Source organism: Rhodococcus rhodochrous, assembly GCF_900187265.1.
GTDB lineage: Bacteria > Actinomycetota > Actinomycetes > Mycobacteriales > Mycobacteriaceae > Rhodococcus > Rhodococcus rhodochrous.
Map to the genome: position 1 here is coordinate 1,606,176 of NZ_LT906450.1, position 57,671 is coordinate 1,663,846.

At 62.8% G+C, this 57,671-nt stretch carries 35 protein-coding genes and 3 pseudogenes (2 of these 38 cut by a window edge); 19 read left to right on the plus strand and 19 right to left on the minus strand.

Annotated elements, in window-relative coordinates:
- From CKW34_RS07420 to CKW34_RS07430, 3 genes are all read left to right on the plus strand, one after another.
- A protein-coding gene (locus CKW34_RS07420) for an AAA domain-containing protein (protein ID WP_231921841.1) crosses the window boundary here: on the plus strand, window positions 1-2,730 show its 3' portion. 1,704 nt of this gene lie to the left of the window's left edge; the window shows 2,730 of its 4,434 coding nt (coding positions 1,705-4,434); the start codon falls outside the window, past its left edge; the stop codon is at window positions 2,728-2,730.
- A 935-nt stretch (window positions 2,731-3,665) separates the two neighbouring features.
- The gene (locus CKW34_RS07425) at window positions 3,666-4,208 is read left to right on the plus strand and encodes a DUF6642 family protein (RefSeq protein ID WP_081264154.1); all 543 of its coding nucleotides are present in this window, start codon (window positions 3,666-3,668) and stop codon (window positions 4,206-4,208) included.
- A 64-nt stretch (window positions 4,209-4,272) separates the two neighbouring features.
- A complete protein-coding gene (locus CKW34_RS07430) occupies window positions 4,273-4,893 on the plus strand; it encodes a uracil-DNA glycosylase family protein (RefSeq protein WP_155418988.1) in 621 nt (206 codons plus the stop codon).
- Window positions 4,894-4,931: 38 nt separating this feature from the next.
- Here the strand turns inward: CKW34_RS07430 and CKW34_RS07435 are convergent, their stop codons facing one another.
- The 4 genes from CKW34_RS07435 to istA form a co-directional block, all read right to left on the minus strand.
- A complete protein-coding gene (locus CKW34_RS07435) occupies window positions 4,932-6,647 on the minus strand; it encodes an alpha/beta hydrolase (protein WP_059384754.1) in 1,716 nt (571 codons plus the stop codon).
- A gap of 64 nt (window positions 6,648-6,711) precedes the next feature.
- On the minus strand, window positions 6,712-7,029 hold the full coding sequence (locus CKW34_RS07440) for a hypothetical protein (protein WP_059384744.1): 318 nt from the start codon (window positions 7,027-7,029) through the stop codon (window positions 6,712-6,714).
- Window positions 7,030-7,366: 337 nt separating this feature from the next.
- Window positions 7,367-8,155: an IS21-like element helper ATPase IstB gene (gene istB, locus CKW34_RS07445; RefSeq protein ID WP_059384679.1), complete on the minus strand. Its 789-nt coding sequence runs from the start codon at window positions 8,153-8,155 to the stop codon at window positions 7,367-7,369.
- Window positions 8,152-9,651: an IS21 family transposase gene (gene istA / locus CKW34_RS07450; RefSeq protein WP_155418985.1), complete on the minus strand. Its 1,500-nt coding sequence runs from the start codon at window positions 9,649-9,651 to the stop codon at window positions 8,152-8,154. Before istA ends, istB begins: the two co-directional genes overlap by 4 nt.
- A 694-nt stretch (window positions 9,652-10,345) precedes the next feature.
- On the opposite strand from istA, the gene CKW34_RS07455 reads away from it, so the two are divergent.
- The 4 genes from CKW34_RS07455 (at window position 10,346) to CKW34_RS24260 (ending at window position 13,317) form a co-directional block, all read left to right on the plus strand.
- Window positions 10,346-11,914 carry a hypothetical protein gene (locus tag CKW34_RS07455; protein ID WP_197700694.1) on the plus strand — a complete coding sequence of 523 codons (1,569 nt, stop codon included), beginning with the start codon at window positions 10,346-10,348 and terminating at the stop codon, window positions 11,912-11,914.
- Between the two features lie 319 nt (window positions 11,915-12,233).
- A complete protein-coding gene (locus CKW34_RS07460) occupies window positions 12,234-12,746 on the plus strand; it encodes an LLM class flavin-dependent oxidoreductase (protein ID WP_155418984.1) in 513 nt (170 codons plus the stop codon).
- Complete coding sequence (locus tag CKW34_RS07465) at window positions 12,743-13,177, plus strand: hypothetical protein (protein ID WP_059384676.1); 435 nt, start codon at window positions 12,743-12,745, stop codon at window positions 13,175-13,177. The genes CKW34_RS07460 and CKW34_RS07465 overlap by 4 nt, the downstream gene beginning before the upstream one ends.
- On the plus strand, window positions 13,174-13,317 hold the full coding sequence (locus CKW34_RS24260) for a hypothetical protein (protein ID WP_157742102.1): 144 nt from the start codon (window positions 13,174-13,176) through the stop codon (window positions 13,315-13,317). The genes CKW34_RS07465 and CKW34_RS24260 overlap by 4 nt, the downstream gene beginning before the upstream one ends.
- 133 nt (window positions 13,318-13,450) lie before the next feature.
- Here CKW34_RS24260 and CKW34_RS07470 read toward each other — a convergent pair whose 3' ends face one another.
- On the minus strand, window positions 13,451-13,891 hold the full coding sequence (locus CKW34_RS07470; RefSeq protein ID WP_059384675.1) for a hypothetical protein: 441 nt from the start codon (window positions 13,889-13,891) through the stop codon (window positions 13,451-13,453).
- A complete protein-coding gene (locus CKW34_RS07475) occupies window positions 13,872-14,930 on the minus strand; it encodes a hypothetical protein (RefSeq protein ID WP_269458596.1) in 1,059 nt (352 codons plus the stop codon). The genes CKW34_RS07470 and CKW34_RS07475 overlap by 20 nt, the downstream gene beginning before the upstream one ends.
- A gap of 518 nt (window positions 14,931-15,448) precedes the next feature.
- On the opposite strand from CKW34_RS07475, the gene CKW34_RS07480 reads away from it, so the two are divergent.
- The 4 genes from CKW34_RS07480 to CKW34_RS24895 are packed head-to-tail and all read left to right on the plus strand — an operon-like array spanning window position 15,449 to window position 24,914.
- Window positions 15,449-17,512, plus strand: coding sequence for a hypothetical protein (locus CKW34_RS07480; protein ID WP_059384673.1), 2,064 nt, complete (start codon window positions 15,449-15,451; stop codon window positions 17,510-17,512).
- Window positions 17,513-17,541: 29 nt separating this feature from the next.
- Complete coding sequence (locus CKW34_RS24265) at window positions 17,542-18,489, plus strand: hypothetical protein (protein ID WP_155418982.1); 948 nt, start codon at window positions 17,542-17,544, stop codon at window positions 18,487-18,489.
- A complete protein-coding gene (locus CKW34_RS07485; protein ID WP_064059933.1) occupies window positions 18,486-23,909 on the plus strand; it encodes a DEAD/DEAH box helicase in 5,424 nt (1,807 codons plus the stop codon). Before CKW34_RS24265 ends, CKW34_RS07485 begins: the two co-directional genes overlap by 4 nt.
- Window positions 23,910-23,927: 18 nt before the next feature.
- Complete coding sequence (locus CKW34_RS24895) at window positions 23,928-24,914, plus strand: PD-(D/E)XK nuclease family protein (RefSeq protein ID WP_080968441.1); 987 nt, start codon at window positions 23,928-23,930, stop codon at window positions 24,912-24,914.
- On the opposite strand, the gene CKW34_RS07495 is transcribed toward CKW34_RS24895, so the two are convergent.
- Window positions 24,881-26,140, minus strand: a complete 1,260-nt coding sequence (locus CKW34_RS07495) for a DNA cytosine methyltransferase (protein ID WP_059384671.1) — start codon at window positions 26,138-26,140, stop codon at window positions 24,881-24,883. The two genes, CKW34_RS24895 and CKW34_RS07495, sit on opposite strands and share 34 nt — an antisense overlap.
- Before the next feature lie 146 nt (window positions 26,141-26,286).
- Here CKW34_RS07495 and CKW34_RS07500 point away from each other — a divergent pair, with 146 nt between their 5' ends.
- Entirely contained in the window at window positions 26,287-26,661 is a 375-nt protein-coding gene (locus CKW34_RS07500; protein WP_059384670.1) for a very short patch repair endonuclease, read from the plus strand.
- A 94-nt stretch (window positions 26,662-26,755) separates the two neighbouring features.
- Here the strand turns inward: CKW34_RS07500 and CKW34_RS07505 are convergent, their stop codons facing one another.
- The 3 genes from CKW34_RS07505 to CKW34_RS07515 form a co-directional block, all read right to left on the minus strand.
- The gene (locus CKW34_RS07505) at window positions 26,756-30,151 is read right to left on the minus strand and encodes a Swt1 family HEPN domain-containing protein (RefSeq protein WP_059384669.1); all 3,396 of its coding nucleotides are present in this window, start codon (window positions 30,149-30,151) and stop codon (window positions 26,756-26,758) included.
- 13 nt (window positions 30,152-30,164) lie between these two features.
- Complete coding sequence (locus CKW34_RS07510) at window positions 30,165-32,954, minus strand: DUF1156 domain-containing protein (protein ID WP_059384668.1); 2,790 nt, start codon at window positions 32,952-32,954, stop codon at window positions 30,165-30,167.
- A 119-nt stretch (window positions 32,955-33,073) separates the two neighbouring features.
- Entirely contained in the window at window positions 33,074-36,547 is a 3,474-nt protein-coding gene (locus CKW34_RS07515) for a helicase-related protein (protein WP_059384680.1), read from the minus strand.
- Window positions 36,548-36,728: 181 nt separating this feature from the next.
- Between CKW34_RS07515 and CKW34_RS24270 the strand changes: the two genes are divergently transcribed.
- The gene (locus tag CKW34_RS24270) at window positions 36,729-37,883 is read left to right on the plus strand and encodes a hypothetical protein (protein WP_155418980.1); all 1,155 of its coding nucleotides are present in this window, start codon (window positions 36,729-36,731) and stop codon (window positions 37,881-37,883) included.
- 67 nt (window positions 37,884-37,950) lie between these two features.
- Here CKW34_RS24270 and CKW34_RS07525 read toward each other — a convergent pair whose 3' ends face one another.
- Window positions 37,951-38,151, minus strand: coding sequence for an IS3 family transposase (locus CKW34_RS07525; protein ID WP_080968442.1), 201 nt, complete (start codon window positions 38,149-38,151; stop codon window positions 37,951-37,953).
- A gap of 855 nt (window positions 38,152-39,006) precedes the next feature.
- On the opposite strand from CKW34_RS07525, the gene CKW34_RS24455 reads away from it, so the two are divergent.
- The 5 genes and pseudogenes from CKW34_RS24455 to CKW34_RS07555 all read left to right on the plus strand — a co-directional run.
- On the plus strand, window positions 39,007-39,507 hold the full coding sequence (locus CKW34_RS24455) for a hypothetical protein (protein ID WP_059384666.1): 501 nt from the start codon (window positions 39,007-39,009) through the stop codon (window positions 39,505-39,507).
- A gap of 164 nt (window positions 39,508-39,671) precedes the next feature.
- Entirely contained in the window at window positions 39,672-39,983 is a 312-nt protein-coding gene (locus CKW34_RS07540; RefSeq protein ID WP_006553238.1) for a transposase, read from the plus strand.
- A 20-nt stretch (window positions 39,984-40,003) separates the two neighbouring features.
- A pseudogene (locus tag CKW34_RS24900) lies at window positions 40,004-40,612 on the plus strand (IS3 family transposase); the annotation flags it as partial.
- 125 nt (window positions 40,613-40,737) lie between these two features.
- Window positions 40,738-42,063 (plus strand): IS30 family transposase, encoded by a 1,326-nt coding sequence (locus tag CKW34_RS07550; protein WP_428839094.1) that lies wholly within the window; start codon window positions 40,738-40,740, stop codon window positions 42,061-42,063.
- Between the two features lie 28 nt (window positions 42,064-42,091).
- Window positions 42,092-42,418: pseudogene (locus CKW34_RS07555) on the plus strand (integrase core domain-containing protein); the annotation flags it as partial.
- Between the two features lie 24 nt (window positions 42,419-42,442).
- Here the strand turns inward: CKW34_RS07555 and CKW34_RS24630 are convergent.
- The 3 genes from CKW34_RS24630 to CKW34_RS07565 form a co-directional block, all read right to left on the minus strand.
- Complete coding sequence (locus tag CKW34_RS24630) at window positions 42,443-42,640, minus strand: hypothetical protein (protein ID WP_064059919.1); 198 nt, start codon at window positions 42,638-42,640, stop codon at window positions 42,443-42,445.
- A gap of 98 nt (window positions 42,641-42,738) precedes the next feature.
- A complete protein-coding gene (locus CKW34_RS24635; protein WP_059383590.1) occupies window positions 42,739-43,002 on the minus strand; it encodes a DUF262 domain-containing protein in 264 nt (87 codons plus the stop codon).
- Between the two features lie 34 nt (window positions 43,003-43,036).
- Window positions 43,037-45,130, minus strand: a complete 2,094-nt coding sequence (locus CKW34_RS07565; protein WP_059383591.1) for a UvrD-helicase domain-containing protein — start codon at window positions 45,128-45,130, stop codon at window positions 43,037-43,039.
- A gap of 399 nt (window positions 45,131-45,529) precedes the next feature.
- Between CKW34_RS07565 and CKW34_RS07570 the strand changes: the two are divergent.
- A pseudogene (locus CKW34_RS07570) lies at window positions 45,530-46,771 on the plus strand (IS110 family RNA-guided transposase).
- 1,514 nt (window positions 46,772-48,285) lie between these two features.
- On the opposite strand, the gene CKW34_RS07575 reads toward CKW34_RS07570, so the two are convergent.
- From CKW34_RS07575 to CKW34_RS07595, 5 genes are all read right to left on the minus strand, one after another.
- Window positions 48,286-49,056 (minus strand): helix-turn-helix domain-containing protein, encoded by a 771-nt coding sequence (locus CKW34_RS07575; protein ID WP_080968351.1) that lies wholly within the window; start codon window positions 49,054-49,056, stop codon window positions 48,286-48,288.
- Window positions 49,057-49,295: 239 nt separating this feature from the next.
- A complete protein-coding gene (locus tag CKW34_RS07580; protein ID WP_059383592.1) occupies window positions 49,296-51,059 on the minus strand; it encodes an Hsp70 family protein in 1,764 nt (587 codons plus the stop codon).
- A 9-nt stretch (window positions 51,060-51,068) separates the two neighbouring features.
- Window positions 51,069-52,781, minus strand: coding sequence for a hypothetical protein (locus tag CKW34_RS07585; protein WP_155418961.1), 1,713 nt, complete (start codon window positions 52,779-52,781; stop codon window positions 51,069-51,071).
- Window positions 52,757-54,136, minus strand: coding sequence for a hypothetical protein (locus CKW34_RS24280; protein ID WP_155418962.1), 1,380 nt, complete (start codon window positions 54,134-54,136; stop codon window positions 52,757-52,759). Before CKW34_RS24280 ends, CKW34_RS07585 begins: the two co-directional genes overlap by 25 nt.
- A gap of 417 nt (window positions 54,137-54,553) precedes the next feature.
- Window positions 54,554-57,671, minus strand: partial view of a DUF4011 domain-containing protein gene (locus CKW34_RS07595; RefSeq protein ID WP_059383595.1) — the 3' portion only. It continues 2,897 nt past the right edge of the window; only the last 3,118 of its 6,015 coding nucleotides appear in the window; its start codon lies off the right edge, out of view — the gene reads right to left on this strand; its stop codon occupies window positions 54,554-54,556.

Genomic DNA, 57,671 nt, shown 5'->3' on the forward strand with positions numbered 1-57,671 from the left:
CTGCGGATCCTCGAGGGTGCGTCGCTCGAAGCACTCGGCCGTATCCGCGACCTGTGCGAGCAGCTGCAGGGTGCCCTCGAGGACACGGATCGACTCGACGCCCGGATCCGGCGCGTCGCCGACGACGTCCTGTCGGGCCGCGCCCAGCACCTGTGGGGGAAGACCGCCGAGCTCGCCAGGCTCGTGCAGGCCGCGCAGGAAGCCGACCGGATCGTCGGCGCCAGCTCCGTGGACATCTCCGTCACGGGACGACAGGCCTTCGAGGCGTACGACGCGCTCGCCCGCAAGCTCGAGGCAGGCGACACGTGGCGCAGCGGATTCAGCCGGTTCCGACGCAGCGACGAGCAGTCCGCCGTCGAGGCGCTCGGTGAGATCGCGACCGTCGAGGGCGTCGCGGCCACCACCGCCCAGACGGCGCGCATCGTCGCCGAACACCTTCGTGCGCTCGAGGCGATCCGGGTCGCGCGGGTGGTCCTCCGCGACCTCGGTATCGACATCGAACTCGACGAGTCACGCAGCCGCGCGGTCGGCACCCTCGCGTTCCTCGACCGCGACCGTGCCATCGTCGACAATCTCGTGGCTCGCGTGCACGACGTCGAAACTGCATTGCGCGAGGTTCATCCGGGGGCGCCGCGGATCACGAGCATCGAGCAGGCGCGGGCCACCGCCGAGTCGGCACGGACCATCGCCGCCGCGGGCACCGCGGAAGCGAGCAAGAACTGGCTCGAATCCATCGGCATGTACGTGCGGAGCCAGATCTCCGGGGGAGCGTCGCCCGAAGGACGCGCGCTGGCCCGTGCCTTCCACGACGCCGACTTCGACGCCATCAACGCGGCCCTGGACGCGTGGGACCGGGCGGCGGGGGAGCAGCGTGAGGAGCTGGAACTGGTCTCCCTCCACGCGCGCCTGACCTCCGCGGCACCCGCACTCGCTCAGACCCTCGCCGAGAATCCGCTGAGCCTGGCCTGGCCGGTTCGCCTCGCCGACATCGACGAGGCGTGGGCATGGCGACGCGCGGACGAGTGGGTGCGACGTTTCCACGAGCGCACCGACGACGGGCAATTCGAACGCGACCTCGACGCACTCGAGAAGGACATCGCACGACTCACGACCGAGCTCGTCGAGGAGAAGGCGTGGAGCGCGTGTCTCGACCGCACCACCGCCGAGCAGGTCCAGGCGCTCCATTCGTACCGCGATCACATCGCGAGCATCGGTAAGGGCACCGGCCGCTATGCGGAGCGTTATCGGGCGGCAGCGCGCGAGGCCATGCAGGTCGCGCAGGGTGCGGTGCCGGCATGGGTGATGCCGCTGCAGCAGGTGCTGGCTTCGATTCCACCCGAACAGAATTCGTTCGACGTCGTCATCGTCGACGAAGCGAGCCAGACCGACATCAGCAGCCTGTTCCTGCTGTGGCTGGCGCCGCGCGTGATCGTCGTCGGCGACGACAAGCAGTGTGCACCGAGCGCGGTGTCGCTGGGTGCGCTCGACGGGGTGTTCAGCCGTCTCGATTCGTATCTGCCCGACATCCCGAACTATCTGCGCGACAGCTTCACTCCGCGATCGAGTCTGTTCTCGTTGCTGCGGTCGCGGTTCGGCAGCATCGTCCGGCTGCGGGAGCACTTCCGGTCGATGCCGGAGATCATCGCGTGGTCGAGCGACCAGTTCTACGCCGACGACCCTCTCGTGCCCATGCGGCAGTACGGCTCGGATCGTCTGCAGCCGTTGCGCACCACTCTCGTCGAGGACGGTGCCGTCACCGGGCAGAACTCGACGCTGACGAACTACGCCGAGGCGCACGCCCTCGTCGACACGCTCGTCAAGTGCGTCGAGGATCCCGCCTACGACGGCAAGACCTTCGGTGTCGTGGTACTGCAGGGGCAGTTGCAGGTCGACATCATCCAGAACGAACTGCTCGAGCGGCTCACCCCGGAGCAGTGGGAAGAACGCAGGCTCCGCGTCGGCACGCCCCCGGACTTCCAGGGCGACGAACGGAACGTGGTGTTCCTGTCGATGGTCGTCGCGCCCGAACAGAACATCGCGGCGTTGACGCGGACCGAATACCAGCGACGGTTCAACGTGGCGGCCTCGCGTGCCCAGGACCAGCTGTGGTTGTTCCACTCGCGGACCATCGACACGCTGCGCCGCACCGACCTGCGGTACTCGCTGCTCACCCACATGCGGACGACGTCCCCGCGGCCGGCCGAGCCGATGCCCGACGGCGTGACGCGCGACGAGCGGCACGAGGCGTTCGACAGCCTCTTCCAGCAGGACGTCTTCCTCGACATCGCCGCTCGCGGCTATCACGTGAATCCGCGGGTCGAGGTGAACGGCCACTTCATCGATCTGGTCGTGACCGGGGCGGCAGGCAAGCTGGCAGTTGCCTGCGACGACGAGCAGTGGCACACGAGCCCCGAACGGCAGAGCGCCGATCTGGAGCGAGAGCGCGAACTGCACCGCAGCGGCTGGAAGTTCTGGCGGGTCCGGGAATCGGAGTACTACCTCGACCCGGTCGCAACCCTGTCAGGGCTCTGGGAGGAGCTGGAGCGTCGCGGAATCACGCCCGGTCGCGTGGATACTTCTGCGCCCGCACTGTCCCGGCCGTCGATCGAGTTCCGGGCCGACGGGCAGTCGCACGAGTTCGTCGAATCCGTCGGCCGGACGGATGCGAGGGTCGTCGGTGAGATCGCTGATGTTGGGACGCGAATGAATGCGGTGACGGACGACCACTGAAACGACTCGGTCGCATCGATTTTCGATCGGGAACGTTACTGTGCGTCTTTTCACATGCTTTCTTCAGCAAAGTAAACAGGTTCCTGATATTTATTGATGCGCAGCGAGTCTCGTTGCGTCGTAATTCCCTCTGTGACAGGAGTCCCCCATGGAAGAAATCCAGACCCTCATCGAGCTGGCGAAACTGCTCGGCCCGTTCATGGAGCTCATCGGCAGCATCAGCAGCCTCAGCGGCCAGTAGTCCGCGAGCGACGAAGAATCCCCGAAGGCATTGTCTTCGGGGATCTTTCGTGTATGTGGTGTCGGACTGCGGGAAGGTTCGGCGTGCTTGCCGGTCCCGGCCGGATGGACCGATCCACACGACTTACGTGCGCATGCGCGACACCTCTCCGCTGTGGGTCCGCGGCGACGAATTTCCGGTACCCGTGAATCGACGTACTCCGGTTCGCATTCCTGTGTCGATTCGTGAGTGATATCGACGTTCTATCACGGGGCGGTGTGAGAAACGTGAAGGAAACTCGGTTGGGTCGGATTAAGGAGGAGGGTGAAATTGCGTCGTCATCCGCCCGACAGCAGTGCGTCGCACTTGCGGATGACCCACACGAGGAGCGCACCGATGCCGTAGTCCGTGATGACGCCTATGCCGGTCGTGAGGGCCTGCAGCTACCAGGGCGTGGAAGGTAGGGTGGCGACAGTGACCAGCAGCAGAACAGCAGCGCGACGGCCAACCATGGGATAAGACCGCCCAGCTACCGCAATGTTCCGGCCTTGATGCGAGTCGTGTCGTCTGCTCACCATGACCGTCAACGGTTTCGGCTGGTCGAAAAGCTGATCATCAGCATCAGCTCTTTGGCATGCTCGCAACTGTGACTGCGAGAAACTTGCCAGGTGTCATGTGCCTGGAGGGGGAATGGTCCGATGAGATCGAAAGTCGGATGAGCATCGAACCGGTACTTCGACTCATGGAGGCGAGTGGCACGCTGCGCTTGGTGCACAGAGATGTGGCAACGCGGACCGAGTTGGAGTTCCACCTGAATCGATGGCTCGGAAGAACAAAGGGGATGTCCCGGTACAACTTTTGTTACTTCGGCTTTCACGGCACTCCGAAGACGATCTATCTCGGGGAGGACGAACTCTCCCTGGACGACTTCGCGGAGATTTTGTCAGGCAAGTGCAGCGGCAAGGTGCTCTACTTCGCAGCGTGCAAAGTTCTCGCAGCATCCGATGACGTGCTGCAGGAGTTCTGCAAGACCACGGGAGCCAAAGCGGTCGTAGGCTACACACGTGATGTCGATTGGTTCGAAGCAGCGGCCTTCGAGCTTCTGATGATCTCCCACCTCATCCATTCGGTCAGAATGAAGTCTGCCTATAACAGTCTCACCAAGAAGTACCCCGACCTCACTGCGCAGCTGGGGTTTCGAATGGCTCATGCAACCTGGGCGTCCGACAGAGCAATTGCGCAGTCCGCAATCGAATAGAGGAGTGGTGCGGCAGACGGCGTGCAAGCACTGTCGTGAGTTCGACGACCCGTATCCTGCGCTGGTGCAGATTCCGCGCTTCCCTCGTGCCATGAGACAGCCGAGCGTCCGTGCTGATCGGGCCGCTCACATCTATGCGCCGCATGTCGCACCGATCAACAGGCTGGTCGACACGATCAGCAACGAGCGGCAGGTCGACAACTTGCCCTACATCGACCCGACATTCGGTGGTACGGAAGCGTCAGTACTTCTGATGCTGAAAGCACCCGAAGCCGACGCAGATCCGAGCCGATCCGGACCTCGCTTCCTCAGCCTCGACAACGACGACCCCGTGGCAGCACGGATCTTCGAGGCATGCAGCAAGGAGGGGATCGGCCGTTCCTCGTTGGTCGCGTGGAACATCTGCCCTTTCCCCATTGCCGGTTCGGCGCCGAATGCAGAAGAACTGAGGTGGGCGACGCCCTACAACAGGCAACTGTTGAGTCTGTTGCCCAAGCTGAAGGTTGTCGTCTTGCTCGGCGCGCCGGCCAAATCGGGCTGGAAGCGCTGCGGTTTCCGCGTGCCGGGAGCCGAGATCATCGAAGGAGCATCGCCATCTGCTCCCGGCATCAACCACCCTCGGAACCGAGAAGCTTTCGAGTCCGCCATGCGGAGCGCCGCGGAAGCGCTCGAGGGAGAAGATTGAGGACCGGACCCGGAAGTGACCGGTAGACCTGCTTCGAGTTACTCGCCGTCATCGAGGTGTTCGACGGCCTCGGCGATCCGCTGAGTGTCAGAGAGCGTCCACCCCTCGGGGGACGTCACCGCGGCCCACCCGTAGGGGATGAGGTCCTCGTAGTTGTGCCCGTGACCGACGGGTGGCGAGGTGCCGACCATGATGTCGGCCGCGACCTGAGCGAAGGTGACGATCGGGTACCACCGCATCGACGGTGAGCGATCCGCGCCCGGAGGTTCGGCGAGCCAGTCGGGTCGCTCGAACAGCACGCCCGGTCCCCACCACACCACCGGATCGGACGCGTGCTGTAGGTACAGCACCCGCGGGTCGTTCCACAGCCCCTGCTGATCTTCGAGCGTCCGCAGGTCGGAGGCGAACCGCATCGCGACGCCGTCCTCGTAGACGGGCAGGACCTCGGGGCTGCCGGGGTCGCGATGGTCGACGATGCTGCGCCACAGCTGGTTCGAGTTCGGAGGTCCGACGAACAGCGCGCCGTCGATCTCGCTGCGCATGTCGGCGAGGTCGTCGAAGGCTGCCTCGGCGGACTGCGAGCCGAGGCTCTCGCCGTAGACCACGAGCTTCGGTCGCTGCTCCTCCGGCAGTTGCGACCAGCGTTCGTGAACACCGTTGATCAGTGCATTGCCGGCTGCCTTGGCAGCGGAGCCGTCGACGAGGAAGGAGATCCAACTCGGTAGGAAGGAGTACTGGATCGCGGCGATCGCCGAGTTGCCGCTGTAGATCGCCTCGATCGAGTCGGCGGCGAACGGGTTCACCCACCCGGTTCCGGTGGTGCCGGCGACCACGAGGATTTCGCGCTCCCACGCCTTCGTCCGGTCGAGTTCGTCGAGGATCAACTGCACCTGTTCGTCGGTGGTGCCGTCTGCTTCGAGTCCCGCGTACACCCGTATGGGTTCGAGTGCCGGTGCGCCGTTCAGTTCGGCCAGTTCTTCGGCGTCCATCCCACCGGCGACGAACGTGCGCCCCTGACGACCGAGACTCTCCCACGACGACGCAGATGCCGGGCTGCCCGATCGCTCGGGAATCTGCGGCTGCTCCACGCCGGAATCGGTGCTGTTGTTGTCGTCGGCGAAGACGACGCGTGCCGCCATAGAACTGCTCGCGAGCAGAACCTGGTCGATGAACACGACCACCGCAAGCACGAGGATCACCGGTGCGAGAACGCCGGCCGCGGCGACCGGAACGCGCAGGCGGGTCGCGAGGAACTCCGCGAAGCGTCGTCCGACCCACCGCAATCCACGCGCGACGTAGAGGAGGGCAGCGAAGATCGCGACGCTCACCAGACCGGTGCGGAGATACGCGAAGCCCGTCGTGGTTTCGATGCCCATGAGTGCACGGACCTCGTTCTGCCATCCCGCCGCGGCGAGCAGGCTCCCCAGAAGTGTCCCTACCGCGATGAGGGCGACCAGCACTTCGGCGATGCGGCGGACTGTGTGGCGCCGTCGCCACCATGTGAGACGCGGAGCGATCCATCGCCGAGCGGGAAAGGCGATGAGCACACCGATGCCGTAACCGACGATGCCTGTTACGCCACTGATGAGTCCCTGGAAATACCACTCGCGGGGGATGAGGGAGGGGCTCAGGCTCCACGCAAAGAAGAACAGGGCGACGACGAGGCCGACGAAGTCGAGGCCGAATACGGAGAGGTGGCGTCGGGTGCTTTCACTCGACTCGTCGGGTTCGATATGTGTGGCGGGAGCAGGCACGATGCGACAGTAACTGCCACGGAACATTGTGGCCGGTCATGTTCGCGTGTCTCTACGGGTGCGATTACGCCTTCGGGTACATCCGGTCGGCCCGATTCGCGACGGAGACCATATGCTCCCGGGCTTTCCGGAGCGCCCACAATGCGTCCGAGAGTTCGTCTGCGACCGTCTTCAGTACATCGGCCGTAGCCGTGTCCGACAGGGCGCCCAGTTCCGGATCGATCGTCTGAATGCCGGCCGGATCGAGGGCACCGAACTGCGGGATCGCGAACTCGACGAGCATTTCGGCGGACTCGAGCGCATCCGCGGTGACGCGCATGTTGGCGGAAAGCTTGTCGATCTCGACGGGGGAGGGAATCGGATCTTCGTTCATCTCGGACACGAGTGCATTACTACCCTATGTCGCGGACACGTAGGCACAGGGCAGGACGAATTGCTCCGTGATCGAGCGATGCGCGCAGTGGTGTTGTCCACTTCTTTCCTAAGACGAACTGCTCCTCGTAGGGATGCGTGGCGTATGAGCAACCCACATCAGTAGGGCTATGACACGCCGTATCGATAACCGCATGTCGTGGTCGCCTACTCACCGACTGCCCGCATGCCTTAAGTGCGGTCTACCGTGCCCTCGAAGCCTGGCGGAGCTCTTGTCAACGGCCATCGTGGTGTCCCCGCTCTTGGCCAGGTGGAAGTCCCCGCCTCGTGGGTGTTCGGGGTTGGGGTCAGGGGCGTTCACCTCGTTCGTGTCGGGCCTGGCGCATCCGGTAGGACTCACCGTCGGTGAGCACGACGGTGGCGTGGTGCAAGAGCCGGTCGAGGATGCCGGCGGCGGTGGTGTGTTCGGGCAGGAACCGGCCCCACTGCTCGAACGGCCAGTGCGAGGCGACCGCCAGGGATCGGCGTTCGTAGGCGCCGGCGACGAGTCGGAACAGCAACTGGGTGCCGGTGTCGTCCAGCGGCGCGAACCCGACCTCGTCGACGATGATCAGATCTGCCCGCAACAGCGTGTCGATGGTCTTGCCGACGGTGTTGTCGGCCAGGCCGCGGTAGAGGGTTTCGACGAGGTCGGCGGCGGTGAAATAGCGGACCTTGTGCCCGGCGTGCACGGCCGCGATCCCCAACCCGATCAGGGTGTGGGATTTTCCGGTCCCCGGCGGGCCGACCAGCGCCAGATTGGCGTGGGCACGAACCCATTCCAAACCGATCAGGTAGTCGAATGTGGCTGGTGGGATGGAGGACTCGGCGACGATGAAACTGTCGAGGGTCTTGGCGACGGGGAACGCGGCCGCTTTGAGTCGGGCGGCGATGTTGGAGGCGTCGCGGGCGGCCAACTCCGCTTCGATCAGGGTGCGCAGCACCTCCTCCGGAGTCCAGCGTTGGGTCTTGGCGGTCTGCAGGACCTCGGCGGCGGTGCGGCGGACGGTGGCGAGTTTGAGTCGGCGCAGACCGGCGTCGAGGTCGGCGGGCAACGCCGCGACCGCCGGCGGAACGGCGGTGCTCGAACTGCTCATCGCGCGGTCTCCTCTCGGGTGACGGCGTAGGCGTCGAGAGATCGGGTCGGGGCGGTCGGCAAGTCCAGCACCAGCGCCTCACCGCCGGGGCGGGGTTGGGGAACCCCGGCGCCGGCGTCGAGGATGGACCGGACGTCGTCGGCGCGGAACCGCCGGAACGCCACCGCCCGGGTCAGGGCGGCGAGCAGGGCATCGGTGCCGTGCGCGGCCTGCAGATCCAGCAGCACCGCGAGTTCGGCGGGCAGGCGGGTGTTGGCGGCCGCGGCGGCACCGACGAGGAACTGTTCGGCGACCGGGCCGAGTGCGCAGAATCGTTTCTCGACTTCGGTTTTCGGTCGCGGACCGCGACTGGGAGCCTGTCGCGGGGTCGGGTAGTGCTCGTCGAGGATCGACGCGGTGCCCGGGGCGGTGAGCGCGTGCTCGGCGGCGACCTCCCCTGTGGCGGGGTCGGCGATCAGCAGTCGCCCCTCGCCGGCGGTGACGGTGACGGTGGCCCCGATCAGTCGGGTCGGCACCGAATAGCGGGCCGAGCCGAAGCGGATGCAGGAGAGCTTGTCGACCTTGCGGGTCACCGGCGGCGGCCCGATCTGCAGGCGCAGCGACGGCAGCGGCCCGAGCACGGCCTGTTCCTCGCGCAGTCGCTGGGCGGGGACCGCGTCGATCTCGGTGTGCACCCGGGTGTTGACCTCGATGCACCAGGCCTTCGCGGCGGCGTTCGCGGCGGCCAGGTTCACCGGTCGGCCGGACAGGTCGGCGTCGGTGAGCAGCGGGACGACCAGGTCGCGTTGGGCGTAGCCGACGAGGTGTTCGACGACGCCCTTCGACTCGGGGTCGGCGGCGTGGCAGAAGTCGGGACGGAACCCGTAGTGGGTGGCCATCCGCACGTAGTCCGGGGTCGGGACCACCACGTTCGCCACGACTGCGCCTTTGAGGCAGGCCATCCGGTCGGCCAGGACCTTGGTGGGCACCCCGCCGATCGCGGCGAGGGCCTCGGCGATCAACGTCAAGGTGGTGGCGGCGCGTTCGTCGGTGGCGAAGGCGACGAACCGCCACCGTGAATACGCCAGCACCGCGCAGAACAGGTGCAGACCGGCACCGAGGGTGGCCCAGTCGATGACCAGGTATTCACCCGGTGTCCACACGGCGGGACGGCGGCCGCGGTGATTGTTTTTGCGCCACTTGGTTCTCTCGTCGGCGACGAGGCGGCGGAAGTTGCGGTCCGAGCCGGTGTATCCGGCGGCCGCGGCGATGGGGAGCAGGCGTTTGGCGGAGATTCTGCCTCGGGACGAGGCGATGCGTTCTGCGACGATCTCGGTGACGGTGTCGTAGTTGCGGGGGCGGGGTTGCCGTGGGGGCGGGGTGTCGCCGGCTTCGAATCGTTCGATGACACGGCGGACGGTTTTGTGGGTGGTGCCGCACATCTCGGCGGCGCCTCGGTAGGTGCCGACCTCGCGGTAGGCGGAAATGATGTCCATGCGGTCCTTCGCAGACTTCAATGGAACTCCCTGGGCGGTGACAGGTGACTGGGTGGCACCTTCACCTTCACCGCTCAGGCCTGGCGTTCCGGTGGGAATCACGACGAACACGAGGCGGGGACTTTCATCTGGCCACCACCGGTGGGGACCGTTACTCGGCCACCAGTGGGGACTTTCTCATGGCCATGGACAGCTCTCTGGCCACCTTCGGCATACACGGCTACCTCGACCTGAACGCCACTCTGCGACAGCAATTCGGCGTGCCATCCGCTTGCTGACACCCCGACTACAGTCACAGGAGGAACACAGCTTCTCCAAGGCCCTTCACATCGGTGCTGCCGATCGGTTCCTCTGCCGCAGTGCACGCCGAGTCATTCTGAAACGAGCAGTTAGTGCACAGTGCGATCGGTCCGCCGCCAGGTGCATCAAGATCGCGGAGCTGCTCGTTCGCAGGTTCGGGCCGGGACCGTGGCGGATTCTGCGGCATGTGCACACTTTGGAGGAGTTCACCTGGGCGGGTTCCAACAGCGTTGGTCGCCTACGCATGAGTGCACGCGTGGAACCACAGGAAAGCCTTGATCGGTCGCTGCAGGAGCTGCCGAGGACACGAAACGTACCGAAAGGGCCCGCCCTGTCGGGGCTGATTAGTAACGTCCAAAAGCGGTGGAGCAAGTCGCGAAACATCAGGTCGCGACCAAGATGAAAGAGGCTGTTTGTGACTGTCCTGTACCGCGCAATCTGGTCGGACGCGGAGACGATCGATCCTACGGCGGCTGTTCATCAGCTCGCGGGTATCGCAGCAAGCTGGGCCAAGGATTCGCCGAACTCTGCACCCCTCGCCGACGGACTGACCGAGGTGGAGATCCGGAGCCAACAAAGGTCGATCCGATCGCATCGCTTCGGGGACGAAGGGTTTGAGATCAATGTCCACGACCATATGCGAGGGGGAGCCACAGACTGGACCACCTTGATCAAGGTCGTGAGGGTCGAGAATACGGTTCACTGTTTGGTCGAGAACGGTATGGAGTCCGCCAATCTCACACAACGTGTCACTTTTCGTCGGCCAAAAGTTGTGCACCAAATGCTAAGAGCGGCGACGAAACCGTGTCTCGGAGGTAGCGGCCTCCTCACCGAACCGCAAGCGATACCTGCCAACGGTATAGAGATTCTCACGAGCGTCCTGGCCAACCCGGCCCGTACTGTTCCGGTCATCGTCTGTTCGCAGCCGGCCGGCCCGCACGATGCTGACTGGACGCCAGTTGCCTCCGACATCGCCGCCGGTGTCGAAGGTGTTGCCGTGGTATTCACGCTCGATCAGGACGCAGTAACCGCATTCAGAAAGGAACTGGGAGATCTCGCGATCTGGGGTGGCGGCGTTCGCATCTACCTGCCGAATCCGGTCTCGCCTGGCTCAGAGGGCTGGCGACACAGGTATTACGTGCACAAACGTCTCCAGTTGGCGCGTCAAGCGACAGTGAACAGGATCATCTACTCGGTAGCCCAGCTCTCAGCGCGTCGCCGAGTACCCGACGTCTTCAACGAGTTCAGCGATCAAGTGGAAGCAGCGTCGACGGGGAGCGCTGCAGAGCTCACAGAAGAGAGAGACTACTGGCAGTTTCAATACGAACTGTCCCTGGAGGAGCGGAGCGAACTCGAGAAGGAACTCGCGCAAGCGCGTGGGCACCTATCACGACTGAAGTTAGAACTCATCACCAAGAGACTCGACGACCTGGTCTGGGGGACCAAGGACGAGGACTCGACATCCATTCCGGACGAAGTGCAAGATACTTCCGAAGCTGTCATTGCCGCCCGGATGTACCTCTCGGACTGGCTCAATATCCCCGACGCAGCTGAACGCGAACTCGAAGCCATCGACACGGCTCCAGAATCCTATGTGTGGGGCAACGCAGCCTGGCGAGGACTCCGGGCGCTGGCGGCGTACGCCAAGGACCGAGCCGGTGGTTGGGACAGAGGTGGCTTCTGGGAATGGTGCGCGAGCGGTCCTGTGGACGGCTGGCCGGCAACAGACAAGAAGCTGTCGATGACCGAGGGGGAAGGTGTACGGACTAGCAAGAAGCTCAGCCGGACAAGAGTATTCGACGTCGATCCAGCTGTCGATCCCACTGGCCGACTGACCATGCTCGCACACCTCAAGGTCGCTGAGGGCGGTGGCAATATTGTCCCCCGGATCTACTTCCACGACGACACAGGTGGAAAGACGAGGAAAGTGCACGTCGGTTTCGTCGGTCCTCACTACCTCGTTCCGAACAAGTCCGCGAACTAGTCGCTTGTAGTCACAAGCAGCCAGGAGCGTAAAGGAATCCGCGGTCTCGGGGTCGCTCGCCAGCGGCCCCGAGACCGTTGCTGATGACCGGGCGTGGATACGGACGAGCACGTCGGGTCGCTGAAAGTGCTCTCGAGTGAGTCTCGCGTATCGCCTCTCGGAGCCCGAGCACCTACCTGAGGAGGATAATGACGAAGCGTTTTCAAGCGCCACTGCCGCCTGTGCGGTGTTGTCGCTGCTGGCCCTTGCTGGCTGTCCGTCCGGCAGCGAAGCTGCGGCCGGCGCGACGGAGACCGTCGACATAGAACTCGTCCATCAGATGCCCCCTGCATCAGCGGGACTCGACGAGCTCCGTTGGTTCGCAACGGATCCACGTACATCGATTCCGCGCATCGACACGGCCGTTCTCGCTACGTTCGTCGCTGCCGCCACCCGGAATCTCGGACTCGTGGCGACGTTGCCGACCTTTGCATACCACCCGTACCTCATGGCGCGCCTCATCGGTTCGCTCGATGCCGTGTCGAACGGACGCGGAGCTCGGAATGTGGTGACCGGAGCCCAGCCGCCGGCATTCCAGAACTTCGGCATGGAGATGGATCACGCCGTCGATCGCTACGCGCACGCAACCGAGTACGTCGAACTCGTCAAGCAGATCTGGAACTCGTGGGATCCCGACTCCATCGTCGGCAAGGACGGAGTTTTCGCCGATCCCGCCAAGGTCCACAACGTCGAATTCCAGGGTGATTTCATCCAGCACTCTGGCACCGCCCTCATCTCCGGTCCGAGTCCCCAGGGTCGACCGGTGATCGCGTATCGAGTGTCGAAGGTATGAAGGACTATCGGAACTTCATCCGCGAGGAGATCCTGCGGCAGGGCCGCAATCCCGACGACACCAAGGTCCTCTTCCTCATCGCACCGATCGTGGGCGCGACCGAGGAGGAAGCGCAACTGCGAGCCAGGCTCCGCAACGAGCAGGCCCGCGAACGCGCAATCCAGACGCTGGCCGACACCGCCGATCGCATGAACGTCGACCTGGCGAAGCTGCCCCTCGACGAAGTGCTCGACGACGACGTGATCGACAGCACGTACACCGCCGCCAGCGTTCCTCGCTGGAGACGTTCAAGAAGCAATTGCGTGGCCGCACCATGCGTGAGCTCGGCGGACAGATGGGTGCTGCGAAATCGGAGTGGGTGGGCACGCCCGACCAGGTTGCGGGCCGGATGCAGGAGATCGCAGACGAAGTCGGCGGCGACGGGTTCATGATCACCGCTACGAAGGGCGGGCACACGAATCGGTTCGTCGCGGAGATCGTCGACGGGCTCGTGCCTGCACTGCAGGCGCGTGGTCCCGTCCGGGAGGAGTACGAGCACAGCACGCTGCGAGACAATCTTCAGGCGTTCTGATCGTGGAAGGCCCGTTGTGGTCCTGGGTGCAGCACCCAGGACCACACGGTGATTTCCTCAAATTCTCTGTAGGGCGACTCGTCGACGTTCGCGGCAGCGCGTGCAGTGAGCCGTCGGATATCGAGCTATCGGTTCACAAGTCCCACACCTGATCGGGATCGTCGAGCGCCGCGCGAATCTGCCCGAGATCACCGAGGTCGGCCAGGGGGGAGGTCTTGGCGATGTCGACGATCCCTCGCAGGACTTCGCTGATCACCTGTGAGTTCTCTTGCTCCAGTGCCTGATCCAGTCGGGAGAACAAGGCATCGAAGGTTGTGCGGCGTTCGGCGAAGGACTGCTCGAAGTAGTCCCTGACGATGGACTCGGCCGACTTGATGCGCTGAACTTCTGCGGTTGCGTAGGTGTGCAGACGGGTGCGTTTCGTTTGTTCGACAGCGTGGATCTCGATGCATTCCTGCGCGGCGGTGACCAGCTGCGAGAGCGCTGCGAAACCGTCGACCGCAGCAATTTTGCGTTTCACCGAGCCCAATACCTCGCCCTCGTGCACTTTCCGATCAGCCTTGTTCGGCGCCACGGCCGTCTCCTTCGGTCATCGGGCGGTACCGCACGGTCAGATTCGCACTGTTCTCGGTCAGCTCGCAGTCTTCGTCGAGAATGGGGGTCGCGGCGACGTCCCGGACGGCTACGGAAAGCGCCATCGCCTTCTGGAAGCGTGACGCATGAGCGCGTGCTTCGAAGGGCTCGGACTCGAGCACGTCCAGGGCTGCGATGGCCTTGACGGTCAGTGTGCCGAGCACGGAGCGCAATTCGTCGATGCGGTGGTCGACGGCGGTCAGGAGAGTGTCGGTGGTGCCCAATTCGGCATTCGCAATGTCGATCTTGGCTTGGAACTCGGCTGCTTCGGTGAGTGCCTTTTGGCCTTGCCCCTTGATGACGAATCCGCTGATCAAAAGAGCGGGACCGATCGTCACCACATTCAGCGCTGCCGCGCCGAGTGCCACACCGCCACCCCCGGCCGACAGTGCGCCTCCGCCGAGCCATGCCATTGCGGCGCTCTGTGCGGCTGCTCCCGAGAGACCGGATATGGCGGCGCCTGTGCTTGCAACACCGAAGCTCGTGGCAGCCGCCGATACTGCGGATGCGGTGCCGACACCGGTCGCAACCGATGCCATGGCTCCACCGAGCCAGCCTCCCAGATTCAGATCGAGGCCGTTCGGTCCGTCGACCTGCGTGATGCCGGCCTGGAGACCGTCGGCCAGCAGCCGCTCGTTCTCACGTACCTGCTTCTCGTGTCGACGCAAGAACTCCGCCATGCGGATGACAACGTCGGTCAACGCCTGTTGCTGCTGACCGCCCAGCGTCTCGAGTTGGGCGTTGGTCTTCCCGACGCGCTCCACGATCGCGTCGCGGCGCTTGGTGTACTGCTCGTGGGCCCTGCGCAGTTGGTCCGCGGCCTTCTTGCGGTCGGTGATGCCTTTGCCGCTGAGCGCGACGCCGCCGCCGCCGGTCACGGCGCCGATGGCGATCAGCGCGGCCGGAATCAGAGGTAGGACCATGAGCTCTCCTTTGTGTGGTCGGCACAGTGTGCCACTCGACCCGGACAAATCAACCACCGTCCCGACTGAATGGCACGGACGGTCGGGTGGGGAGGAGCAGGCGGATCGTCGAGCTCTCGGCGTCCGCAGGGGCCAAATCCTTTGCATCGGCGGGACCAACGGCGCACGATATTACGTTGGGGTAACGATCCCATTAGCGCCCGTAACGGGCTATGAGCGTCCCCCGATTGAAGGATCAATATCTCCGATGCCTGCCGGGATGTGCCTGCCCAGGGATCGGTCCGAAGCTAGCCTCGAGAGGAGCCCGTGCAGTCACCGTCCGACCCGTTCGATTTCAGCAAGTACTCGAGTGCGCGAGACGGGATAGACACACCAGGGACGACCCCGAGTGACCATTCGGCGCTATGTGAAGAAGCGAACCGCCCCCTCCCGGCGATTGACGATGAAGGTCATTTCGTCGCATACTGTCTGGCTCTCTCCCGAGGGCCACGCGTAGTTGGGCAGGCCGCAACGCGTTGCTGAGAAGTCGTGTGGTCCCATTGGGGGTATCTGCACCGGAAGGCGGAAGGTGAGAATTGGCGAAGTCGTCAGCGGGGGAGTGTAAATCGGCCGATCGTGCCGATTCGTGGTCGTATCTGGAATGGCAACGCCGAATCTTCGAGAACATCCTCGGGCCGCAGGCTGGGGGACGTTCTGTTTCGCTCTTCATCGACGGTGCCGAGCTGGAACGCATCTGTCGCTGCGACGCTGACGTGGCCAAGAAGTCGCTTGTGACTGCAGTAGCCTCGCAGTTTTCCTGGAGAGGCGGAGGGCGCTTGTTCGAGCCCATCGAGCGTCAAATCGCAAAGTGGAGGTCGGATGACCAGGCCGAGCCTCCTCCGGTGCTGCCGCTTCTGGCGGTGTCCGTGCTCGCGGCTACCGAATTCGATTCAACGCAGAAGTTCAATCCGAATGCCTATTATCCGCGGCTTGCGGACCTGTTCTCGCGGTACGGATACGAGGTATCACCCAAAGAGCTATTGTCGGCGTTCGATGATATGGACTCATTCTGGGAATTGTTGGCCAACTGGGTAAAGAATGATTCCAGATTCGAGTCGTTTCCTCTGGTGGCGATGAGCCGTCTCAGGCGAATCGGGTATTCCCTTACACAGGCTGTTGTTCGGGCTACCGATCGAGCGAGACTCACGGCGTTCTTCGATGCCATTGCCCTCGATCCTGAGAACGTCCCAGATGAAGGTGAGTTGCTCCGGGCACTTCGGATCTGGGCTGCGCGTGAACGTGGATTGTCGTCCAGGTTTGTCGAGATTCTCCGAGGAAACGACGCCCGTCAGCTGTTGATGCCTACCTTGATGAACCTTGCCTCTCGGTGGGACAAGCGAGTGGTTGAGGCAACTGGAAGGAATCTTCTCTCGGTCCTTCTTGCACTTGATCTCGACGACGCGCACGCAGAATGGGTGGTGCCTGTTCGCAAAGAAGTCCAACATGAGACGCTGACGAATGATGCATTCGGCTCGATCGAGATCTCCCAGCCGGACTACGGCTCGCTGTATGAGCTTTCTACGGCACTACCGGCCGTATCTGCCACCATCGATAGGAAGTTCTCCTTTTCGGGCGAGTTCAGCATCGCAGTGCACCGCCCAAAGCCGGTATACGTCCTGACGTTCGACGAACTGGCCGGCAAGTGGGTCGAATGCGGCGGCATCGAGCCGTTCGACGAACACGTAATCGCCGTAGCCTCGAGCGTGGCTCAGCAGGTGCGTAAAGTGATCAGGCAGGCTGCCGACACGGGCTGGCGGGTCGTGAGGCAACCCCAGACACACTTGATTCTTCGGGGATACGCCATCTATGAATCCGTTGTTTTCTCGGACAAGGATGCGTTCGCATCCGCGCTGGAGGGTGCCCCTCATATCGGGGCCAATCTTCGCCCGGATAGACCTCCCGTGCCCCATTTGGTGAACGGGCTACGCCTCCCCGTGGAAAAGATCGGGGGCCGTCATCATTACCTAGAGGGTGGTGAGCCCGATCTGGTCCTTCCGAAGGGCGAGGCACCCGAGCAGGTTCGCGTTTCGTTGGATGGCATCTCTCAAATATTGTGGACAAGCGACTTTCCCGTGCCGCTGCGGGCAAGTCCTCCATTGGTGTCCGGGACTCATGTACTCGAAGTCGGCAACCGCAAGCTGGAGTTCCAGGTCCACGAGGGCCTACCGAAGCTGTCTTTCGGTCGAACTCGTGAAGATGAGGAAGAAGCGGAGTCTTGGGTCCACACTCTGGACGAGTCGCTTGAGGCCGACATCTGGACCTTGCCTCGAGGGAAGACGGAATGCTGGGTGATCGACTATGGCGGTCAGCTACGTTCCATTGAAAAGCCGGAAGTTCCTGAATGGATCGCCGAGGCAGGACTTCTAGAGCCCTCCCGATTCACGCCGGTTCTCTACCCGAACGACGTGTGGTTGGTCCGCACAGCGGGAACGCTTGTCGTCGACGTGCAAAAGGTGGGCGTCAGCAGTCCTGTGCCCACCGTTCGTGATGAATTCTCCGACGAATTTCTTCAGCGGCTCGCGGACTCCAACCACGCATTGTCGAATCCTGAGCTGCAGATCTATCTGTCTGTATGGCGAGCCGGAGGGAGTATCGAATGATCGGTTCAGGTGATCTTCTCCTGCGATGGATGAGCGAAGTCGGATCGGGTGCGGTCCAGAATCTTCGTACTCACATCGCGTGGGTGAACCGTACGAACTCTCAGGCCGATCACGCACAGGACGTCTCGGAGAATGATCTTCGGATGCGCTCCGGTCGATGGTTGCGTGACCAGATCACTGTCGGGCACATCGACGTGGAATGGGACAGAGGGAAGGCACGGTGGCGGACTGCGCCCCCCGTGCTCACCACTATCCCTGGTGGATTCGGATACGCACTGTTGACCGGGGGCCGTCCTGCACGACTGGACGATGCCCTGACAGAAAACGAGGCGATCGTCCACAGAATCTGTCGCCCGTTCACGGACAACGACTTCGATCCGCCGACAGCCGTCTACATCTCGTACCAGTCGGGCGCCGATCTTGCCGACATTGCGAGTGGACTTGGAGTCGGGTTCGTGCCCGATGCTGCGCAGCGACTGGCCGAGTCGTTGGAGCGCATTGCCCCGGGCCCGCCGTGTGCTCCGCCAGTGATGGACGGAAGCCCGGTAGAGAAGTGGAACCCAGGGAAACTGCGGTTCGATCGTGTCGACTTGTCATCGGTGAGGACGCCTGGAATGTATCGTCAGAAAGTTCTTGGTCGGCAACGGCATATGCTCCGTCTCAATGACGCTTGGTTCTTGACGAGTCGTGTCGAAGGTGCCTATCTCGCGGCACATCCCCTCGCGAATCATATTCGGTGGCGCCGAGATCCTGCGTCGCAAGAAGATATCGGCACGGTTTTCATCGACGCGGGTATGTCTCTCCCCGATCCTCAAAGGAGGGTACTGGGACTGTGCACCGGTCTCGGTCCCAAGGTCGGCAAACAGTCCAGAAATACCCGCTACGACAATGTTCCGAGATCTGTGGCCGATGTTGTGGCGGCGTCCCTGAGGCAGAAGCTTTCTACTCTGAGTTCTGATGAAGAGGAAATGGTATGAGCTCTGAAGTGCATTCACTCGACGCTATCGGGTCCTTCGAGGCCCTGCGCGAAGCGTTTTTTCGCTATTACGACTCGCCGTTCGGCCTTGCAGAGGGACAGCTCGAAAATGAACGCCGGGCTCTCCTCGACAAGCCCGGTGGCATCTATCAGAGGCCGTTGATCGAAGCTCGTCCCCAGTATCGGTCGACAGGGCGTTCGCTTGAAGAATCGGTGAGTGTTGCGGGGCTGAAAGCCGAGGCAGCAGCGTTTCTTCGTGCCGGCGGCATGCCAGAACAGCTTTACATGCACCAGGAGCAAGCGCTGCGTGCTGGTACGACTCCGGGCCGGAATGTCGTAATTACCGCAGGAACCGGATCGGGTAAGACTGAGTCGTTCTTGCTGCCCGTGATTGCGGGACTGATCGACGAATCTCGTACCTGGGAGGGATCGGGAGCCGACGCTATCCGGCGGTGGTGGACCCATCCGGAGCAAGGGTTCCAAGCGCAACGGAACGGCGAGCAAGGTCGCCGCGCTGCGGTTCGCGCGATGATCATGTACCCCATGAATGCGCTGGTCGACGATCAGCTCGTTCGGTTACGCCGTGCGCTGGATAGTGCTGACGCTCGGGACTGGCTCGACCGGAATCGGAATGGTCACCGCTTCTACTTCGGCCGGTACACCGGTGCGACACCCGTCAGTGGCAGCTCTGAGAACGGCTTGGCCAGGAGTGAACTGGCGAAGTTCTTCTCGGAGACAGAGAAAGTGTCCGCTGCTGCAGCGAAGCTGCCAGACCCGGATCACCGGTACTTCGTTCCACGGATCGGCGGTGCCGAGATGCTGTCGCGGTGGGATATGGCAGAGTTCCCGCCCGACATCATGATCACCAACTACTCGATGTTGAACGTGATGCTGCTGCGTCCGTCGGACGCGGGGTTCTTCGAAGCGACCAGGAAGTGGCTGTTCGAGGACGAGTCGAATCGCTTCACCCTCGTAGTGGACGAGCTGCACTCCTATCGTGGTACGGCAGGAACCGAGGTGGCGCTCCTGCTTCGGAATCTGAAGCACCGACTCGGAATCTCCGATCGTCCCGACAAGATCCGAGTCCTCGCAGCGTCCGCATCACTCGACCCGGAACGAGACAAGGCATATCTGGGCGAGTTCTTCGGCCTCGATGCAGATTCCTTCGAGTTCCTCCCGGGTGAGTTGGTTGTACCCGAAAGCGATTCGCTCGACGTCTGGCGTGACCCCAAGGTTGCACTGGCCAATGCCTTCCGCGTGCGCTCCGGCGGAAAAATGGCCGATGCACCGGAGGCCAAGTCCGAAGACGAACTCGGTGAGCTTCTGTATCGGGATCAGTCGATCGGAGAGCGTCGTCGATCCGTGCGAGAACTCCTGAACAAGGCATCTTCGGAAGACGGTTGGCCTCGTTTGCGCAGCCACTACTTCTTCCGGAATGTCCCCGGTATGTGGGCGTGCACGGATCCCAACTGCAGCAAGCTTTACGGGGAGAGCCTCTTCCCTGACCGGACGGTGGGGTGCCTCTATGCGGAGCCCCGCTCGCGGTGCGATTGCGGCGCGCGTGTCCTCGAACTCCTCTACTGCCAGAACTGCGGCGATGTTCTCTTGGGAGGCTTCACGGCCGAAGGTGCCCCTCAGAGAGCTCAAGTCAAAGCACTGCTGCTTGCCGACGTCCCCGATCTGGGACGAATTCCGGATCAGGTCAACAACGATCGGCTCGCGACGAACTACATGGTGTACTGGCCGCGCAAGGACAAGCCCGAGGCTGGGGACGGGGATCCTCAATGGGAAGTCGAGGGGGTCACATTCGGGTACTTCCCGGCACGACTTGACCCCGCCAATGGATTGCTTGCCGCTGGTAAACCCAGCACTGGCTGGGGGTTCCGGGTCAAGGCCGGCGGAGGGAAGAAATCCGGCCGGAAGAAGCCTGTAGAACTATCGCGATTGGCTGGACTTCCTACCCAATGTCCGAACTGCGGCGACGACTGGGAGGTGAAGCAAACCAGGAAGGGGGTTGTTCCTCTCTCCGATCCGACACGGTTGCGGTCGCCGATCCGCACCATGCGCACCGGTTTCGAGAAGATCAACCAGATTCTGGTGACGGAATTAGCTCAGCAGCTTCGAGATGCCGAGCGAAAGTTGATCGTGTTCACCGACAGCCGTCAGGACGCGGCGAAATTGTCCTCCGGTATTGCTCTGAGGCACTACCAGGACCTCGTGCGAATTCTCCTGTTGGAGTCGTTGGGCGGGAACGAAGAGGTCGGCGACGATCTTGTCTCGCTTGCAAGAGCATGGGTACAGGACGGAGTGAGAACCGACGAGGCCAAGGCAGCGCGGAAGACGCTACGAGACAGAGATCGTGACACGTTCGACAGACTGGTCGACATCTGGTCAGGTGATGAAGAGCCCCAGGAAGGGGAGTTGGAAGTCCTCGAGGGGCGTTTCAGCCGCCCTCCGACCCTTATTTCTCTCAGGACCAAGGTCCGGGATGAGCTCCTGAAAATCGGAGTCAATCCAGGTGGACCCGCCCCTTCGCTGAATGTCGTGTCCAAGGGGCGAAACAGTTCGGTTCGCTGGTCAGAGCTGTACTCCTGGCCGAAGTCTGGGGTACCTAAGCCGCGGGCTCTTTCGGACGACGCCGAACGTGAACTCGTGGCACGCATCGACGACGAGTTCCGCAAGCAGTTCCTCGAGGGAATCTATTCCGGGGCGGGCCGAGATTTCGAGTCGCTCGGGCTCGGGTGGATAGCGCTCGAGCTCGATAATGCGCTCGATGACGTGGAACCGGACAGCGACGCGGCGCTGGCACGATCGAGTCTGCGGGTGCTGGGAGATATGAGGAGGTTCTTCGGACTGCGGAACCCGAACGATCGCGCGCCCAAGAAGCTCCGGGAGCACTGGGAAGCGCTGGCCAAACATTTCGGGCTACCGGTCGAAGATGTCGAGGACCGTGTGCGTCGCTACTGGGGTCCTGCGGTCGTCGAATTCCTTATCGACGACAGCAAGGTGGCTGTGCGAAAGCCTAGAGGGGTGTGGTGGGTCTGCCAGATGTGCCGACGCCCGCACCTTCACAGGGGCACCACGCTATGCACGCGATGCGGACGCCGTCTGCCGGAGAACCCGGAAGCCATTACGCTGACCGACGACTACTACGCGTGGAAGGCATCCGAGGCGATCGGGCGATTCCGGATGAATGCGGCCGAACTGACCGGTCAGACCGACCGGATCGATGCACAGTCCAGGCAGGCGCGATTCCAGGGGGTCTTCCTGGACGAGTCGCAGAACGACCGTCCTGACGGAGTGGACCTGCTGTCCGTTACGACCACGATGGAAGCTGGTGTCGACATCGGCTCGCTCGAGGCGGTGGTCCTCGGCAACATGCCTCCCAGCCGCTTCAACTATCAGCAGCGAGTCGGTCGTGCTGGGCGCCGCAGCTCGAGGGTCGCGATTGCGATGACCGTTTGCCGGGGCCGTAGTCATGACGAGTACTATTTCGATCGGCCGACGCGGATTACCAACGATCCGACACCTCCGCCCTATCTCGCGCTCGACCAAGAGTCGATCTTCAAACGCGTGCTTGCGTCGGAAACGCTTCGGATGGCGTTCGCTGCATGCGGCGACGCCCTCACTTCGGAAATCGGCGACTACAGTGGCACAGGCACGAATACTCACGGTCAGTTCGGTCGGGCTGACGAATGGCGTCTTGCAAAGCCTGCAATCAACGCATGGTTAGAGCGCAATGGCGATGAAATCGATAGGACGGCAAAAGCGCTGGCCGTAAACACTGGACTCGAGGCGAAGGTCGATGAAATCGTCGACGAGCTCGAGAAGCGTCTGATCGGCCGAGTCGACAAAGCTGTAGAGCGAACCAGTGGAGCTGAAGATCTCAGCCAGCGGCTGGCTGAGAATGGGATTCTACCGATGTTCGGCTTCCCCACTAAAGTCCGGAATCTGTACCTGAAGAAGCCGACGAGCACCTATCCGTGGCCACCTAAGAATCTGATCGACCGTGACGCTGCGATGGCTGTTTCGCAGTTCGCGCCAGGAGCTGAGCTGGTTCGAGACGGTACCGTTTTCCCAGCCGCCGGAGTAGCCGCCTACAAGCGAGTAGGCAAGACGGTGGTTCCCGAGGCAGAGCCCTTTGGTGTAGAGCGGATGATCGATATCTGCCGCCGGTGCTCTTACTTGCATGAGAACGAGTCGAAAGCGTCTGACCCCACAGCTTCATGCCCGCGTTGTGGGGCGGAGCCGGGGACATTCGAGAGCATCATGATGGCTGAGCCGATTGGCTATCTGACCGGTAAGACACGCGATTTCGACGGAATGTTCGCGTGGAGTTCAAGGTCGTCTTCCGCCAAGGCACATGCCGATTTGGAGGATCTTAAGAAGACGACGTGTGAAGGTGTCCTTGCTTACTCGGGGCCTGGCGAACGGTACGTCATCAACGATCGTGGAGGTGAGCTTTTCAGATTCCAGCCTGTGAAACCCGGGCAGTACTGGCAGGGCGGATACGTCAGCCTCGAGGCAGTGTCAGCGGGCCTTGTACGTGACGATATTTCGGCGGGCTCAGTGAAGGAACTTGCGCTGGGCTCGGTGCAGCCTACGGACTTGCTGTTTATCGGCAGCTCAGCGCCGGTCCGCAAGGACGAAGGACTGCGTCTCAACCTCGACGGAAGCAAGCTTCAGCCGTCGGGAGTCCCGGACCGATCCGAGGGACGTCGAGCTGCATGGTATTCGCTGGCGTTCCTGCTGCGCACAGCAGCAGCGACATTTCTTGACGTTCAACCTCCCGAGCTGACGGCCGGCTTGTACTCGGGGGAAGTCGAAGGGGAGGCAGCTCTCTTCGCGTTCGTGGCCGACACGCTCGAGAACGGTGCGGGGTTCAGTACGCGACTCGGGCAGCCTGACGTCTTCCCGGATTTCCTGGCTGCTGTGCGGGCGTATCTCAAGGAATTGGGGCAGGACTGGCATGCGGGCGAGTGTTCGTCGTCGTGTTACCGCTGCCTCAGGGACTACGGGAATATGGCGTTCCATGCGTTCCTCGACTGGAGGCTTGCGCGTGACCTCCTCGCGGTACTGGAGAACCGCACGCTCGTACCCGATGTCGAGCACGAACGGCAGATGGTTGCTAAGTGGTGTGATGCTTACAACGCGACACCCCTCACCGACCTCCGCGCGAACATCGCCGCCGCGATCTGGGAGGGAAGTCATGTCGGGAAGATCGGATTGATCGCTCGTCATCCCCTGGAAGCAGCGGAGAGTGGGGACGATGGTGTAGTAGCCACTCGCCTGTCGGACGGAATTGCAGAGCTGGAGTCTCGTTTGGGCGACGGAGCTCCGGTCATCGTTGTCGACAGCTTCGTCCTGGACAGAGACCCCGCAGCCGTAGTTGCGCTCTCTGACATGCTCGCTGCGGAGTAGTTGTTGACCGGTTGGTGGATGACGCCCACGAGTGCCTCGGCCCTTATTTCGTGTCCGGCACGAGAGCCCTCGTGGGCGCCACCGACCGACGCTCCGACTCGCCCGGGTACGGACATAGGCTCGTTGGCGCACCAGGCCATCGAGCAGTGGCTTGTGTCGGGCGACTGGCAATGCAGGGGAGCACAAGATGCGTTGACGAAGCGATTTATCGCCCTCGCAAGGCCTGATCAAGCAAACACCGCACGAGCACGTCTCGTGGTAAGTCGGTTGCGGGCACGAGCTGACGAGCTCGGTTCGTTCCTGGAAACATGGGAGAACCCTCGAGTCCGTATCGAGCAAGTATTCATGGATCGTCAGCGTGGATTGTGGGGTCGGGCAGATATCCTCATCACTTCTCAGGACCGAATCGGCCTGATCGAGGTCAAGACGGGTGAGCACGAATCAGCTGGTACAACGCTCAATGAGCACGAAATCAGACAGGTCCTGTTCTATGCACACCTGATGGCCCGCGACGCAGGACGGGTTCCCGACGTAGCCAGGTTGTTCAGTCTCAAGCGAGGTTTGATCGAGGTGCCTGTTACCGAAGAAAAGGTAGCTCGTGTAATAGAGGAGGCGGTGCGAGCCAGGGACAGGTGGGTGGCCGGGAACCGGGAGGAACGTCCTGCGCCGGAGGTGTGCAAGTTCTGTCCTCGACGGCTGCACTGCTCCCCGAGTTGGGATGCTCTGCCTTCGTGGCCGAATCGCGACGGGGTCGAGGGCGTTGTTCATCGTCTCGATGAGGCAGCGAGTGGCCGCGTATCACTTGTCGTCCGGGGGGACTCCGCAACGGTGGTCATCTCCGGACTCGTCCGAAAGCAGATAGGCAGGGCACAAGTTGGAGACCGGGTACGTGTACTCGGTCTCCAACGGTCACCCGGTCGGCGGGGGTACGAGTCCTTTGCGGCTCGTAGTGACGCTCAACTACTTGTCGTTCAACGTCGCCTAGAAGTCGAAAAGTGGGCGTGACGCGGATGTTCTCCTTGACCGACGAAAGCCCGGAAGTTGCCGAGCCGGTATGCGACTCCGTGCTCCGTTTCAACTTCCTCGATCTCGAAGTCCTTCGACAGTCGATCGAGATGGGCTGATACCCCGGTTGGTGAGAGTTCTAGGCCCGACTTATGTGCCAATTCGGACAAGAGGACGAAATCGCCGCGATCCCGCAGGATCCGGTAGACAGGATCGTGCCGTGTCTCGAGGATGCGGGATGCAGGCTTGGTCTCACGAAGGATAGCCGCCCGAATGGCGCGCCCGAGTGCTTCGGCGACCGGGGGCGGGAAGGCATTGCCGATCTGCCGATAGGTCGATGTCTTCTTTCCGACGAACTTCCACTTGTAGTTCTTGTCGTCCCACCCTTGGATTCTTGCAACCATCTCGTTCGTGAGGCGTGGACCGATTTCGAACTTGTCGCCGGGACCGGGTGCCTCATCGGCAACTCCGTGTGCATCGACGCTCAGTTTCGCCCATGCGCGTTTGGCGCCTGTGGGGCCCAGGTCCGCACCACCGTGTTTGGTGGAGCCGCCGACAATCGTCGGCGCAATGTCCTCGGCCTTATTCGCCCATGCGTCCGCGCCCTCCCACTCCCTCTTGCTCATCAGGTCGTAAAGTACTCTTCCGACCGTAGGCGGCTTCTCACCACTCGGCTCGGGCCAATGAAAGTGTTGAAAGTACTCGGGCAGCATTGCGATCAGCACGAACCGAGGTCGTACCTGAGGAACACCGAAGCCGGATGCATGGATCAGTCTCCATTCGGCTTGGTAACCGAACTCGTGGAAGCGGTCGAGCACGAACTGCCGATACCCGGCGAATCTAGGTGTGCTCAGCCCACGTACGTTTTCGAGAAGAACTGCGCGAGGAGCAATGATCGGAGTCTGCTCGACCGCCCAGGCGAACAAGTCTCGTTCGTCTGCCGAGCCGAGCCGTTTACCCGCAATACTGAAGGGCGGACAAGGTACGCCGCCGGCGAAGAGATCTATCTGTTCGCCACGAGCATCGGGTGAATAGTCTGCCGGCTTCCAGATAGCCGGGTCCGCCGCGTCTCCGGCCTCCGCGAGGTTCCAGTGAGGCCGGTTCTTCTTCAACGTCGCGAGGGCATCCTTGTTCATCTCCACAGCAAGGACATGCTCGAATCCAGCCCGCTCAAGACCGAGTGCCTGGCCGCCTGCGCCGGCACAGATCTCGATTACGCCCGCCACGAGCTACTCCTTCTACGATCGGATGAATACTGGAACACTTCCGGATGCCGCGAGGGAGGAACCGAACCGTGACACGCGGACCCGAGGACAGCGAAGGACAGGCGACCAAACATCCCATCCCCTTGAACGAGGGCCGTGCACGCAACATGCGCGCGAACCGGCGAGTGGACTCCAAACCGGAGATCCGGCTGCGTAAAGCGCTCCACAGCCAGGGACTCCGCTTCCGGAAAGACTACCGGATGGATATCAACGGGCTTCGCGTCCGTCCGGACATCGTGTTCACCCGGCGGAAGGTTGCGGTCTTCGTCGACGGCTGCTTCTGGCACGTGTGCCCGATTCACGGTCGGCAGCCCACTCGGAACGAGTGGTACTGGACGCCGAAGCTTCGCCGGAACATGGAGCGAGACAGGGCCGCGGACGAAGCCCTCACAGATGCAGGCTGGACAGTGGTGCGGATCTGGGAGCACGAGGACCAAGGTGCCGCGGTCGATGCCGTCATCAGGGCACTCGGCGCCGGCTGAGCACACCGATGCGAGGGCCAGAACACATGGCCGGGTTGAGTCTCGGGGCCGCCCCACCGATTGAGAGGACAATCGGTGGGGCGACCCCGAGTGGTTACTCTTCTTCGAAGCCTGCCTGCTCGAACTTCAGAACGGTTGCGTTCTCGCTGACTGTCCTAACCTTGCTGTCGTCGAACCCCTTGGGGGTACTCGCAGTGATCTCGACGCGAACCTCCAGATGTACTCCGTCGGCTGCCGCGAGGTGCTGGATCATCTCGTTGGTGATCTTGTTGAAGTCGCGAACGTAGAAGTCCGGATTCAGCGCGGTGGATCCGAAGAACCGCGTTTTCAGCGGCGCACCCCCGCCTGTCCCGTTGCCGGATCCGGTGCTACCCGAACTCGATTTGCCGGTCCCGGTCCCTGATCCAGCATCGCCGGTTCCGTTTCCATCTGATCCGACATCGCCGGTTCCACCGCCCAGATCCTCGACTTCACGTTCGCGTTGCGCTTCGGCGCGGTCGGGCTGAACGAGGAGAAGAGCATCGGTGACTTGCGGGGGAGTAACTCGATCCGACGGAAGAGTCAGGCCGACGTAATTTTCGCCGTCCCATTCCGTTGCGAGGGCAAAGCCGGTCTGCTGCCAGAGCATCTCGTCGAATACCGACAGCACCCCGTTCTCGAGCACGGTGCGATCGCGCATCCGACTCAAGTAAGGGTAAGTGGTGTAGTAGTCCCACAACTGTCCGAAGCTGATGTGACCATCGCGATCCCATGCAGTTTTCAGGCGCCCGGACAGGTCATGACGGATCAGGCTCGCGTTTCGCTGTAGTACGAGCAGCGATTCGTTGCGAAGTTTTCCTGCCGCCCTTGCAGCCAGATCTGTAGTGGTTCCGTCTGCCTTGAACGCCTCGATTTCGAGCGGCCGGGTCGGGTCGTACTGGGTGGGGATCAACACCCAATGGTAGGTCTGCAAGAGACGATCGGCGACTGCCTGGTTGTGGGTAGCCGCCCGGTCGATGGCTTGTTGTCGTTGCGCGGCCGTCAGATTGAGGTCCTTGTCGGCATTGTCGCGGATGAAGGACCACGCTAGGAAGTCACGCACCGCACTCTCAAGCTCGCTCCAGCGCGCCTCGTCGGCAGCGAGAAAAGAGACCATGTTTCGATGCGTACGCGCAGCAGTCCCACGGTGCTCGACGATATCCCTTGCCCAGACCGCAGCCGGGGATTCTGCCTTCGCCTTGCGCTCGTGCAGATATGCCGGTGGTACGACAACCAGCCGGGCTTCTTGCACGTCCGGAACATCCGCAGACGACTCAGGCGCGATATGCACGCCGGTGAACCCATCATCAGCAGTTCGCCGGTGATTCTGTAGACGTCGCACCACCTCGGCCCATACGTCCTCCCTGTGAAGGCGCTCGGCGTAGTCGCGGGCAGTGCGGGTGGTGTTTGCCTGAGTGTCGTACCAGTACAGCGACCCCGAGTTGTAGAAGTAGGTGGCGGTATTGGCCAGGTGGTTCAGCGCCGAATGGAAGTTGCCCGGAACATCGCCTGGAAGCGCGGTCCCCAGGAAGATCCGCTGCTTATCGATGCCCTTGTGTGCCGAGGTCAACGTGGGAGTAGCGCCCATGAAAACGGTGCGAGCCAGTCGCTGCGTGGTCAGACGTTGGCCGAGCAGCTGATTACCGTTGTCGACCTGAGCGGGTGCAGAATTCGGTCCGTCGACGTCGGTGTCGATGAGCGCTTTCCACTGATCGTCAAGGTATTGGGTGAGTTCGGTGACGACCTTATCGGCGCGCAGAGGAACCGAACCGGGCATGATGAGGGGTGCTGTGTCGTTGTCGCGCCAGAGCTGGCCGACGATGACGTTCATAAGGCGTAGGACACCACGAGTGCGTTGGAAGCGCTCGAGTGTGGACCAGTCCTGGTACAGCCGGTCGAACAGCTCGGGGTGGATGGGATAGCAGCGACGGATTCGTTCCTCGTAGTCGAGCTCCCGGACCTCCCGAGGAAAGTCGTTGCTGTTCTTGACATAGAACGCCACCAACGCCTTGGCCGTAGCGTTGATCTTTGCCAGGGCCGTGGCATCCGGCGTTTCGAACAATCGCCGCCGAACGATGTGGAAGCTCTCTTCAGCGTTGGCTGCGCGCCACTGGTCGGCGACGCGACCGACGGCCTTACGCAGCATCCGTAGTGCTTCGCGGCCGTTCTGGCCGCCTACTTCTTCCTCGTCCCCGACGTACTCGCCGTCCTTCATCTCCGCCGAAGCAGGTATGGAGATGAGAACCAGCGTGCCGGGCACGGCTTTGGCGGCTTCAGTCAGGGCTTGAGCGAAGGTGAACTGGGCATCGAAGGTCCCGTCGGGAAGATCGTCACGGCCGACGAGCTGGCGAGCGTAGGCAACCCACTCATCTATGAGAACAACAGCTGGCCCGAACCGGGTGAACAGTTCGCGGAGCGCTTCACCGCCAGGATTGAGGCGGTTGGCGTCGGATTCGGCGACCATTGCGTAGCCTTCGGCACCACCGAGGCGCCAGGCCAACAACCCTCCGATTGTGTTGATCCGGGTGCCATCGGGCATCACCTTCACTTCGCCGGCCTTGATGTCGGTACCGACGATCGCGACTCGCTTGGCCCTTGGAAGCTCAGTGCCGGCGAACAGGTCCTGAACTTCCTGAGGATAGTCCGACAAGGGGCGCCCTGAGGCAAGATGCCAGACCGCGAGCATGGAGTGTGTCTTACCGCCGCCGAAGTTAGTCTGCAGGTTGATGATGGGCGCCGCGTTCGGGTCGCCTGCCAATCGCTGCATCGCGGGTACCAGCAGGTATTTCAAACCGTCGGTGAGATAGGTGCGAGCGAAAAATTCTACTGGATCGGTGTATTCGGGGTCGCCTTCCTCTCGGGACACCATGGCCAAGTCTGCGGCAAATTCAGCTGCGTGGAAGTTGCCGCTCTGCACATCTTCATGCGGTTTGAGAACGAGACGCCATGGTTCGAGACCATCGGCGCCGATCTCTGCAGCGGCGTTGGTCTTGACAACCTTGCGATCCTGCCTTTCGGAGCTCAGACGCATCAGTTCGACGCGTGAACGCCGGACTTCATCGGCTTCGTCGATTGCGCCGATCGCCTTGAGGAACCGTTCAGCGGTGTCGAGGGCCCGGTATGCGTCATCCGCTGAGAACGAGCCGTTATGAGCCCAGGTGTTGCGGACGTCCCGCAACTCGGTAGCCCAGGACTGTTCTGTGCGAGACAGGTGCTCACGGAACGGATACCAGCCCTTGCGGACCTGATTCGGAATCTGTTCGGTTATCATGCGCAGACCGTTCTGCGGGTCGGTTCGCACATAGGTCTTGGGGGCACCAGATCCCTTAGCCTTGTCGCGCACCGCTATCAGCGCGGTCCAGTCCTCGCCAGCCGGTAGTTCCTTACCTACGACGTAGTTGTGGAACTCATCCAGCGCAGGACCGAGAAGCTCGAAGATCCGACCGATCCGGTCGCGGTTGCTCACAGCCATGACAAGGTTCCTTCTAGGTGTCCAGCATCAGCTGGGTTGAGGCATTGTGGGACTCAGCGACGATGTCGTTCCATGCCGTGCCGAGAGAGTTGAATTCGATCGCAACCTGGGTACGCTTCGAGTCCTCAGCGATAGTAAACAGCAGGAACGCCAGCTCCTTGCATAAGTCTCGATCGATCGACTCCGGCACCCGGGACAACAACGCAGCCGCGGCCGGTACACCCTTCTCCGTCAACGCCCGGGATAGATGCATGACCACTTCCCAGGTGCTGATGTGCAGGTCGGTAGCGGGATCGTATTCTCTGTCTGCGTACGCCTCTCCCAACGCAGTAGGCGAAAGAAGCGCGACCTTACCGGCGCGGCTTATAAGGATGCCGGAACGTTCCAGATGCTCAAGAGAGGCGTTGCGAGCGCGGGCCATGTTGTCGGCATCACCGAACATGCCAGCGTCGAATCCGTGCTGACGGAACCAGGCGATCGCGAAACGGCTGTCCGGGTCGAAGTCGCCTTCCTGTTCGACAAGCACCTCGTCGAGAATTTCATTAATACGAGCCAATGCGGCCCGCACGGTCATCTTCGACCCGTCATCGGCCAGCACACCAGCAAAGCGAGAGAACACCGCCATCCCAGGCCCGATCGCTGCTTGCGGCAGATCCACCGGGGCGATCGCACCCTGCTGCAGCTCCCGCAGTGCATCGGGCAATTCGTCCTTAAGTGCGTTGATGAAACCTCGCCGATCGATTGTCGGCGCATCGTCAGGACGTGGACGTAGGGCTAGGACAATGGAAGAGGCGAGGGCATTGGTGCCCTGGGACATCATGCGGTTGCCAAGTTCGCTGCGCATCGGCCAGGTAGCGGTGATCGCCCAGCCGGAACGGATCATCCCCTCCAGCAGTGTTTCCCACCCGGTTGATGCCTCACCTGCGGTGTCGGTGTCCTGCTGCTTGAATGCGTAATACACAGTGATCGGGAAATCAGGCAATGCGGATTCACGGGCCCTCCGGAAGACTTCACGGAATCCTTCCTCAAAGAACCTCTGCGCGCCCTCTTTCCCGCCGTGCCGGTAGGAGTTCGCGACCAACTCTTCAGCCTTGGGCACCAGCATCGAGCCCATCAACTCCGGATGAATTGAGTGCATCGAACGGCGCAGCCACACGTAAAAGAAATCAGACAGATCAGAATATCCGATGTTGTCGTAGTAGGGCGGATCGGTGGAAATGAGAGCATTCCCTTGCAGTCCGGATGTCGCGTTCCGTTGCAACACACGCCCCGGTGTACTGGGAACGAGTCGATCAAGAGATTTTGAGATCCAAGTCCATTGGTCGCGCATATTGCCGGAGGACGAGGAAAGAGGGTTTCCCTCGCAGAAATCCCAAATCATCGGTATTGCCTGTCGAGCAAACAAATGTCCGACACCCTCATTTTTTGGGTCGCTTCGCCACGAACATAGAGAATTATGATAATCAACTGCTTTTGAGATGCCGAAGCCCAAGTAAGTCGCTACCGCGTCCGCGTATGCTTCCGCGCCTTCTCCGTCAGCCTCAAGGCGCGCTCCCTTTGGCATACCTGCCGCGAGCGCATCGACGCGAACACGCTCACGAGCCTCACCGACAAGGTCACTGAAGCTGGTCAGTGCCGTGAGTTGGCGCGCGGTGAACAGGTCGGCATAAGTGGTCATCCCGTAATTTGGAGTCTTGAAGTCACGCGGGTTGTTCGGGAGGTCTCCGTCGGGCACGTCTACTGGATGTGCGACTTGCGCTGCTGCCTCATGTTTCGGCGACGGCTCCAGATAGATGCGTGTCCGTTTCCCTTCGGCGACGGTGGCCATCAGCTGTGAGCCCATGCGACCGGACCGTCCTTCGGCACGGATGTACTTCAGATCAACCGCAGCACCACAACCGATACACACAGCACCGGTACGTCCAACTGTTCCGTCGATTTCCTTTGTCGGCGCCTTCTTCGGGTCATGGCCGATGCTGAACTCGACCTGGCCGCCCACAACCGATGGGACGACATAGGCTTCCTTGCCTCTCTTCTTGCCAAGCCACCAGGAGCGAACGAGGGGCATAGCGATACCGCAGGCGGGGTTGGGGCAGGTAACGGTACGGGCCCAGATCCACGCAATGACGGTGGCTTCTGATCCGTCTGGCAACTGCGCCTTCGGATACAGGTGCCCGATACGCTTTTCCGCTTCGCCGCGCATCCACTGTCCATACCGGCGGACATCCTCGGCCAGTCCAGTAGCACGCGGCCAGGTAGTGATCTGCGCGTCCGCCGCACCGGGGAACACGGGTGGGCGTCCGGCGAACTTTGGGGGTATCTCGATCAGGGCCTTGTTAATGAGCACTGCCACCGGGTTCAGATCCGATGCATGAGCTTCCAGACCAAGCCGCTGGGCTTCGAGGGGTATGGTGCCGCCGCCGGCGAACGGGTCGAGGATCGGCGGCGGGTTGCCATCAGTAGAGGCGAGGATCTCTTCGCGAGCACGGCGCAGTAGGTTCTCGTCGCCGGCGTTCTCCCACACCACCAGCTGTTCGATGATCTCGTGGAGTCGCTTGCGTTCTCTCGCGACAGCTTCATCAGTAGGAAACCGGTCCGGAAACGACGACGGGTCGTCGACGAGCTGGGCGAACAGGACCGCGCGGGCGGCGGCGAGGGGCCGGCGGGCCCACCACAGGTGCAGTGTGGAGGGGTGGCCGTGGCGGATGGACTTCTCGCGCGCCGATTCGGCGTTGATCTTCTCGAGCGGGAGCGCGACCTCGATGAGCTTGCGACGGGGAACAGTGGTGGTGTCGGTGGTCACGAGGCGGGGTCCTTCTCTACGTACATCGGTGCTTCTGGAGCGTGGTTACGGGAAACAGTAGTGGTCGGGCGTGCCAGGATCCGGCGGCGGTGCCCGATCAGGTCGGGACGGTGAGATTGTTAGGAGGGTGGTCTGCCTTTCGCCCAGGTTTTGGCCCAGTGCAGGCGTACCTCGGTGGCGGCAAGATCGCCGAGGTCGATGCGGCGGAACGGTTCGTGCACATACCGCAGCTGGTCGTGGTCGGGACCGCGATCGCTGACCGAGACCATGGCAAGGCGATGCCGGTCGGGAACGTTCTTGCCGTAGAGGACCTCGTTGAAGGTGACGGTGAAGTCCTCGGCCCCTTCGATGCGGCCCTTGACCTCGATGAACACGTAGTGCCCGTCCTGCGGGTCTAGGGAGCGGATGTCGTAGCCCTTGTTGTTGTGCGGCATCTCCTCCGGAATACGTCCCAGGGCGTGTTCGGCGGCGAGGACCTTGTCGACGGCGCGGCGCTCGATCCGGGCGGTGTCCTTCGCATGCTGAGCGGGGGCTCCGGGCAGCATCCCGGCAGGAATGACCAGCACCGCGCCGACGATCTGCGGGGGTTTGGCTGCCAGGCGGGACTGCAGGTCGAGTTCGGTGGTGCGTGCCGCGAGGCGGGCTTCGAGGTCGCGGGCGCGGGCCTCGAGCCGGTCGGGACTGTGCCGAGGTTTGGCGTGCCGGCCCTGGGTGCGGGTGGCCAGGACATCGCGCAGGCGAGCGGCTTCGCTGTCGAGATAGTTGATTTGCTGGGTGAGGCGTTTGTGCACCGCAGCGCGGGTTTTGTCGAGCAGCGGCAGGACGCGGTCTTTGACCTGGGCGAGATGTTCGGGTTGGGCGTGGGTGATGGCCCAGGTGGCGGCTAGCTGCTCGACCCCACCGGCGAGCCAGCTGTGGCCGAGGACGTCGTCGGCGATGGTGCGTGCCTCGGCGGGAAGGGGCTGTAGGTCCAGATAGGGCGCCGGCCCGCACAAGGTGGCGGTGCCGTCGGGGGTGAGGGTGATGAAGTCGAAGCGTTTGGAGACCACTGCGCCGGTGCCGTCGCTGATCTCGCCGGTCACGGCCACGATCAGCCGGGGGTGTTCGGCCGGGTCGTGCGGGTCGAACAGCACGGTGCCGGTCTCCAGCGCCTGTTGGTGGATTTCGATGGTGGCGTCGAGGACTGTGTCGAGCAGCGGATGGCCGGGGGCGAGGAGTTCGGCGCGTGGTGCGGTGGGCTCGCCCAGGTCGATACGGTCGGGATCGAAGGTGACCCGTTGATAGCGGGAGACGATCGGCACCGCTGCGCCCGGGCGTTGCCGGGCTCGCACAGTCGCGGGGACGTGGGTGATCTCGAACCGTCCTGTCTCCCGGCGAGGCAGGCGGCCTCCGAGGCGAGGGAAGGCGTCGTGGAAGAACGCGGCGATGTAGTGCGGTTGCAGTCGGCGGGCGCGGGCTTCGTCCATCTCGCGGCGGAGCCGGTCGAGTTCGTGGGGGGCCAGGGCTTCGTGGGCCAGGGCGCGTTCTTCGAGCAGGGTGTCCAGTCCGCGGGAGACTTCGGTGTCGACGACCTGGTCGAGGGCGGCCAGGCGGGCCGGGTCGTCGCCGTAGCGGATCGCGTCGAGCAACAGCGTGCGTAGCGGGCGGTCGGTGAAAGCGTCGCCGAGGACGTCGAACAGCCGTCCGCCGTAGGCGCGGCGCTGGGTTTCCATCTTCTCGAGCAGCCGGGTGAACACGTGGCCTTCGCGGGTGCCGTCGGCGACGAGATTCCACAGTCGGCAGGTGTGGCGTTGGCCGATGCGGTGGATCCGACCGAAGCGCTGCTCGAGCCGGTTGGGGTTCCACGGCAGGTCGTAGTTGATCATCAGATGGGCGGCCTGCAGGTTCAGCCCTTCCCCGGCGGCATCGGTGGCGATGAGCACCTGGGTATCGGGGTTGTGGGCGAACTGTTCGCGGATGGCACGGCGGTCCTCGCGGCGGGTGCCGCCGTGGATGGTGACCACCGCATCTTCGCGGCCGAGGATGTTGCGGATCTGGGCGGTCAGATAGTCCAGGGTGTCGCGGTGTTCTGTGAACACGATCAGCTTGCGCGGGTCACCCTGGGCGTCGCGGAGCAGATTCCGATCCAGCAGCAGCGAGCGTAGTTCGGCCCATTTGCGGTCTTCACCGGAGTCGCGGACCTGCTCGGCGAGAGCGACGAGCACCCCGAGTCGGGTGATTTCGATGTCGAGTTCGGCGACGGTCTGCGCCGCGGTGGCGGCGTCGACGACCTGTTCTTCCATTTCTTCGCGTTCGCCGGCGTCGTACTCGTCCGGGTCGTCGAAGTCGATCCCGGTCAGGGCGAGGTCGTCGGCCCGACTCGTCGGGGTGGGGGTGAGCAGGTCGCGGCGTTTGGTGCCGAGGCGTTCGCGGCGGCGTTGCAGCGATCGGACGATCGCATGTGGGGAGGACGCCAGGCGTCGTTGCAGCACGGTCAGGGCGAAGCCGACGGTGCGGGCGCGGGGGTTGTCGGCGCCGAGGCGGTCGGCGCGGTTCATCTCCTCGCGGACGTAGCGGGTGACCTCGTCGTAGAGCTGGCGTTCGCCGTCGGAGAGGGTGTACGGCACGGTCTCGGCGATGCGCTCGGGGAATAATGGGGTGCCGTCGAAGGTGAGGAGCTCTTCTTTGACCATGCGGCGCATCAGCCCGGAGGTGTCGGTGGTGTGCGCTCCGGAGCGGTATTCGCCTTCGAACCGGTCGGGATCGAGCAGTGCCATGAACGCCTGGAAGCTGGTTTCGTTGCCGTTGTGCGGGGTGGCGGTCATCAGCAGCAGGTGCCGGGTGATCTGCCCGAGGCGCTGGCCGAGCTGGTAGCGGCGGGTGACGTCGAGTTCGCCGCCGTACCAGGTCGCCGACATCCGATGTGCCTCGTCGACGACCACCAGATCCCACTCGCTGGTGTCGAGCAAGGCGAGCAGGTCGTCGTTGCGGGCGAGCTGGTCCATCCGGGCGATCAGCAGCGGATACCGCTCGAAGGGGTTCGCGTCCGGGCTCGAGGCAATCATCTCGCGGGAGAGCAATCGGGCGTCGATGCCGAACTTAGTGGCCAGCTCGTCCTGCCACTGCTCGACCAGCGAGCCGGGAGCGACGATCAACATCCTGGTCAGGTCCCCACACAGCATCAGTTCTTTCGCGTAGAGCCCGGCCATGATCGTCTTGCCGGCGCCGGGGTCGTCCGCGAGGACGAACCGTAGCGGGGTACGGGGCAGCAGTTCGCCGTAGACGGCACGGATCTGGTGCGGCAACGGATCGACCGCGCTGGACGAGACCGCCACCATCGGATCGTGCAGGCCGGCCATCCGGATGCGCAGGGCTTCGGCGGCGAGCCGGAACTCGGCAGGGTCGGCGTCGAACGACCAGCGGGTGCGGGATGTCTCGATTCGGAGCTGCTCCTCGTCCGTCCGGTACAACAACTGTTGTCCAAGCTCTCCCGAGGATTCCTTGAATGTCACTGTCACCGCATCGGGACCGTGCCGGTCGACGTCCACCAAGGTCACCGGGCCGGGACGCAACCCACGAACCAGCTGGCCACGGTCGAGATCCTCCAGACGAATCGATGCCCCGTCCACCGGAGATGTCGTCACGCGGCCTCCCTCCCACTTCAATCACGCATCAGTGACATCGTTCGCGGATCGAAGAATGTCACATCCCCCGGACATGGCTCCTCAGGCCGCCACGACGATCGCAGGGAGGAGCAACCAATACTGTCGTCGAGATCGTCTAGGGTCCCCTTCCGTGCAGCATGAAAGCCGAACCGTGCCGTTCGATGAACTCGATGACACCGACCTCCATGTAGGGGACATTTATCTCGGAGGTGGCAAGGGAAACGCGGGTGACGACCCCCTGGCGAAACTCCTTCATGTCGGGAACCAGGGTGGATTCCGCTACAGAGGTTCGCCTACTCAGCGAGCCGTTCGGCTGGCTGTGCTATACACCAGCGGTGCCGAGGAAGAATGGCCCGACAGATTGGATCCTGTTGCCGGAGTATTCACCTATTTCGGTGACAACCGAAAGCCTGGACGGGATCTTCTCGATACCACCCGCAAGGGGAATGTTCTGCTCAAAGACACCTTCGAGCTTGTATATGGAACAGGGGGTGATCGCGCAACTATTCCGCCGTTCTTCTTGTTCGAAAAGGCCGGGGTGGGACGTGCAGTGCGCTTTCTCGGACTTCTGGCCCCCGGAAGTCCTGACGGAGACCCGGCAGTCGATCTGGCGATTGTCCGACACCGGGCTCCTGGGGGAGAGTTCGAGAACTATCGTGCACGTTTCACAGTCCTGCAGACGAAGCATGTGAGCCGGGAATGGCTGCGTCAGCTCCTCGCTGGATCTGGAACGGTGAGTTCAGCAGCTCCTGCAGAGTGGTTGCAATGGATCGAACGTGGTCCCGGTTTCGTCGCCCAGTCGAGCGAAACCGATTCGGAAATTGCCGAGGAATTCGGAAGGCGTCCCAGCTCGCCGACCGTGACGGACATTTCTCCCGAAAGCAGGGTTTCCGAACAGTTCGAGCGTGACGTGCCCGATCCGGTAGTCGCAGAACGCCGTGAGTCGGTCTTGCAAGAGCGTTACCAGGATTTCCTGACGAAGAAGGGGCACGTGGTATGTCGGCAGAGGGTCGATGTGCCCGGCGCGACGCATCCTCTCTACACAGACATCTTCGACGCCACTACAAGGGAACTGGTCGAGGTGAAGTCGGAATGCGGACGTGCCACGGTCCGTCTGGCGCTGGGGCAGATCTTGGATTACGCCCGGTACGTCGACCCTAAGTCGATGGCTGTCCTGCTTCCGGACAAGCCTGCTGAGGACCTTCTCACGCTGCTGTCCACATACAACGTCGCAGCTGTGTGGGAGTCCACGGAGGGAGTGTTCGAGCGTCTCGATCCCCAATAGGGAATACAGCGGCATGTCCCGGCCGTCGGTGAAACACTGAATCGCCCCGAGTTCGGCGGAGACTCGGTTATCTGGTTCCGGCTTCAGCGAGGACCGGTGTCTCACCGTAGTCCACCGCCGTGTGATTCGCCCAGTAGGCGGCCTCATACTCGGCAGGCGGAACGTGGTCGATCTCGCCATGCAACCGGCGGTGATTGAACCAGTCGATGTACTCGGCGACCGCCCACTCGACCTTCCCAATGCTTCGCCGGCCACCGTGTGGCCGCATCACAGGGTTGCGGATGCACTTGGCCTTGAACAACGAGTTGAACGCTTCGCCATTGTGTTGTCATACGAATCCCTTGGACCCAACGGAAGACACCGCATCGCACTCATCGAGGCGTTCGGTGTAGCGCACCGTTCGATACTGGGCGTCGCGGTCGCTGGGGTACAGCCCTGCACGAAGTGCTAGGGGGAGGGTGAATCAACCCGGCGACGTCCTGGTTGACCCGTCGGCGCGTCCACAGGCCCCATATCCAAGGCGTCGAGAGCCAGATCGGTACGCCTCGACGTCGAGACCTGCCACCCGACGATCATCCGGGGGACTCCCCCAAGGACTACGTCCAGGGAGGTACCCCCACGTCGAGGACGAACGCGGCGTATACCCACCCCGAGTGCGTGCGAATATAGGTCAGATCCGCCACCCACAACACGTTGGGTGCGTCGGCGGTGAACTGCCGCTGCACTCGATCCGTCGGCCGCGGAGTCTCGGCCCCGTCACTGTGCGTAGTCCTCCGACCCTTCAAACCGTGATATTCCCTGTAGCCCATCTGCTTTCATCAATCGTTCCACGGTGCGCCGGGCCACCGCCATTCCCTCCCGTTCGAGACCGCGTGTACCTTGCGGGCCCCGTACACCCCGAGATTGTCGGCGTGAATCGCCCGGATCTCGGCCAGCACTTCGCGGTTACGCACCGCACGTGCCGATTCGGTCCGTTGTGGGTCAGGTGAGTTCGGGCCGTGGACGTTGCGATCTGGGCAGCTGTCTCGCGTAAGGCCGCGCAGATCGGAACGACCGAAGTGTTCGTCGCGGTGAGCGGTGACGAACTCCACGATCACCGCTGTGGGCGTGGGGTACCTCCCGCGTGCGGGGGACGATCTCCGCAATGCTTCTATGTCAAGCCGCCGCCAAGAGCGCGTTCGCGACCTTTTCCAGGCTCGGTTTCGTCAGCACGCAAGACCTGGAACACGCGGTCGGAGATACGGCGCCGGGAGCAGCCGCACCGTCTCTCGTCGAGTTTTCCCGCAGCCTGCAGTTTGGCCACGTAGTCCTTGCCCGGGCCACCGCGAGCGACCTGGGCGGCGCTAATGAACTTTCCGCCATTCAGTTCGAGAAGACGCGACACCACGGGAATTGCGTACCGACCCATCAAGACTCGGTCATGGTCGAGACCGAGGAGGCCGGAGACCGTGTCCAGGAACGTACCGACGTGCGCAACCGACGACGTGAGGGAGCGTTCGAACTCGTCCGCTTCACATTGCTCAGTGCTGTGAACAGTTCACTACCCGTTGCCACGGCCGTGGCGTTGCGAAGCAGCCAGTCCAGCGTGAAATCGGAGCCAGCCTTCTTCCAGACCGTGAGGTGATCGCGCATCTCCTGTCGAGCCGGTGGCCACTGAGCACATAAAGATGCGAGGGCGAGGTCGCCCTTGGACAACTTCGCGCCGCCGGAATTCACACGGTTGAAGATGTCCACGACTGAACCGTCTCGGGTTTGATGCCGCCTCCTTTCTTGAGGAGGATGCACATCATGTCCAAGCGTTACCCCGCCGAGCAGCGTGAACGAGCGGTGAAGATGGTCCTCGACCACCTCGACGAATATTCTTCGCCGTTCGCGGCGTGCAAAGCCATCGCCCCGAAGCTCGGCGTCGGTGTCGAGTCGCTGCGCACCTGGACCCGCCAGGCTCTGATCGATGCCGACAAGACACCCGGCGTGACCACCGCTGAACAGCAACGAATCAAAGAGCTCGAACGCGAAGTCCGAGACCTCCGTGAGGCCAACGAAATCTTGAAATCGGCCTCGATTTTCTTCGCGAGGGAGCTCGACCCTCGCCGCCGCTGATCTGCCAGTTCATCGACCAGATGCGTGCACAAGGACACCGGGTCGAGTCGATCTGCGCCGTGCTCACCGAGCGTGGCGTCAAGGTCGCCCCACGCACGTATCGGAACTGGAAAACTGCTTCTCCATCCCGCCGGACCGTCGCCGATGCACATCTGACGAACGCTCTGCGTGAGACCGTCGGCACCGCCGAAGGTCTCTATGGTCGCCGGAAGATGACCGTGCACCTGCGCAGACACGGCCACGACGTCGCGGCATGCACCGTCGACCGGTTGATGCGTGATGAAGGGCTGTCCGGAGCGGTCCGGGGCCGTCGGCACCGCACCACCATGCCCGGCGGCTCGGACAGCCGCCGCGCCCCTGACCTGGTCGATCGTGATTTCACCGCCGAGGTTCCGAATCGGAAGTGGGTCACCGACTTCACCTATTGCCGCACCTGGGCGGGGTTCGTCTATGTCGCGTTCGTGATCGACTGCTTCTCGCGGGCGATCGTCGGCTGGCATGCCGCCACCGTCAAGGACACCGCGATGGTCACCACCGCCTTGAAGATGGCATTGTGGCGACGTGACCACACGGGCCACCCGGTCGGCTCAGGGTTGATCCACCATAGCGATGCCGGCAGTCAGGGTGGATTCAATCGGTCGTCGCAACACCTCGATGACGGAGGTGTGCGATGGGACGCAGCAACAAGCAGACACGCCAGGCGCCGGTGGGTGCCCGACGGCAGTGGGCGGCGGATCGGGCGTTGCGCCCGTCGATGCGGTCACCGGGGAGACCGGAACCCTCGCGTGCGGTGCAGCGCGATTTCTGGCGGCGGATCGCCTCAGGAGCGACGACTGCCGACGCCGCGGAGGCCGTCGGCGTGTCGTGGCCGGTCGGGTCCCGGTGGTTCCGTCACGCTGGCGGCATGCCGCCGATCAGCCTGGACGAGCCCACGGGCCGCTACCTGTCGTTCACCGAGCGTGAGGAGATCGCACTGTTGCGCGCCCAGGATGTCGGCGTGCGGGAGATCGCCCGTCGGATCGGACGCGACCCGGGGACGATCTCACGCGAGCTGCGCCGCAACGCGGCGACCCGCAGCGGCACGCAGGTCTACCGAGCCGGAGTGGCGCAGTGGAAAGCGCAACAAGCCGCGAAACGCCCGAAAACGGCGAAGCTGTTAGACAACGACAGGTTGCGTGAGTATGTGCAGGAGCGGCTCTCCGCGGCCGTCCGCCGGCCCGACGGCACCGCCGTCGCAGGCCCCGACACGCCCGCGTGGAAAGGACTGAACAAGCCGCATCGGCAGGACCGACGGTGGGCGACGGCATGGAGCCCGGAACAGATCTCGCACCGGCTGAAAGTTGATTTCCCGGAGGATGAGTCCATGCGCATCAGTCACGAGGCGATCTACCAATCGTTGTACATCGAAGGTCGAGGCGCCCTGACACGGGAGTTGGTCACATGCCTGCGCACCGGCCGGGCACTGCGGGTGCCCCGTAGCCGATCGCAGAACAAGCCGCAGGGACATGTCACCGCGGACGTGGTGATCAGCGAACGCCCCGCCGAAGCCGAAGACCGTGCTGTCCCAGGGCATTGGGAAGGCGACTTGATCATCGGGACCGGCCGGTCCGCGATCGGCACGCTCGTCGAGCGCAGCAGCCGCTCCACGATCCTGGTGCACCTGCCTCGATTGGAGGGGTGGGGCGAGAGGCCGCCTGTGAAGAACGGTCCGTCCCTCGGTGGCTACGGCGCCGCCGCGATGAACGCCGCGCTGACGACATCGATGACCACGCTTCCCGAGCAGCTCCGCAAGACCTTGACCTGGGACCGCGGAAAGGAGCTGTCCGGTCATGCCCGGTTCGCTCTCAAGACCGGCACGAGAGTGTTCTTCGCCGACCCGCACTCGCCCTGGCAACGACCGACGAACGAGAACACGAACGGCCTGCTGCGCCAGTATTTCCCGAAGGGTACCGATCTGTCCCGGTGGTCCGCCGAGGACCTCGACGCCGTCGCTCTGGCGATCAACAACAGGCCACGCAAGGTCCTCGGCTGGCGAACCCCGGCCGAGGTCTTCGCCGAGCAGCTACGCTCCCTGCAGTAGCCCGGTGTTGCATCGACCGGTTGAACTCGCCCAGTACACTTCCATCTCTTTCGCGGAAACCCTTGTGCTGGAGGGTATTGCCGCGTCGATTGGCAGCGTCGGAGACGCATACGACAACGCTCTGGCCGAGAGCACGATCGGGTTGTTCAAGACCGAAGTGATCACCAAGGGAAACCCGTTCCATCCGGGTCCCTACAAGTCCGTCGAGGACGTCGAGTACGCCACGATGGAGTGGGTCGACTGGTTCAATCGCAGTCGCCTGCACAGCCGTCTCGGATACGTCCCGCCGGATGAATTCGAGGCGGCGTACTACGCTCACCTGTCGACTCCACAACCGGAGCCGTCACCGATATAGGAGCGGCAAGAAACCCGAGACGGTTCAGACCTCGTCGACGGACTTGTCGGAACCGGTGATCTTCTCCATGTTGAACTCGCGCTGCGTGATCTGGAACAGCGTGTTCAGGCAGTCGAGATAGGTGCTTGCTTTGTCGCCGTAGTCCGTAAAGGACGTGAAGAACGGCTTCAAACCCTCGCGGAACAATTGGGTTACGTTGATCCAGCATGGAGCGTCGGCCATTTCGTCGGCATGTAGAACTCGAACAACTGCAAGTCGACGTTGAAATACAGGCCTGTGAATGCGGTGGCGTCATCTTCGAAGAAGGGCGGCGGAGTCCCTCACACCACGCCGTACAGGGTGGTGACGCGCTGCTGCCCGTCCAGGAGAAGCCGACGGACACCACCCCTGGTGGTCTCCCCGCGGACGGCGACATCGCTGGTGCTGGTCTCCCACATCAGCAGACCGCCAACCTGATAATCGCGGTAGAGCGACCGCATCAAACCACGGACCTGGTCGCGGTTCCAGACGTAGCCCCGCTGGAACTCGGGAAGGAGGACGGTGCCCAAATCGATCTCATCGAGCAGGGCGGACAATCTCGGCATTCGTAACCTCTCAGGAAACTGATCTAACCGACGCTCAGAGGATCGGCACGAGGAACGGGCTGGGATCGCCGTGCCAGGTCACGAGCAGCTGTTCACGCGCGCGAGTACACGCGACGAAAAGCAGCGAGCGCTCTCGCTGCAGATCCCGCTCGTGTGTGTGCTCGTCCTCGCTTGCCGGAGTGACGCCATAAGGTGCCGGAAGCTGACGGTCCGTCACCGCGCCCACTACCAAGCACCGGAATTCGAGGCCTTTCATGCGGTGCATCGTTCCGATCGCGACATTGTCTGTGTCATCGCGCGAATCGGAAAGGTTGGAGGTCGGAATATTGTACTTGCTCAGGGCAACTGCGAGGGCCTCGCAGAGTTTCTTGGAACGAGCCGCGATACCGATCTCGGACGGAGACACTCCGCTGTCGAGCCAGTCTCGAACCTTCTCAGCGATGTACGTGAATTCTGCATCGCGGGTGCTGAAACCCCTGACCTCGGGAGCGTCACCGTGAATGTCGGAACGGCAGCCGGCGATCGAGTCGAGGTTGTCGTTCATGTCGTCGATGCGGCACCCTCGCATCAGGCCCAGGCTCCATCGAAGGATCTCTGCCGTGGTGCGGTAGTTGATGGACAGGCGGCTCGACCGCCCGGTCACGTTGACGCCGAGCTCACGCAGGCTGACGTGGTTGTTGTAGATGCGCTGGTGGGTGTCGCCGGCGAGGAACAGATCATCGGGGCCATCGGCCACCGCCGCACGCAAGAGCCGCCACTGATCAGGACTCAGGTCTTGCGCTTCGTCGACCACTATGTGCCGATACGGCTTGTCGGTCTGCTGCTCGAGGATACGGGTTGCTTCTCGCCGGATAGTGTCATGAGTGTGCAATTTCCGGGTCTTCAGTGCTTCCTCGAACTCCCAGACCACTTGCCACACCTGAGCTTTCTGCGTGGCGCCGAGACGCCGACCCCGGCCCGTCCGCTTGGCTGCGAGATACTCGGAAGCGGAACTCACGCGTTGGGCGAGAATGACCTGCCGCCATTCCTCGCCGAGGAACGCTTCGGAGAAATCGATGGCGAAATCGTCGATGATGCTGCGCCATATCTTCTTCTCGTCGACGGGGCTGAGTATTCGTGGGTTGCCGTGTTCCTCTCGGAACACGCGGTGAGCGAGTCGATCCACATGCTGGACGACGATGCGGGACATGACATCAGGATCCTTCACTAGCATCCCGATGCCGTCCTTGAGCGAGTCGGCCAAGGTGGAGGTGAAGGTGGTCACGAGAACCGGACCCTCGCCGCGTGCGGCCAGTCGCCGCGCCCGGTGCAGGGCGACCACCGTCTTCCCGGTTCCGGGGCCACCAGCTACGCGGGAGGGTCCGCGGTAGGCGGCATCGACGACGGACTGCTGAGCCGGATGCAGGTAGATCCGCCAGAGCGCGAAAGGGTTGGCGAAGACCGCCATCATCTCCGCAGGACCGTCGACGAGCAGGACGCGATCCGAACTACGTTTGATCGCGGTGTCGAGGTCGTTCGTGTCGACCGGGCCGTCAAGAATAGCTGCCCCAAGGTCCGCCCATACTTCGTCGGGCGTCATGCCAGCGGCCAGACCGTAGAGGACCTGCCACTGGATGCTGGGGAAGAAGGGCTGGGCAGCTTCGAGTTGAGAGTCGTCGGTGAGAAGCCGGGCGAAACGGATGGCCTTGTCATCGAGACCGAGGCGCACCAGTTCGCTGTCTTTGATGTGCTCGAAGAGATAACGGGTAGAGAAATTTCGTGGCTGATGGTCGAGCTGCGCAAGCTGTTCGTCGAAGGTAATGTCGTCGCGGACCTCAATCCGACCGTTCACTCTGTTTACGGATATGTTGCGGCGCTCTGCCCACACGTAAGCATCGTCGTGGGGGAGAACCTTCAGCAGGGTGTAGACATCGCCCTTCTGGGGTGCGAGGACGATACCGCGCCAGAATTGTGTGATGCGGATGGATCGGAAGTGCGGGTTACGTGCGTTCTTGATTTTTTCCAGGTGGAGCCCGGCGTGTGTGGCAGCGTCGAATTTCCCGAACACTTCATATACCCGACTCTGGACTGTTTGATCGAGTTCTGCGAAGTCGAGAAGAAAGTCCTTGTCGATCGCAAGTGACGCCACTCGTTTTCCTCCCCGGTCGACGGAACCGCAGAAATGCGGATCCGCTGTGCCTGTCATTTCGACACCGGGAGACCTTACCTGTGTGGGGAGCCACCTCTGCGACCGCGTTCCGACCTAATGGGTGCTACCGACCCCACGACTGTGGCAAGGTTCGGTGTTGGTGGCGACCGGTGGGATAACCCTCTCAAGACCAGGCGTGGCCGTCCCCGAGCAGTCGGGCTGATGCCTGAACTCAGACCGTGTACCCGCCGGTCGTGAGGGAAGCGGTGATCGCTGATGGGATGACGTACCCCGATGCCGCGCGTGTCGGTGAGTACTCGAGCCATTAGGTCGACGACTGCTTTCCTCCGCTACCGGACCGAAAAATAGTGGATAGCAGCCTGTTCGGAGAAGCACTCCATGTTGTTCATCGGCGATGACTGGGCGGAAGGCCATCACGACATCGAGGTCGAAGACGACGTCGGCCGCCGGTTGGCGCGGATACGGCTGCCCGAGGGCGTGGAGGGGCAGGCCCGATTGCACGAGATGGTGGCCGAACATCTCGGTCCTGACAGCACCGGCAGCAGTGACCTCCCCGAGGATGCAGTCGTGGTCGGGATCGAAACCGATCGTGGGGTGTGGGTGTCGGCGCTGCTCGCCTGCGGATACCAGGTCTATGCGATCAACCCGATGTCGGCGGCACCATATCGGGAACGGCACGGCACCTCGGGAACCAAATCCGACGCCGGCGACGCTCACGTTCTCGCCGAGATCGTCCGGCTCGACCGCGGCCATCACCGCCAGATCGCAGGGGACTCCCCGCAGGTCGAAGCCCTGAAATTGCTTGCCCGGGCCCACCAAGGCCTGATCTGGGACCGGACCCGGCACCTGCAGCGGATGCGGTCGGCGCTCCGCGAGTACTTCCCGGCCGCATTGACCGCGTTCGACAACCTCGCCGCCCCGGACACCCTGGCATTGCTGCGCAAGGCTCCCGATCCGGATCGCGCAGCACGACTGACCACCGCGCAAATCACCGCGGAACTGGCCCGGGCGCATCGGCGCGGGGACCGCACCGCCACGGCCACCCGCATCCGCGATGCGCTGCGGGCACCGTCGCTGCGGCAGCCGGCTGCAATCGAACATGCCTACGAGGTCGTCGTGGCCGGACACGCGGGCATGCTCGAGCACCTGGCCGAGCAGATCGAGGAGCTCGAGCAGGAGGTCAAGCGCAGTTTTCATAGGCACCTGGCCGCTGAGATCGTCCGCAGCTGTCCCGGACTGGGGGATGTCCTGGGCGCCCGGGTGCTGGCAGAATTCGGCGACGATCCGCACCGATACCGCAATGCCAAAGCCCGCAAGAACTACGCCGGGACCTCCCCGATTACCCGAGTATCAGGAAAGAGGAAGACGGTGTCGGCGAGCTACGCCCGCAACAAGCACCTGGCCGATGCGTGTCATCAGTGGGCGTTCTGCTCGATGAATACCTCACCGGGCGCACGGGCTTATTACGACGCTCTGCGGGCCCGGGAGGTCGGCCACCATGGCGCGCTTCGTTAACTCGGTAACCGGCTCGTCGGGATCCTCCACGGATGTCTCGAGACCGGCACGATCTACGACGAAAGCACCGCCTGGCCCCAAGTTCCCACACAAGCCGCGGTTTGACAGCGCTCAGGGAAGATTCAGATGTGCTGCGCGGTGCGGTCGCCGACATCCGAGCCGCCGGATCCAACTTGTCCTCCCAATGCGGAGCCTTCCGTCGCCAGGTGCCGTGGACCCGTATCGAAGAACTACTCGCCGAGCGCGACCGAATTCGGAGGAAGGGGCGTCGGTGGTCGCTTTCCGGAAGCCGTCGGGGCGCCGCGGCGAGCGATTTCCGACGTGATGCTCCGCCGGCGGAGTAGGGCACGGTGCTTATCGTAGGTCGGGGGTTCGTGCGTTCCACGCGAGCCCCGGTGTTCGATTCTTTGAGAGTATGGGACACGCTGCGCAGTAACAGTTCTCGCATCCGAAGCGATGCTGGAAGCGTGTCGTCTCGATATCTACTCGGTGACTGGGGAAGCTCGTCGCGCAGGGCCTATTGTCGCGGCGGGATATCCACAAGTTGTTCGACATCGGTCTTCTCGTCGTTGACGGTGTCGTCGACATCGCTGAAGAAGTTCGTGCTTATCCTGCCTACGAGGCGCTCTGCGGCCGCCGCGTGGATATCGAATTCGACCCGAGGCAGAGCGAGCGGGTGAGATTGCACCGGGAGCAATGGCGGAGTCGATGAAAAGGAAACGCGCGAATCGTGCTGCGGCTTCCTTCTAGAGAGCCCGAGTGCCTAGCGCTTCGGCCTACGGGTTTTACGGACCTTCGAAAAGTAGGCAGGAGATAGTAAGAGATGGTGTTCGAGGTGCGCGCCAGCCATGCGGTGACCTCCACAGGGGTACGGGCGTGTGAGGTGCATCCCGACGTTTTCGTCGATGAAACGGGACGGGTGTTCTGGACAGGGGGTGGGGCGGCGAGAATTTGGCCGGACGTGCCGGTCGACGTTACCTCGATCGAGTCCGGAGAGGAAAACGACATCTTCGTGGTCGAGGATGAAGTTGTCGAGGTTGCGGTCGACTGGGTCGAAATGCTCCGGGGTGACCGACAGGCCGAAGAGTGGATCGCGCAGCGGCGTCGCTGTCGCTGGTCTCTGCCGGCTGAGTCGGTGACGGACGCTCTCCTCGACGTCGAGGGTCGTTTGAGATCGCGGGATAAGCGAACGGTGGAGTTCGAGGTGCGGGCTTCCCTTTATCTCCGTTCAGGTCGTGAACTGGTGTGTGAGGTCTACCCTCACGTATTCGTCGTCAGCGGGGTGGCGCGATATCGCGGTATGCCGGCATGGCTATGCAGCAACCCGGTGACATCGTCGCAGCGTTGCCTCCCGGTACTCAGAAGTGGATCCGGATCAGAGGTCTGCAGCAGGCTGCGGGCTGGGTGTCGACGGTGGCAAACATTGGGGACAGTTTCTGGCTCAAGCAGCACGGTGCCAAAAAGCGCTCTTCGGCACCGCCCATCGGTCCGGTGGGGCCGGCAGCTTCAGGGCGTCGGCGACTGGCGGGCTGATCGAGGATCCGGACGAACGCCGGGGGCGTTCGCTGCCGGAACCGACTGAACAGCTTGCGACACGACCGGAGTCGTCCGTTGCCCCCTCATGCCGCCTGACGTGCTCGGCAGGGACACCTCACCGCCCTGCCGTGCGCGTCGTCCGGTAGCCACCCGTACTCGTCGCACGCACTGCACTTCGCCGGTCGGATCCGTGGAACGGACAGTCCCTGCCATATCGGTAGCCACGCGTGCGCGTACCGCATCGGATCGCTGGGCCGGTGCGCTGCCTTCGCTGCGGCCACCAGCGTCGGGACACCGTGCGTTGAGATCAACGCTTCGATCGTGGCTACGGCATCCGGCTTGAGGTACGCGAATGTTGCTGTCAGCCCGGATTGCTTGCATGCCGCCGACAACCGGGCGACCTCGGGACTGTGCGATGCGTTCGAGACCTGGGACGTGCGGTTGGTTTCCGTCCTTGGTGAATCAGTACTTAAAAGACAGCCTGGTTCTCCGACGTCCGCGCTGCCGCGGGTCGGATTTTCAGGCCCCGGCTGGACGTGCGGCTCCTCGTAGATCGTCTGAATGGTGATCCACTGGCCGCGCTCGTTCTGGATCTTCTCGCGGATCAGGTAGCCGAGCTCGGCGAGCTCACGAAGGGCAGAGCGGATGGCGTCGCGGCCTTCCTTCGGCGACTGGCCGGCGATCGAGTCGGATCGGGTACGCCAGTCGTCCGGCTTGGACAGCAACCAGATGAGAACACCGCGTGCTCGGAAGGACAGGCGCTCGTCGTTGATGCCGGCGTTGCTGAGGATGGTGAAGTTGCTGGCCAGGCGCGGTCCACGACGCACGCCGCCAGCCAGGGTATTCTGGCCCACGTTCGACTCCCTATAAGTCGGACATCCGGCCCGTCGGGAGTTGCCGCTCCTGGCGGGCCTTCTTCACTTGTGAGGTCACGCGGATCGGTGACGATCTCGAGATCTTGTCATCACTCGAACAAGTGTGCAAGAGAATTCTTGAAAGTCGCTCAGCGTCAAGAATACTCCCGACGAACCAATGCATCCGGCCGCGGAGGGTTGGCGTCATTGCTGACCAGCCCGCCGCGGCCGGATGCCGATTATTTGGATCCGCAGCGACACTCAGGATCGTTCGACCGACGCTTACATACCCCGCAGGGCTGGTAGTAGAGGCGTTCGTCGACCTGGACCTGCGGAGGATTCTTCGCGCGACTGAAGTACGTCGAGTTGTATGTGTACAGCAGCTCGCCGGGCACGTACGAGTCATCCTTCTTATCAGCGATGTTGGCGCGGATCACGACCGCACCACGCTCAGAAGCTTCTTCCCTGGCCTCTACCGGCGGACCCGGATCGTCTGCAATTCCGGACACCGCACTTGCCGAGCCAAGGGAGATGCCGAACTCCAGATCGTGGAGTGACACCGTCTCGGGGACTTTTCGCAGCTCTGATCTTCCGGTCGCATGCAGCACGCCGTCGGCATCGACGACAGTTCGTAGCGTCAAGCGCTCGATGAAAGGCCTCGCATGCTTGTCGACATCGATACTGAGGTTCCCAAGTTCGTCGCGGGGATCCGACCGCTGCGCATTGCCCCCTGGACGGCTCGGGGTGCAGAACTGGAACTTGGCATGGCCGTCCCGAGGATCAGCGCAGTACAGCTCCACGGCATTGCCCGACAGTTCCTGTCCTTCGAACGGCACCTGAGTACCGGCGCGTAGCAACCGATGATAGGAACCACGAGCCAAGCGAACCTCGATGTCCTTCGCCAACTGCAGCTGCTGCCGGTCGTAGGCGATCCACGCTGCGCCCTGAGCGATGAGCGTGCCGCTGTTCTTCGAAACTTCGACGCGGTGTGCCCCGAAGAACTCCCTGAGTCGAGCTGCGATCGCCGGCATCCTGGACATGCCCCCGGTGACCAGGCATAGCGCGACCTGCGAGTCGCTGATATGCGCCGCATCCAGCAGGGAGACCACATGGTCCATTGCTCGATCGATGAGCGGCTTCGAGATGGTCTCGAGGTCGGATCGGGTCACTTGGTGCATCAACGCGGCTCCAGTGTCCGGATTGAAGTTCCGGATGTAGAGCGTTGCAGATTCTTCCTCGGACAGCGCAATTTTCAGATTCTCACACTTGTGGCGAAGCTGTCGTCGACGATCTGGGTCCACATCACCAGGCTCGTCGGTGGCGTGCATGAGCACCCAGTTCCGAAGAGCGTCATCGAAGATGTCGCCACCCAATGCGCCGGTGCCACTGTTCTGGAGCTGGACGACCCGCCCGTCTTCGAGTCGACACAACGTGAGGTCGAAAGTGCCGCCACCCCAGTCGACTACCAGGATGTTCTTCCGGTCGAATCGGCGGACAAAATCAGTTCCCAGTTTGGGTCGGAAGTGTCCGTAAAGCGCTGCGAACGGTTCGTGGACGAACTGGACGACTCGAATCCCTGCGCGGGCGTATGCCTCGCGCAGTGCGCGACGACGGTGGCCATTCATATCGACCGGGATCGTCGCGACAGCGTCCGAAATGGTGGATAAGAATCCGGGATTTCTGGTGGAAGCGAGAGCGCGGTCCTTCACGTGCTCGATGACATCGTGCGCCACGTCGACCGGGCTCATCTCGACCCCACCTACCGTGATGGTCTCGTCACCCAGATATGTCTTGGGCGACTTCACGAAATCGCCGTGTACTCCGAGGCCGCTGGCGTCCAGGGCAAGTTTGGCCTCTTCGCCGACCAACTTCTGGACGCCCTCGTACTTCACAATCGAAGGCGTCGGTTGCCCCTGGTCATCGAGAAGTTCATGGACCTTCTCCGAGTCGACAACGCACACCAAGCTGTTCGTAGTGCCGAAGTCGAAACCTACAACAGTCATACTGTGTCCCTACTTGTCCTCTACCGCGTCGGGCTGGAGGGCATTCAAGCCCTTCCGGAACTTGATCACCGAGCGAGACACGAATTCGTCGGTGACTTGGGTATGTCCGTGCTTGAGAGCATCGAGTGCGTCTTCGAGTACCTCGATCTGATCGGCGATCAGCTTCGCCGTGTCAACTCGAAGAATCTCGAACGAGTTCGTGGAGCTCATTCGTTCACTTCTGCGCGCGTTGACTTCTTCGTCGAGAGCTGCGCGGACCCCTGACAACTCGAGTTCGAGTTCCTTCACTCGACCGCGAACGGTCGCCAGTTCGTCCATGAGCCGCGCATTCTCGGCGTGGGCGATGTCGACTCGGGCAAGTGCGGAATCGCGCTCCGATTCGACTGCACGAATACGCTCGCGCGCAGAGCCAACGATTACCGCTGCCGCTCGGCGCGTGCTCTTCGGGATCGTCGCGAGCTTCTCTCGATCAGCCGTCGTACCGGACTGAACAGACGGGGCATCCCAGACCTCGTCTGCCAGTGCGTCGATGTACTGCGAGAGATCCCATTGTGCGGCGGAACCGGCAAGAAGGACCACAATGTGAACGGCGTTGTCCTGCAATGCCTGCAAGGTGGGTGCCTTCAACGACTCTCGCCCGTCGAATGGACGGCCCACGAGGTTCTCGACCCGTACGACGGTCTGTGAAAGCGTCTCCGTATCGGCCGTTTCGGTGCGGAGTAGTTCCACTCGGTCCTGGAGCGGTTCGTCGCCGATGAACGCTGGGTGCTGTGTCAGGATTCGGGCTGCCAGCTCTGCAATATTCTTCCGCGCTGTACCGCTCAGCTCCGATTTCTCGGTTGTGAGTAGCAACGCGAGGGCGGTCGCGAGCTTGGTGTCGCGCGCAGCGACGGCTGCGATACGGTCCTGAAGCGGCGTCAAGTCGATCGGCTTGGCGACAGCGATGCGTGCGGGAGTGCTCCGTCGCATCTCGAACGGTTTGAGGTCGCCGTCGAGTTCCTCGAGGTATCGGAGAAAGTCACTGAACGATTCGACAGCATCGAGCGTCAGTTTCTCAGCGGCCTCGCTCGGAGCAGACGCGACGTCGGTCGGCTTCTGGTTGGGCTCGGATGCTCCCACCTCGACGACTGGCAGCGGGTCATCCGTCGGATTGGTCGCCGGCGCACCGGAGGCCTCCTCAGTCGGTTCCGCGTCAACTTTCTCGGTTTCCGAGGCGCCCTCATCGTTACTCGAGCTCGCTACGGAAGCTGCTGTCTCGTCGGTTGACGGAGCGACGGCGGTCGCTTTGCTGTTCGGAACCGAGGTGGCCACGTAGTCGGCCGGCTCGGATCCTTCGGCAACCGGTTCCGTTGTGGCGGTTGTGTCGCCTTCCGGAACCTCGATTTCGGAGTCCGTGCCTGTAGCTTTGTCCAGGGTGCGCTCGGCGTTGACCACGTCGGAGGACGGCGACGTCGTCTCAACAGCGGGAGACTGCTCGTCTACTGTGACTAGCGAGACGGCATGTGTTGGTTCGGAAACCAACTCTGGTGCGGCCGATTCTTCGCCGGCTTCAGTGACTGGCGAGAAGGGAGTGGCGACTCCCACCTCCGCAACCTCGGTGGTCTCGGATTGCGTGGATGTTGTTTCGTCCGACGACGCCGGGGCGTCCGTCGGCTCTGTATGCGGCGATGCCGCCGACACCTCCGACGAGGGACCCGTCATCGTGATTTCGACTTCCGCCACGGCAGGAGTCGGTCCAGCAACGGACCTGTGCTCGGCCGACTCTCCGTCGGTTTCGGTGCCTTTGACGGGGTGCTGGACGTCAGCGCGTTTGCTGATGTCTCCCACGGGGGTGTATCGGCGATTCTGGTTGTCCTTGCGTCGGCGCCGGCCCGGCCCGAGAGCGTTGGTTCGAGGTTCTCGGTCGGCGGAACGGTCGGTTCCAGGAAGACCGGAGGAGCTGGCCGCGGCCGAGGGCTTCGATTTGTTCCTGTGGTTCGGCCGTTGGCGCCTGTCCTCGCCGTTTCCGCGGGGACCGGCTGTCCCGTTGTCGGGACGGCTCCCGTGCGGCTGTTCGACGTTTCGCTGTTCCTTCGCGGAGTAGGAGTGCTTGTCGGAGTGTTTGCGCTGGTGGTGCCCGCCGGAGTGCGTCGCTCCGTGCTTCTTGACGGTTCGCTTGGCGCGTTGGCCTGCCCCTTGACGTTGGGCATCCTGCGATTCGGCGTGCTGTCGTCCGTCGTGCTCGCCTTTCCGCTCGCCGGAGCGGCCTTCGTTGTCTTGCGGCTGTGCGTGATTCGCATTCCGCCGCTTACGGGAGTGGTTGTTGCCGGAGCCGTGTTCCATGGGGGTCCTTCATCGGTAATGCAATCCAAACGGGCGTTCACCCAATGGTCGGGCAGACCATTCTTACTACCCGCGCGTACGAGCGGTGCGGCGCGGGGGTCTCCTGTCGCCAGATGATGTTCCGTGATGAAGAGCGCTGCCTTGGTCAGGTCGTATCCGTCCACCGTCGCAAGGTCGAAGTTGGAGACCTCCGCAGAGCTTGCGCTGGACAACGGGAGACTGCACAACTTGATGAGATCTCGGGTCCGATCATCCGCGAGCAACTGTTCGAGGTGTGAAGGTGTGCCGGGAATCTCGATCAAGTCTGCTGGGGTCGTCCGGACCGTCAGCATCCGGCCCAGGCGTTCCGCAACCATCCCAAGGTGTGGGCTGAGGGCGCGATGCGCGGCCTCACCGAACTGATTGAAGTGGAACGAGATCAGGCTGGTGACGGCCAGGGAAGCCGGGCGGTGGAGGTCGCGCAGCATGTCGGCAGCCTTGTTGAGCTTTTCACGATTTCGGACCTCGGCTGTGGCGTCGAGGACCTGCCCGCGCCCTGCGAGCCAATAGAGGTACTCGGTAATTCCTCCGGCGTAGTTCCGGGCTGTCGGGAAGGCGAGAGTCCGCTCGAAAAATGCGTTGATCGAACTCGAGTTGACAACTCCGTCTGCGATGAAGCGAGCAAGCTCCTCCTCTACGCCGCGAAGATCCGCTTCCTCAGCGATAGCGAAGTCGAACTCGTATTCTCTCTGCGACCGGTCGTTGCCCAGTCGCACTTCGACTATCCCTCGATCGACGGACAGAAGACGACCGACCTCGTCAGGGTCGACGTCGATTCCGTTCAGGTGTGCCCTCGTGCAGTTCGTGAGCGACCAGTCCGCCGGGTCGGTTCGGACCTGAACCAGCTCCCGTCTGTTCCCGCACGGTCTTCCTCTCAGGAGCAGAACGGGGTGAGCAACGGGATGTGCCACGAACACGTGCTCCCGCAGGTCTGCGAGCGTAGTGAAGGTTGCGTGGCAGTCGGAGCACGGCAGCGCCGGTGGTGTTACAGGGCGAGGAGGAGCTGCGTACAGCTCCTCATGGAAGTCCGCGTATCCGGAAGACCAATGGGCCAAAGGTTGATCCTGTCTACGTCAAATCCGATTGGAATTACTCGACATTCGGGGACGCTCCCCGCATGCACAGGACTGCACTCACGCTCCCGCGCGAATCGTCCTTCCTACCTGAATGAGCCGGCCGTTCGCCAGGCCGAGATCGAGGCACGCTTCGAGACGATCTCGGCTGGGCCCGCCGAGTCGACTCTGGTTGAAGAGAGCCATAGTCTCCCGAATGAGGGTCTCGACATCGAGTTCCCGTCCCATACAAGCTGCATTCATTGCGTTGACGATCTCCTCGGGCGCGATCTCGTTGAGTGAGCGGGTCACATCGTCAGGCGTCGTGCGGAACCCGCGCCAGGTGGTTCGGTCCAACTGACGAGGCCATACGAAGCTGCCCAACGGGGTGGCGTGAATCAATTCGGGTGGTACGCACTCGCCGACGAACGCCTTCCGTGCTGCCTTGACTCGCTCGAACCCGAAACGTCTCGCGACGACCCGTGTCAATCTGTCCAGCAGAATCGGACCTTCGATCTCCACCGTTTCACGCACCGCGTCGGTGATGACCCGTCGCACCGAAGCGGAGTTGACGCGATCGAGATCGTCGCGTTCTCCGAGGGGAGTGGTCGGGGCACAGGTATATGCGACGCCGCGACCGTGCCAGTCGCGTTCGGTGGAGGACGGCACCACATCTTCGTCGAAGTGAAGTGCCGGGGCTGTCATCGTCGCGGCACCTGCGACGAGCTCGTGCCGTTCCTCCAACGCCGCGCCGGCTTCAGGCATGTGCTCGGGCTCGTCCTTCTCGAAGGTGAGATCGGCCAGCACATCGAGGTTTTCGACGACGACCTCTTCTGCGGCGCGCGCTTCCGACTCCGCGATCTCGATCGCGCGCGCTTCGGCTTCCCTTGCGAGCTGCTCTTCGTACTGACGCCGTCGTTCACGTGCTGTATCGACAGCAGTATCGATGCGATCGAGCACCGCTCCGGGATTCTCGATCCACTCGGGAAGCCACACCCGCACCGATGAACCCCAGTGCATCAGAGTTTCGAGCAGGCGGGGAGTGAGGTCGCGGTCGGACACCGTCGGGCGACCGGCCCAACGCGGGCCGTCCAGCATCACCGCAACCTGCCAATGCGCGGAATCGGGCTCTCGCACAACGATGTCGAGAACGAACTCGGACAGTCCGTAGTTCGTGGTCACCTCATACCCGCGGTCGGCGAGGGCCGTGCAGATGCTGCGCTGGACGGCGTCGACGTTGTCGTTCGTGGTTACCGACGGGCGGGGCGCCACCCGCTGCGCCGCCATTTCCAGGTAGCCCCGGAGGTGTGCGAGTCCCACGGACTTGGTGCGCGACAGATCGATGTCGGACGGATCGAACGATGTGAAGATGACGACCTTGCGACGCGCCCGCGTGATGGCGACGTTGAAGCGCTTTTCGCCACCCGACCGGCTCAGCGGACCGAACTGGAGCGGAAGCTGGGACTCACCGGGCTTCTTCGAGAACGCTGTGGTGAACAGGATGACGTCGCGTTCGTCGCCCTGGACGTTCTCGAGGTTCTTGACGAAGATGCCCTCTTCCTTGTCCGGCCGGAGCTGCTCGCGGACGAGGGGGTCGTCGCATGCCTCCAGGAGATCCTGAACGAGGACGCGTTGCTGGAGGTTGAAAGTGACAACGCCGATGCTCTGACCCGCCAGGCGAGGGGTTGCGAGCCGCGTGCGGATCTCCTCGACGATGGCTTCTGCTTCGACGCGGTTGGTGCGATATCCGTCCTTGCGATTCTCGCGATTGAAGTGACCGCTGACGCGTCGCCACTCGACACCTGCCGTGTCGTCCCCGCCGGGAGACGGCAGGCTGGCGAGGCGCCCCTCGTAGTACTTCTGGTTCGAGAAGTTGATGAGCGTCTCGTCCTGACTGCGGTAATGCCACGACAACCACAGACGTGGAACTCCGGACTCGACGCACTCGGTGAGAATGCTCTCGAGATCCTCCGGTGCGATCGTCCCGTCCTCGTCCACCTCGTCGTCGTCGACTGCACTGACCTGGCCGAACGTAGACGGCGGCATCTGCTGCGAATCACCGACGATGACGGCCGCGCGGCCCCGGCCGAGCGCCCCGATGGCCTGTGCGACGGTCACCTGAGACGCCTCGTCGAACACGACCAGGTCGAACGTGGCCGAGCCCGGCGGGATGAACTGAGCCAACGACGTCGGACTGACGAAAACGCAGGGCGTCGCAGCGAGAATGTGGCGTGCATACCGGGCCATGAGGTTACGGAAGGTCGCGCCACCGCGTTTACGTTCGAGTGCCCGGCGCAGTTCGCCGACTTCACCCTGCAACGCACCGGCCTGGAACGGCCGCCGGGACAGCAACGCGGCCGGCAGTGCCCGGACCTGCTCGTCGCGCAGCGCCTCTGCGCTCCGCACGAAATCCGAGATCTCACCGTCACGCAGGGCGGTGGTGAAGTTGACGACGCCGGTGGTGCGTCGCCGCTCTTCGAGCGAAGCGCGCGCCGCGCCGCGAATGAAGGCGACAGGTGCCACTGCCGCCGGGATCCGTCCGGTGAGCAGGGCTTCGACGAAGTCGTGTAGTTCTGCGCGACGCAGGGGCTCGAGATATGCGGACATCCGTGACCACGCGAGAAAACGCTGACAACCGCCGTATTGCGCCTCTTCTCGCACTGCGTGGCTGTCCCGCTGCCACGCCGCGAGCCAGTGGTCGCCGTTCACCCAACGGGCCACATCAGCATCGGACGATCCGAGAGTTGAACGCAGACTCACCCAAGCGCCGGCGGTTTCGTCGAGTGCCCGAATCTCGGGTTCAGTCAGGAAACCGGCGGATTCGAGCTCCTTCCACAGCCCCGGTGCTTCGTCGACGAAACGGATGGTGTCGTCGATGTATTCGAACACCGGCCGCAGATCGTCGGCGCATGTGGGGGCGAGCGGATTCCAGGTGGCCGGAGCAAAAGGGCCGAGGAGGTCGCGCACGGCTGCGCGGAGGTGGGCGACCTGCTCGCGGGCCATGGGGATCATCCGCAGCAACGGAAGCACGGCCTGGGGTGCGAGGTCTGCATCCGGGTGGGCGAACGGTGCGAGGCTCCGCTGGAACTGCTCGGCCTTCTTCTTCTTACCGAAGAGGCCCTTGTCGCACTCCTCTGCCTCGGCGATGAAGAACTCGATGTCGCCCGACTCCAAGAACATCGGAACGAAGGTGCGCAAC

Coding starts and splice junctions, on each gene's coding strand:
- CKW34_RS07505 (WP_059384669.1), bottom strand. CDS start 30,151: ATGGCTGTGAGCAACCGCGACCGGATCGGTCGGATCTTCGAGCTTCTC.
- CKW34_RS24260 (WP_157742102.1), top strand. CDS start 13,174: ATGATCACCGCTACGAAGGGCGGGCACACGAATCGGTTCGTCGCGGAG.
- CKW34_RS07525 (WP_080968442.1), bottom strand. CDS start 38,151: ATGCGGCCACACGGTGGCCGGCGAAGCATTGGGAAGGTCGAGTGGGCG.
- CKW34_RS24630 (WP_064059919.1), bottom strand. CDS start 42,640: ATGGCCGACGCTCCATGCTGGATCAACGTAACCCAATTGTTCCGCGAG.
- CKW34_RS07425 (WP_081264154.1), top strand. CDS start 3,666: ATGAGCATCGAACCGGTACTTCGACTCATGGAGGCGAGTGGCACGCTG.
- CKW34_RS07465 (WP_059384676.1), top strand. CDS start 12,743: ATGAAGGACTATCGGAACTTCATCCGCGAGGAGATCCTGCGGCAGGGC.
- CKW34_RS07485 (WP_064059933.1), top strand. CDS start 18,486: ATGAGCTCTGAAGTGCATTCACTCGACGCTATCGGGTCCTTCGAGGCC.
- CKW34_RS07580 (WP_059383592.1), bottom strand. CDS start 51,059: ATGACTGTTGTAGGTTTCGACTTCGGCACTACGAACAGCTTGGTGTGC.
- CKW34_RS07500 (WP_059384670.1), top strand. CDS start 26,287: ATGCGCGCGAACCGGCGAGTGGACTCCAAACCGGAGATCCGGCTGCGT.
- istB (WP_059384679.1), bottom strand. CDS start 8,155: ATGAGCAGTTCGAGCACCGCCGTTCCGCCGGCGGTCGCGGCGTTGCCC.
- CKW34_RS07550 (WP_428839094.1), top strand. CDS start 40,738: ATGCGGTCACCGGGGAGACCGGAACCCTCGCGTGCGGTGCAGCGCGAT.
- CKW34_RS24265 (WP_155418982.1), top strand. CDS start 17,542: ATGAGCGAAGTCGGATCGGGTGCGGTCCAGAATCTTCGTACTCACATC.
- CKW34_RS07460 (WP_155418984.1), top strand. CDS start 12,234: ATGCCCCCTGCATCAGCGGGACTCGACGAGCTCCGTTGGTTCGCAACG.
- CKW34_RS24895 (WP_080968441.1), top strand. CDS start 23,928: ATGACGCCCACGAGTGCCTCGGCCCTTATTTCGTGTCCGGCACGAGAG.
- CKW34_RS24635 (WP_059383590.1), bottom strand. CDS start 43,002: ATGCCGAGATTGTCCGCCCTGCTCGATGAGATCGATTTGGGCACCGTC.
- CKW34_RS07540 (WP_006553238.1), top strand. CDS start 39,672: ATGTCCAAGCGTTACCCCGCCGAGCAGCGTGAACGAGCGGTGAAGATG.